The sequence below is a fragment of the Streptomyces sp. NPDC052682 genome (assembly GCF_040678435.1).
Taxonomy (GTDB): Bacteria; Actinomycetota; Actinomycetes; order Streptomycetales; family Streptomycetaceae; genus Streptomyces.
Genome location: NZ_JBFATS010000001.1, coordinates 1 through 57,671, shown reverse-complemented (window position 1 = coordinate 57,671; position 57,671 = coordinate 1). Strand labels below are relative to the sequence as shown.

Here is a 57,671-nt window from a genome sequence, read left to right as displayed (position 1 = left end):
CCGCCACCCGCGAGGCACGCGAGATCGTGGCTGGCCGCCGTGTGACGCTGGAGAAAGCAGGCGGCGTCGATGGCTAACGGATTCGACGAGCTGTTCCAAGCGATGGCCTCGATGAACGAAGAAGTCGTCTCCATCAACGCCGAGCTGGTGCTGCTCGGCGAGCGCGTGACGATGCTGGAAGAAGGCCGCATCGCCGGAAGCGGGGGCCGCACCGACGGCGCGGGCAACGAAGAGGAACGCGCCGTTGGTGCCCCGGTGTGCTGGGCTGACCTCGAACCAGCCGAGAGGGCGGCTCTCTGGCCGGAGTTCGTGGACTGGGTCATCTGGATGGCCGACCGCTACGAGGTGACCAACGACCAGCTTCCGCGGCAGTGCTGGTGGCGACATGGTTCCGTCGTTGAGGAGCTGACCGCGCTGTGGACTTCCCACCAGTCTGCCTACGCCCGCGGTGAGGACGCCGGATCTGCTCCGTACTTGTGGCAGGACGCCCTCGCCCGGGCGATCGAGCGCATAGGCCGCCTATGGGTCGGCACATGCCGCAACGGCCACCACCGGGAGCGGCACCGTGAGCGGTGGGGTGATGACGAGGAGTATCTCGCCCTCATTCTCGCTGCCGCACGTGCACCTGCACCTGCACCCGCCCCCACCGGTGGCGTCGGAGCCGGTGGGGAGCGTGGCAGCTCGACTGATCCACCCGACGAAGACTCCGCAGACGATGACACACCACCTGACATCAAGTAACCGGAGGAGTGATGTCAATGGCAATGAACCGGTACGGCGTAGAGGCTCGCGCCTATTGGAGGCGGTGGCTGCCCAAGCGTTACGCCGCCATCCCCGACCCCGTGGCCTTCTTCACCAACCTCGGTGAGCAGGTCGAGCAGCAGGTCGGCGACCTGTGGGACCGGTTGGTGGCCAACGACTGGCCGCCGGCGGACGAGACGCACGAGCAGCGTGTCAGGCGGCTGGGCATGCTCAAGGCTCGTGCCGAGTACGAAGTGCTGAGCGAGTTCGTGCGGCTGCCGCCCGAGCCCGAGGCGGCGGCGGAAGCAGACGCGGACGACGGGCTGCTCGAGAGTGACGAGCAGTACGCCGAGCGCATGCGGCGTACGCAGGAGCACACCGAGTGGCTCAGTTCCACTTCCGAGTCTCTGATCGACGGCACCACCACCTTGGACGACCTCACCGACGAGCAGCTGCGGCAGGTGCTCGACTACATGACGCCGTCCTTTCTGCGCCTGTTCGGTACCTCGGTAGAGGACCTGCGATCCCGGGGGCGCAACGTGTAGCGCGCCCCCACCCACCTCGGACCAGATCGACCCTGTCGCGAAGTGGAGGAGGATCGCGATGTACCAGACCCCCCGCCAGCTCTCCGACCTGGACGCGCAGGCTGCCTCCGAGGCGATCGTCTTCCGCGCCTCGACGAGCCCGGAGGCCGGGCCGTGCGAGTACCGGCTCTACGCCATCGGTGTCGACAGCCCGCAGGCCGCCGGCACCGAGCGTGGCAGCTACCTGCTGGTCCGGGTAGGACCCGACGGCGCGGTGCACGAGGTCGCCTCCCCTCAGGTGCTGCCGCGCCGGCGGTGGGCCGAAGACCTCTTCGACCGGCTCTGGCAGGCGCTTGAGGAGGGGAGCCTGCCCACCGGTCCGGAGGACGGCGACGCGCTCACGGCGGCGGAGCAGGCCCTCATCACCGAGGTCACCAGCGGCCCGGCCCCCGCCGGAGATGATGATCCACGCCCGCCACGGCCCAGCCCCAGTTCGTCCCAGCCGGAAGGGGATGCCGCGTGGGAGGCGGCGCCGGACGATGTCGCGGACTTACAGCCCGGGGACCTCATCGCGCACCGGGGCGCCACGCTCCCGGGCAACAAGTCCGCCGTGGACGCCTCCACCGGGCAGGAGGCGGAAGAGGATGCCGACGACCTGACCGAGGCGGTGGTGGTCGACCGCATCGGCGACGGGCAGCTGCTTGTGCAGGACACCGACGGTGACGACGAGCCGTACCCCATCGCAGTCACCGAGGTCGCGCTGCGGCGCGCCCCCGCCCTCGAGCCGGCGGAGGTGGAGCGGCCGCGGTTTCGGCCACGCAGCCAGGACGACTTCGCGCCGTCCGGCCCGCTGGCGCGGATCCGGGCGAACATCGCCGCGATCCACGTCCTGCACACTCTGCGGGAGGAGAAGAGGCCCGCGACCAAGGCCGAGCAGGCCGTGCTGGCCCGGTGGAGTTCGTGGGGAGCGGCCTGGCAGGTCTTCGACCCGCGCAAGCCCGAGTTCGCCGGGGCGCGTGCGGAGCTGCGGTCGCTACTGACCGCGGACGAGTGGCACGCAGCCGAAGCAACCGTCCGCAACGCGCACTTCACCGACGCCGCCTTGGTGCAGCCGATCTGGCAGGCCCTCAAGAACCTGGGCTTCTCCGGGGGCCGGGTGCTGGAGCCAGGCTGCGGCAGCGGCAACTTCCTCGCCTTCGCCCCGCCCGAGGCGACGATGACCGGCGTCGAGCTGGACCCGACCACCGCCGAGATCGCCGCCGCCCTGTACCCGGACGCGGAGATCCGCGCGCAGGACTTCAAGGACACCCGCCTGCCCGAGGGCTACTTCGACGCCGTCATAGGGAACGTCCCCTTCGACGAGATCGCCCCGACCGATCCCGTCCACAACCCGCTGCGGCTCGCCCTGCACAACTACGCCATCGTCAAGTCCCTCGAACTCACCCGACCCGGCGGCGTGGTCGCCGTGATCACCAGCCGTTACACCCTGGATTCCATGGGCAAGACAGCCCGGCTGGAGATCGCCGACCGGGCGGACCTGGTCGGCGCCGTGCGGCTACCGGCCGGCGCGCACCGAAGGGCCGCGGGCACGGACGTCGTCACCGACGTGCTCATCCTGCGCCGCCGCGACGGCAAGGTCCCGGAGACTCCGCCGGAGTGGGTGGGCCTGTCACCGGTGCAGGTCGACGCCGAGCGCAGCGTGCTGGTCAACAACTACTTCGCCCAGCACCCCGAGATGGTGCTGGGCACGATGGCCCTGACCAGCACGCAGTACGGCCGCGACGACCTGACCGTCCGCCCCCAGGAGGGCACCGACCTCAGCGAGGCTCTGACCGAGGCACTGGCCGCCATCACCCGTCAGGCCCACGAGACAGGCTTGACGATGAGCGCCTCCCCGGACGCCGTCCAGCGGGCGGCTGTGGAGCAGCGCGCCGAGCGGATGCGCCAGGCGCAGGAGATGTTCGGCGAGGAACTCCAGCGGTTCGAGGGCACCCTCGTCGACCAGGGCGAGGGAACGTTTCTTCAGGTCGTCGGCGGCGAGCTGGCCGACCGCCCGGTGTTCAAGAACGCGGTGGAGGAGCTGCGCGCGCTGCTGCGCCTGCGTGACACCTACGTCGACCTGCTCAGCGCGGAGTCAACCGGACAGGACGAGCAGGCCACCACGCTGCGCCAGCAGCTCAACGCCCACTACGACGCCTATGTCGCCAAGTTCGGGTTCCTCAACGACCGTGAGGGCCGCAATGACCGGCGCGACCGCCGCAGCGCGCACGGCGCCTTCCGCACTGACCCGTACGCCGCCGGCGTGTACGCGTTGGAGGTGTACGACAAGGAGTCCCGCACCGCCAAGAAGTCGGCGATCTTCACCCGGGCGGTGACCAAGCCGCGGGCGGAGCAGACCCGCGCCGAGACCCCGCAGGACGCGTTGGCCATCAGCCTGAACACCTACGGCGAGGTGAGGCTCGGAGAGATCGCCCGCCTGCTCGGTATGGAGTCCCTGGATGAGGCCCGCAACGCCCTCGGCGAGCTGGTGTTCAACGAGCCGGGCACCCAGCGGCTGGTGCCCGCCGCCGAGTACCTGAGCGGGAACGTCCGCGAGAAGATCGAGCAGGCCGAGAAGATCCTGCGGATGGTCCCGGAGGAATCCCGGGCCCAGCACCCGCTGCAGGCCAACGTCGCCGCGCTGCGTCGCGTGCTCCCGCCCGACGCACAGCCTGGGGACATCGAGAACGTGGAGATCGGTGCGACCTGGGTCGCACCCAAGTACTACGAGCAGTTCATCCAGCAGTTGCTGCAGACGAAGGCCGTCACCGTGACCCGCACCTCCGGGGCGGACTGGGAGGTCGACGCCCCGAAGGCGGTGCGCACCTCCCGGGCGGCCACCAAGGTCTACGGCACCGTTCGCCGGGATGCCGTCGAGCTGTTCTCCCGCATGCTGCGCCGGGCCACCCTCGTGGTCAAACCGCCCAAGCCGGACGAGAACGCAACGCCGGAGGAGATCCGGGACGGCAAGCGGTGGGCGGCGGACCAGACCGAACAGGCCATCGCGAAGGCCGACGAACTCAACCGGCTGTTCGCCGACTGGTTGTGGCAGGACCCCGAGCGCACCAAGGACGTCCTGGACACCTACAACCGGCTCTACAACAGCTACGTCCCCTACCAGGGGGACGGCTCGCATCTGACGTTCCCCGGCCTGTCGGAGACGATCACCCCGCTGCCGCACCAGCGGGCCGGTGTCGCCCGCGCGCTGTCCGAGCCGTACGGCACCTTCTTCGACTACGAGGTCGGTGCGGGCAAGACCTACACCATCGCCATGACGCTTATGGAGATGAAGCGCCTGGGCATGGTGAACAAGCCGTGCATCGTGGTGAAGAACTCCACGGTCAACGACTTCCGCAACGACTTCCTGAAGGCCTATCCGCAGGCGCGTGTGCTGGCGATCGACAGCAGCGAGTTCACCAAGGAGTCCGCCGCCGCATACGTTGCGCAGATCGCCAACGGCGACTGGGACGCCGTCATCCTCCCGCAGTCCCTCTTCAAGCGCATCCCGATGTCCGCAAGAGGGCAGGCCCAGTTCGTCGCCGACCAGACAGCCGAGTACCGGGCCCGTATCCACAAGGCGCTCACCGGCAACGACCAGGCGTTGGATCCGGCCCTCAATCCCGGCGGCGACCCACTGATCGCCGAGGCTCTGGACGCGGCCACCGCCATGAGCACTGGCCGGCCCGCCACCAAGGACACCATCAAAAAGCTTCAGGGTGACTTGAAGCGCCACACACAGCGGGCAGAGAAGAACCTGGTCAAGCAGACCACGACGGGCATCTCGTGGGAGCAGACCGGCATCGACTTCATCGCCGTGGACGAAGTCCAGGACTTCGCCAACGGCGAGGTCGGCGCGAACAACTCCGAGCTGTCGCTTCCGGTCTCCGCACAGGCCAAAGACCTGAAGATCAAACTGCGCTCGATGTTCAAGGCGTACGGCCGCAAGGTCGGCCTCGGCGCCACGGGAACACCGTTCCCCAACGCCATGCCCCAGGCGTACGTCATGCTCGACTACTTTCGCCCGGACCTCCTCCAGGCCGCCGAGATATCCGCGTTCTCCTCCTTCCAGGCGCAGTACCTCGCGGAAACCATGGCCCCGGAGATCTCCCCGGAGGGGATTCCGCGGATCAAGGAGCGGATCGGCGGGTTCCGGAACGCGGCATCGTTCAGCCGGTTGTGGAAGGCGATGGCGGACGTCAAGACCAAGCACGATCTGAACCTGCCTGTCCCGGATTACACCAGTGAGACCGTGGTCGTCCCCGCCACCGACGCCGACCGCCAGTACATGGCGGAGATCGCCGACCGGGCCGAGGCCGTACGAGCCCAATACGTCGACGCCACCGAGGACAACCTGCTGAAGATCAGCAACGACGGCCGGCTGGCCGCCATGGACCTGCGGATGGTCGGCGTGACCCCCGACGGGCCGGGCAAACTGGACGCCGCCGCCGACAAGATCGCCGAGATCTACCACCAGTACAAGGACCGCCGCTACACCGACCGCGAGGGCAACCCGCTCCCACTGACCGGTGCCTTACAGCTGGTGTTCGCCGACCGCGGTACCGCCTCGGAGGAGGCCAGGAAGCTCAGGAAGTTCATCGCCTACGACTATCTGCGCGATGAGCTGGTCAAGCGCGGCGTCCCCGAAGAGAAGATTCGCTACGCCCAGGACGCGCAGACCGCCGAGGAGAAAGAGAAGCTCTTCGCCGAAGCCCGCGTCGGCAAGGTCGCCGTGCTGATGGGCTCCACCGACACCATGGGCGTCGGCGTCAATGTTCAGGACCTGGCGATCGCGCTGCACCATCTGGACTGCCCTTGGCGGCCCTCCGACGTCACCCAGCGCGAGGGTCGCATCATTCGGCAGTTCAACCAGCACTTCGCCCTGGGCATCCCCGTCCAGATCTACCGCTGGGTCAAGGCCGGGTCCTTCGACTCCTTCATGTGGCAGACCGTCGAGCGGAAGGCGCGCTTCATCGACCAGGTCCGCACCGGCCGGGAGCTGGACGAACAGGACCGGACGCTCGACGGTGACCTGGGCAAGGACTACCTCGAATACGGCGAGATCAAGGCCATCGCGACCGGCAACCCGCTGCTGCTGAAGAAGCTGCAGGCCGACGAGGAGGTCCGGCAGCTCGAGGCGGCCTACAAGAGCTGGCAGCGCACCCACACCCACCTGCGCAATGTGGTCGACACCGCTGACGAAACCCTGGCCAAGGCCCAGGAGCGCGCAGACCTGGTTGCGCGGGCGCTCGCTGTGCGACACGACACCAAGGGCGATGCCTTTCGCATGGAGCTGCCCAACGGCACGGTCGTAACAAAGCGCGGCGAGGCGGCAACCGCCCTGCGCACCCAGCTCGCGCTGGCACAGCGCATGACGCACGGGCCGGTCAGCCGCTGGGAGAACGTGGCCATCGTGGGCGGCCAGCAGTTCGAGGCCCGCATCAACACCGTCCACGACTACATCGAGTTCCGCATCCGCGGCCTGCAAGACATCCCCCAGGCCGTCTTCGCCATCGACGACGTCGCCGCCCTCATCAGCGACGGCAAGCCGCCGCTGGGCCTGGTGACCCGTATGGAGAACCTGTGCGAGCGGCTCGATGAGATCCACACCCGGCTGCTGGGCGCCGTCGAGGAGCTGAAGCAGGAGATCGACCGTGCCCAGAAGCTGGTCGACCAGCCGTTCACCAAGCTCGACAAGCTCCACCGCGCCCGCGCCGAGCAGGCCCGCCTCGACGCCGAGATCGAGAACCAGGCCACCGGCCAAGACCTCTACGAAGACGACACCCCGGCGGCGGAGCGCGCCGCTGCCGGCCCGCCGGCAGCAGCAGCCTCAGGCGAGCGTCGGGCAGGGCAGCAGGCCACGGCGGAGCCCTACGCCGACCGCTCCGAATACTGGGCAGCCGAGCATGCGGCGGTGCAGGGCTACCAGGCATGGGTGCAGCAGTTGGGCACCCACTTGGTCGACGGCACCGACGCCGAGGTCAGCCTGGCGCGGGCCGCACAGATGATGCTCTCAGAGTCCCAGGAGGCCCGGCGGAGTCGACTGCTGGCACTGGAGCAGGTGGCCGACTGGCAGGTGTTCCAGACCGCGGCCGACCTGGCCCGCCAGGTCGCCGAGCAGTGGGACCGTGAGCAGCGCGGCCAGGAGGTGGTCAGGCACACGTGGGAGATGGCCTCCGCGCTGCGCGACCACGCCGCCCGCTACCGCGCCACCGTGGAGGACCGCGAAAGTACGGTCTTCCAGCACTGGTGGGACAGCGACGAGCCGATCACCGTCGAGGACGACGAGGCACTGGAGTTCATCCCTGGCCTGTCCATCTTCGACCAGTACACGGTCACCGGCCTCCCAGGTATGCGCACCGGTCCGGTCAACGGCATCGACCTGGCGGCCGGTATCGCGCAGCTCATCGCTGACGGAATGAGCCTGGAGGAGCATCCGGACGGCATCGCGCTGTCGGGCCAAGACGGCACCCGCTTCGAGATCACCAGAGCCGCCGCGGCCGCTGGCACGCCTACCCCCGGAACCGACGCCGCTGTGCCGGGCGTGCAGAGCCCTGAGCAGGACGCCGACCAGGCCGAGCTAGACGAAGCGGACGAGCAGCCCGTGGCAGGAGAACCGGCGCAGTCGAGTGAGCCTGAGCCGCAACCGGCTCCGGTCGCGGAGCAGGCGCCGGGCTCGGCACTGCCGCGCGCCCACCGCATGGCGGTGCTGCTCGACCACTACGCCGACAGCGGGGAGTTGGTGGCCGCGCGGGAACTGGTCGGCGAGTCGATCAGGCAGCTGTGTGAGGCCTTGGAGACGGCCGGGCCCCACGTCGCCGGCCCGGTGCTGGCAGAGTTCGCCGAGGCCAGTGCGGACGTCGAGACCGGCGAGCAGCTGTCGCCGACGGACGTCTTCGCCCGCTATGACCGGCTGGCCACCGCCACGGTGCGGCTCGCCGATGCCACGGAGGGTCAGGTTGCCGAGCTCGCCGCCCGGCTCGCCCAGCGCACCGAGCGGCACCTGGGGCGGATGCACGCCACCGGCCGCGACCTGTTCGACATGCTCCTGGACGCCTCCGCGCTGGACACCGACGCCTGGTCGGTCCTGGTGCGCAACGACCCGCTGAAGGAGCGGCCTGCCCCGTACTCCGGCAGCGACCAGCTGACTTTCGCCCGGCAGCTGCTGTTCGAGACGTACGACCGCTGGCCCGAGGTCTACAGCAGCAGCGGCGGGGAAGCCAGCGCTCAGTTGCGCGGCGCGATGTGGAACATCCGCCAGGCCCCCGACACCACGATCGGCAGCGCGCTGACCGACTGGATGCAGGTCGTCTCCTACGCACTGGACGCGGCGGAGGAAGCGAACAACCCCGTCAGCCGCCAAGTGCTGCGTGATCTGTCCCAGCGCGCCTACCGGCACCATCAGGCCCTTGCTGCCTACCAGTTGGCGGCGGCGAGCTCTCCCGCCTATGGCCCGGACCGCTCCTTCGCCGAGGGCGTGGAGCGGATCGCCACGGCGTGGGAGGCATGGCTGGCAACGGCCACCGCCCGCGACCTTGCCGAGCGGACCGGCCGGGCAGCGGACGCCGCGCTGGGCAGTGCGCGCACGGCGCTGGAAGAAATCCGGCAGGCACTGTACGCCGCCGAATGGGCCACGACCGACGACGGCACCCTGGAGGAAGTCACCCGCCGTACGACGAAGCTCGCGCACGCCACCTACGCGCTCGTGCTCAGCCTGCAGGAAGGCGCCTACCGCAGCCCGGACGACAGCAAGGCTTTGACCCGGCTGGTGCGGGCTGCCTACGAGCACGCGGCCGCATGCCGTGCCTCCGCCGACGACCCGCAGGCGTTGGCCGAAGTACGCGCCGCCCTGGCACAACGGCAGGACCAGCTGCGGGCCGTAGCAGGCCCACAGACCACCTCTCAACCCGCCGTCCCCGAGACCGGCGCCAAGGCCGGTGCACTGGAGATCGAGCACCACTACCGCGGCACCGTGGTGCGCGGCATCACCAACGAGGAGGGCGATGCTCCGGTGCGCGCCGCCCTCGACCGGCATGGCTTCCGCTTCTCCCGCAACCAGAACTTCTGGTACTTGCCGCGGCGCATGGTGCAGACCACCCGCGACGTGCGCGTCCGCAAGGTGGTCGACGAGCTCAGCCGCCTGAACCGGACCTACCGGATGGTCGAGGAGCCCCCCGAGCAGGCCGGTCCGGAGATCGTCATACCGGCGGGGGAGCCCTACGTCAGCAAGGAAGAGGCCACCGCCGACCTGGAGGAGATGTTCGCCGGCTACTGGCGGATGCAGGACACCCCGGCGGGCAAGCGGCTGATCACGCGAGGGATCGGTGCCCGCCCGGACGGCGAGGCGGTGCACCGGGCGCTGGAGGACTTGCGTCAGGGGCCGGTCGGCAGTGGCCGCGACCCCTTCGCCCACCCCGCCGACGACGTCGTCCGCCGTTGCACGGAGCTGGCCCGCGCCACCCAGACGCTCGCCCACAACCTTCAAGAGGAGCGCTACCGCGCTCCGGTGGCGTTGCGTCACTTCCGTGCGATGACGCAGTACGCGACCCTGTTGGCCTCCCGCATCACCGCGACCGCCCAGCAGGAAGGGTTGTGGGAGCGCCTGTTCGCCACCCCAGGCCCGGAAATGGGGTCAGAACGGGCCGAACCGGTACAGCGGGCTGAGGCGCCGCGGACGGCTGCGGAACCGATGACGCAGCCGGCGGAACCGCAGAGCACCGGAGAGCCGGACGCCCTGGTGGACGGGCCGTACACGAGCGAGGCGCTGCTGGAGTCTGTCGAGCGTCTTCACCTGCTGACGCAGCAGTTGGCCGGGTATCTGCCCGGCGCGCCGCAGCAGGAAGAGGTACCACCGGAGGGTAAAGAAGCGTGGTTCCGGGGGCCGGCCAAGGTGGAGGTGCCCGACGGCTTCGTCCCGTACGCGAACGATGCCGCAGTCCTCAAGCCGGGCGACGTGGTCCGCATGGGATTCAAACGGTGGGCGGAATCCCGGCAGCTGTCGTATCGATCAGTGGTGATCACGGGCAGGGACCACGTCGAGGGCTATTACACCGCCGGTCCGTCCCGCATAAACCCGAGCGACATCGTCGCGGTCCCCGCTGACTCCCGCCTGGCGTCGGGGGCCGAAGACGACCGGTACACCCTGCGCTGGGAGTTCGACGCCCGGTGGGAGGAGGCGGAGGAGGCCGGGCGTACCGCCCACCGCGGGGAGGCGCCGCTGTCGCAGGCCGTCGACGCCTACCGGCAGGCGCTCACCGCAACAGGCGCTCTCGCGCGGGAGCTGGAGCGCGGCTGGGTGCCGCCGGCGGGCCGTGAGCTACTCGCACAGCTTCTCGCGGGAACCGAGCGGCACATCGTGCGCCTGCTGCTGACCGATCGGGTGGCCGAAGAGACAGCACAGTCCGGCCAGCGGCGCCGTGAGCAGGAGCGCGCGGCCCGGCGCGAGATCGGCCGCGCCGCTGAAGAGCTGCCGGACCAGCTGGACCAGCCGGACCAGCCGGACGAGCAGGCGCGCAGACGCGCCAAGCGAGCCGAGGTCGAGGCAATGATCGCCGCCAGTGACGAGCGGGCCCGTCAGCGCGTCCGCGACCTGGCGATCCGAGTCGCACTCGCCGATGACCTGGTGCGTACGCGGTTCGCCGAACCCGCGCCGCAGGAGGAGCTGTGGGCCTGGTTCAGGGAATGGCTGGGACATGCGCGTCTGAGTCCGCCCGAGGACTCGGACGCCGACACCTTCGAGGACTACTACCTCGTCGTCGGCAACAGCCGAGGGACCGAGGCGGCCGCCCGTCAGGTCTTCGACGAGGTGTACGCCGCGATCGGCCCGGCTGCGCAGACGGACGGCCGCGGGGGCGAGGCGACGCAGCAGGCTCCGATGCACGCGGAAGCGCACGTAGCCACCGACGAGGGTGCGAGTGCCGTGGTCGATTCTCCACAGCCGCCGGGCCGGGCGGAGCGGATTCAGCAGGCCGCGCGGGCCAACGGGTGGGAGGTCGCCGGGCAGTGGGCCCGCTGGTCGGAGCACTCCTCCCCGCACTACCAGGTGACGTTGCGTGCGCAGACCGCCAACGGGCCGCGGCACTACACCCTGGTCTGGGAGCTGAGCATAGGGAGCTACACCTACAACGCGCAGCGCTCCGTCGCACACCACTACTCCGGCCGCTCGGTGGCCCGCCCGCGCCTGACCGACGTCGAGCAGGAGGTCCAGACTCTCGCGATCGAGGCAGGCACGTCGGCTGAACAGGCGCTGCGACAGATCCTCGATCCGTCCGCGCCCGCCGAGCAGGACACGCTGTTCGCCGAGCTCTCGGCCGAGCGGCCGGAGCCGGAACAAGGGAAGCCGGCTGCCGGGCGGAACGCACCGGAAGCAGACGGCACCGCCACCGGGACTCCGCTGACGCAACAGCATCTGGAGGCGCTGCCTCATCACACCGACCCGCTATCGACCGAGGATGCGCGGCTGGCCATCGTGACCACGCTGAACCTCCCGGACGGGCAGGTCCGCGACGTGCTGTTGCTACTGCAGTCGCTGGAGGTGGACGCAGCCGACGGCAGCGACCCGATCGTGCGCGGCGCTCAGATCGTCCCCCACAACGACCTGGTGTCCACCAGCTTGAACGGGCGCTTCCTGCCCGCCGATCTCCTGGCCATGGCCGACGCCCGCGTGCTGCCGCTGTCCGCGCCGATCCCCTGGGCGAAGGTCGAGGAGCTGGCGATGCTGCCGGCGCACCAGGCCCGCCTCGCGCTACCGCTGGGCGAGCCGACCGAACAACCGGTGCGGCGCTTCGCGACCACCGGTCAGCTTCGTACGCACTTCAAGGCCGCCCCGATACCGGGCGACCGCCGTGAGCTGGAGCGCATGGCGGAACACGCCTCGTTCGAGCTGTCTCCGAATGGTCAGTTCGCCGTGGTCCAGCAGGCCGCCTATGCCGACGTCGACCCGGTGCAGGGCGCTGAGTGGTGCCTGCGGGCGGCGGGCAGTGGCATGGAGTTCGGCCGGGTGGACGAGTACGCGTACCTGGTCAACACCGGGCTGGAGACCGCGCTGAACGTCATGGGTGGGCTGCGCTCGCGCGAGGACGCGCTCGCCTTCTCCGAGCGACTGGCCTCCCTGCGGGACCACCTCGGGGCACTGATCGACTGGTCGGACCCCTCTCTGCCTCGCGCTTTGGGTGGCTACCGCTACGAGCTCGACCGTCTCGTGCTGCGCGAGCGTGCGTTGTTCGACCAGGAGCGAGGCCTGGACGCCCAGCAGTCCCAGGCCGTCTTGGTCTGGAACATGGTGGCGGCGCAGCCCGGCCGCCGGCCGGCCCCGGACGGTCAGGCGTATCCGGATGACCTCCGGGTCGGGGACCGGATCTGGTTCGAGGCGGACGACGAGTTCCTGCCGCGCGAGGTGATGGATATCCAACACGGTCCGGCAGGGCTGGTCACCCTCACTCTCGCTGCGCTGCGCGCGAGCGAGGAAGACGGCACAGTCTCCGTCGAACGCGATGACGTCGGCTCCTGGGATGCCCCGCGCAACCTGCTGCTCGAGCGCGCGACGCCCGAGGAGATCGCGGCCGAGGCCGCGCGGGCGTTCGGCATGGCACTGCCCGCGCCGGAAGCGACCGACGAGCAGCACACCGCTGATCAGGCCCCGCAGGCCGAGGAACCCGCGGCGCCCCAGCAGCACCAGCCGGAGCCGGACGAGGAGGCCCCGGTTACCGAGGAGCCAGAGCAGGAGGAGAGTGTGACGGTCACGGAGCCGGAAGCGGCAACAGGACCGTGGTCCAGCCGCATCAAGATCGTCACCGATGGTGGGGGGACCTTCGTCACCGGTACCGGCGCCGCCGGGTACTGGGAGCAGGAAGCGGAGCTGCGCGATCTTCTGAAGAAGGACCGCCGTTTCGCCTTCCGGGAGGGCCGCTGGCGCTACCAGGGCCGGGCGGCCGACCGTGACCGCGTCGTGGAGGAGATCCGCGCCTACCTGCGGACCATGGATGAGCGGGCGGCGTCCGCGCCGGCCCCGGCGACGGAATTCCCGCCCACCGAGCAGCAGCAGAAGATCATCGATGCAGCCCTCGCCGGGCGGGACATCGCTGTCCAGGCGCTCGCCGGGACGGGCAAGACCTCCACACTGCAGATGGTCACCCGGCGGATGCCCGACAAGCGCATCGTCTACGTCGCGTTCAACCGCAGCATCGCTGACGAGGCGAGGCGGAAGTTCCCGCGCAACGTCACGGCGGACACCTCCCACGCGTTCGCACGGGCCGCCCTGCGGAACACCCCGCTGCGCGAAAAGATCGCCAAGGCCGGACGCAACGGCGGCGCGCGCCGCCCGAAGGACGTCGCCCAAGCACTCGACCTGCGTGAGCCGCTGAAGTACAAGGGCGGCGGCATCGAGCCGGAGGACGTGGCGCGGATCGTGATGTCGGCCATCCGCCGGTTCCGCGAGAGCGCTGACGCCGAACTGGGAACGCAGCACCTCGGGCAGAGCTGGGCGGCCAGCCCCGCCGCTACCGAACTGCTGGCGGTCGCCCGCCGCGCGTGGGCGGACATCGCCGACCCGAACAGCAACAAGCTGTACTTCAGCCACGACGACTACCTCAAGCTGTGGGCGCTGACCAACCCGCGGCTGAACTACGACGTGATCCTGTTCGACGAGGCGCAGGACATCAACCCGGTCCTGAAGAAGGTCATCCAAGACCAGGACACTCAGACGATCGTGGTCGGGGACAGCAACCAGAGTATCTACGAGTTCCGTGGCGCGATCGACGCGCTCAAGGACTGGCCGGCCGACGAGGTCCTTCCGCTCACACAGAGCTGGCGGTTCGGCCCGCAGGTCGCGGCCGTCGGCAACACCTACCTGCAGTTGCTGGGCTCGGACCTGGTCCTGGAGGGCAACCCCGCGCTGGACACGACCCTCGGTCCGGTCGAGGAGCCCGACGCGGTGCTCACGCGTACGAACGTCGGCGCGATCGCCGCGGTGTTCGCCGGATTCGAAGCGGGCAAGCGCGTGGCGCTGGTCGGCGGTGGCCGCGACATCGAAGAGATCGCCAAGGCGGCGCGTGACCTGCAGCGTGGGCGCCGCACCAAACACCCCGAACTTCAGGCGTTCGACAGCTGGAACGAAGTCCGCGAGTACGCCGAGAGCGAGGACGACAAGTCGCTGCAGATGTTTGTCCGGCTCGTCGACCGCTACAGCCCCGAAGGCCTGCTGCGCATGATCGGGGACCTGGTGCCGGAGGACGCCAAGGAGGAGGAGACCCGCCCGGAGCTGGTGGTCTCCACCGCCCACAAGGCCAAGGGCCGGGAATGGGACCGGGTGCGCATCGGCCCGGACTTCCCGCAGCCGTCGGAGGACGAGAACGGAGAGCTGGTCCTGCCTGCGGCCGAAGAGCTGCGGCTGGCCTACGTGACAGTGACCCGGGCCAAGGAGCGCCTGGAGATCGGCTCGCTGGCCTGGGTGCACACCCTCGGTGAGGAACTGTCGCAGCCCGCCCCCGCACAGCGACAGGCGGTCGCTGCGGCGCCGGAACGGACCGCGGCCGAACAACCCGTCGCCAAGGCGGAGCCCGCTGCGGTAGCGGTCACCGAGGCGGCGGAACGGCAGGAGCAGGCACCGGCCGACGCGGGCGCGGAGCTGCCCGCGCAAGCTCCGCGCGAGGAGCCGACACCGCCCGCGCAGAAAGTGGCCCTGGACTCCGTACCGGAGCAGCAGAGCCCGGGCGTCGAAGACCGGCAGAGCCTGATCGCAGCATTCGGCGACCGGATAGCGTTCGGTCACGTTGGGCCTCAGCCCCAGCCACTGGAGCCGGAGATACGCGAGACGGAACGGGCGGTCGCGCCTGCGCAGGGCGCAGACGAAACCCTCGCCCAGTCCGCGCAGCAGGAACTGGTCGGCGGCGAGCAGCCTTCGCTGTCCACGGACGGCAGCGCCCCGGCCCCTGCGGCCGAGACGGCTGGCGCCGAGGCGACCGGGGGTGCACCGGCGGAGGCTGGGAGCGAGGATGCCGCTGCCGGACGGCCAGCTCCCCTGCCGTGGGACCACGACAAGATCCGCCGTCGCGCCCAGGCCGGTACGCGCCGCGGGCAGAGCAGCACCATCCCCAACCTCGCCCGCGAGATCAGCGAGGCCCTGGGTGTGAGCCGGGCCCGGATCGTGTGGGAGCAGGACCACCCCTTCGACCAGTTCCTGCTCAACCTCCAGCACACTCTGGACGGCTTCGGCGAGGACGACGCCGCCACCCGCGCTCTGGTGGAAGAGGTCGCCGGTGACCTCCGGGAGCAGATCGGGCGGATCGCCGACCGCGCCGCCGAGCACTACAACGCGCTGATCACCCCGAACGCGGGCGACCCGCAATTGCTGGCCACGCTGGAGGAGCAGCTCACCGCCGACAACCGGCTGCCCGAGCTGACCAATCCGTTCGTCCGCGAGGCGCTGGTGCTGGTCCTGCAGACGATCGACGAAGCCGAGCGCACGGCGCGCAGCCGCAAGCTCAAGCCGGCCGCCGTGCGCGATGCGCTGGACCAGATTGTGGGCCTGGCCGGGTTCAGCGCGGTGGACGACGAGCTCTTCCCGCATGTGGACGCAGCGCTGACGCCCGTCAAGGTGCAGTTGGACGTGGCCCGTGAGGTCATGGCGGAACTGGGCTGGAATGCGCAAGTGGTCGAGGAGTACTCCGAGCTGCGCCGCATGATCGCCGAGCGTCAGCAGCCGTCCGCGGCGGCGCCGTCTACTGAGCCGCAGCACGACGCGTCGCTCGCCGAGGGGCGGGCCGCCGACGGCGGCGAGGAGACCGCGCCCGAGCCGCTGACCGACCGCGACATCGCCGCCGCGCTCGGCCGGATCTCCGCTCACGAATTCGGCCAGCTCATCTTCGATCTCGACAGCGGCCAGAAGCGGTACCCGCAGCTCCACGACGGATCCTTCCGAATGCCCGCCGGGCCGGGGAACGAGCAGGGCGAGCAGACGGCGAGCGTCTATTCCTCCCGGTCGGGACTGGAGATCACGGTCTCCGTGGACGGCTCGCCCGTGCGCGCCGGCAAGATCCCGTGGTCCCGTGCGGTCACCTGGTTGCGGCCGGCCATGACCCCGCTGCGTCGGCAGCTGATCGTCGAGACCTGGCGTACGGGCAACGCGCTGCAGCGCACGGAGGACGGCTTCACCGTCATCGGTGAGCACGACCGCTTCCAGGCGGCACGCCAGGAAGTGCGCGACCTGCTCGGCTCGTTGAAGGACACACTGATCAATGAGTCACTGCAGGCGCACGAGGACGGCACGGCCGAGGACCTGATCGCGCGGAACCGGCTGTCGGCGCAGGAGCCGGACGACGGGCTGATCAGCCTGGACGACCTGGTGGACCCGGGCAGCACGAGCGAGCGGGCCGCCGAGGAAGCGTCCTTGGAGCGGGTCCGGCGCCTGTCCGCCGTGCTGCCGGAGCGCCACACCAGCGCCAAGCCACTGGGCGAGGTACGGGCGGGGGACGCCTTCTGGCAGGTCTCGCCGCAGCGGCTGCTGTTCGTGGCGGGCGGCTCCGCCACCGTCGAGGAGGGGCGGATCTCCATCTCCGGGGAGCTCTTGCTGGGAGGCGGCGAGCGGCGCCCGTACGTGTGGTCCCTGCCGCATTGGACCAGCCTCGATGTCCAAGTGCAGCCGCTGATGCTGCCGCAGTCGCTAGTCGACCTCATCGACGTGCCGCTCGATGCCGGCGCCGGGGGCCGTCCGGACGGCGCCGTGGGCGACCTTGCCGAGGAGGTTTCCGCGGCACGGCAAGAGCCGGTCGCCGAGGCCGCTGCCGTACAGGAGAGTAGTGAGGACGCCGCGGCCGCCCAGCCGCAGACGGAAGCGGGCGCTGGAGCCGCAGACGGGAACGGTGCCGAGCAAGCGGAGGCGGCGCCTTCCGAACCGCCCGCGGGCAGTCCGGACACTGACGTGCCCGGTGCCGCCCGGACGGGACCGGACGACAGCGCGGATGTGCAGCCGTACCCCGCCAGGGAGGCCTTCTTGCGGGAGTTCATGCAGCTACGGCGCGCCTACGAGGCATGGGCAGCCTGCGACACCGGCCGGTCGATGCTGGCGGAGGCCCGGGAACTGCGCGAAGAGACAGGCGTTGCCGCCGTGAACGAGGCGGCGCAGATCGAGGAGGCGTGGCGCGCGGTCTCCCGGGCCGGACTGCGCGACACCGATCCGCAGGCCCTGGCCCGCAGATATCAGGAGCTGATCTCCGCCGCGACGCTCGCAGGGCGCTCGATGGACGAGCGCCGGGCGTTCGCCTCGGTCGCCGACCGGCGGCTGCTGCAGGCCGTGATCGCGCAGGCACGGGAGCAGGCGGTGCGTCTGCAGGCGACCACCGTTCCACAGCCTGCCCCGTCGGCGTCGGCGGAAGCGACCAGGCCGGCTCCACAGGCTCCGCCCGCCACGGCGGTCGAGCAGGAGGCTGCGCCAGTCGGCGGCGCCGACCTCGCCGCCGAAGCCGATGCCGTCCCGGACGACTTCCGGCGTGACGTGATCGGCGATGACCTGGTGGTCGACGGGGCCGTCTATGACAGTGACGAGTGGGAGATGGTCGGTGACGGCGGCCTGCGGCGCCGGGAGACCGATCCGAACCCAGCCGACCTGGACACGACGGTCGATGGCACCGAGGATCCGGAGACGGCAATCTCCGTCCGGCCCGCCCGTGCGCACGGACCCGCCGCAGGAGCTCAGCCTGCCCGCGACAGGACCGAGGAGGAGCCGGTGGTGCAACCGCAGGCAGTGCCGGAGGAGCCCCGCTCCTCGGCAACGGACGAGCTGGACCAGCACTTCGAGAGCATCCTCGCCGTACTGCGCGGTGGCGGCGCCGGGGAGCAGCAGAGCGCCGCGCCGGACACGCCGGCCGCCGCGGCCTCCGCACGCCGTCTGAGTGAGGAGGACGAACGGAGGCTCAACGACCGGTACGAGGTACTGCGCGAGGAGTTGGACCGGACCCTGCGCAGCATCGACGCCGATCCGGTCCTGCCGCGCTCGCAGGACCCGGCGGTCGACGCGTCCGACGCGGCGGAACTCGACGCCGCCATGAGGGCGGCCCAGGACCAGGCGGGCTACTACTGGGGCGCCCCGGAGTGGGAAACGATCCGTCAGGTCCGCGATGCGGCGCAGGGCCTGCGGGCAGCGGTCCGCGAGGCGGTGGGCACCTACGCAGAGGAGCTGGTGCGCGATGTGCGCACCCACGGTTTGGACCGTACGATCCAGGCCCGGACGGCACGCGTGATCTCGCACGCCGCCTTCGCGCTGGCCCGGCGGCTGGACCGTGGCGGGCAGCGGGACACCGCCGCCTGGCGGGCGGTGTGGCGGCTGCACCGTGCCGCTGCCACCCGGGCCGACCGGCTCACCGGGCTGCTGCCGCCCAACCAGCGCATCGACCTCGCCGACCAGCTGCGCGGGGCCTGGCAATGGCTCGCCACGCGGATCACCACCCGCCCCGACGGTGAGGAAGGCGCCGACCGCGAGCCTGGGCGGGTGCGCGCTTTGATGAGACGCGGATTCGAGACGATCAAGCAGACCTACCACACGGCCGCCGACTGGATCGGCGACCTAGCGCAGCACCCGCTGTGGCGGCGCGTCACTTACGCCTTCGAGTCCGCCCGCGAGGTGATGGACCGGGCATGGCTGGGCGTCAATCGGCTCTCGGCGGACGACACCATTCTGGGCACCGGGCGGATGCTATGGGTGCGCACAGTCGAGATGATCTCTCACGGTATCCGTACGCTGCTGGCCCGGCTTGAGCGCGGCGGACACCGCGACGGCCTGCGCTGGAACGCGTTGCGCGTGCTGCACCACGCGGCCGAGGAGCACATCTCCCACCTGCGCGGCTACCTCCCTGAGGGACAGACCACCCCGCTGGGCACCTACTACGACCCCGAACCGGCCGCCCAGAGCTTCGCAGCGGACGGCGAACAGGTCACGAAGAGCCCGGCCCCCCAGGTCACGGCTCAGGCTCCCGGGCAGGAGCCGGGGCCGCGCTGGAACCCCGAGCACCAGCCGTTCCGCAGCGGATGGTTCGACGAGGTGCGCGCAGCGCTGCCCCGCGAGCCAGTACTGGACGGAGAGCTGTCCCGCGGTGACATGATCAGCCTGCTGCTCCGGGAGCACCAGCGCGTGATGCGAGGGCAGACGGACCGGGCCGAGGCAGGGCAGCGGGCCAACCGGGCGGTTGAGCTGTACCTCAGCGGCCGGGGCAGCGAGGTGCCCGCCATGCTGGCCGGCCAGGGTTACGCCTACGGGAGAGGCGAGGACGGCGACGGGTGGCAGCTGCGCGCGAGCACCGACGGTCCGGCGACGACGGTGCGGCCGCCCGCTGCCGCTCCCGAGGCCTCGGCTCAGCCGGAACAGTCGGCGGCCCCCGGAGCGAAGCCGGAGTCCACGAAGCTTCAGGCGTCGCCGCCGTCGCAGCGCCGCCTGCGCCCCGACGCCACGGCCACGGCGCCCACGGCCGCAGTCGCTCAGCAGCGGCAGGGCGAGGTGCCGGACCAGCGGTCCCTGACCCATCAGGCCCTTGCCACGCAGGCGGAGCGGCTGCGCGACCGGGGCCGGCTCGCCGCCGCGGCGGCGACCACACCCGCCGAACGGCGCAAAGCCGAGATGCTGTTGGAGCTGGCCGACAAGTCCCAGGCGGCGGCGCAGAAGCTGGCCGACAAGCCCCGGACCCAGGTGGCGCCGCCGCAGGAACGGGCGCTGATGGCCGAGCCGTTCCTCGCGGCGCTGCGCGTCCACGCGGCCGCCAGGGGCGCGGCGCTGCCGGAGGACGTGATTCAGAGCGCGTGGCAGGCGGCGGTGAAGGCGACCGCCGCAGCCCAGCGGCCGTCGGCGCAGCCGCGAAGCCCGGGGACGACGGGGCCAACGACGAAGGGCTTGCAGAAAGAGAGACAGCGTCCGCAGCGGCACGCGCAGGAGGAGATCTACCGCCAACAGCACAAGGCCCCCAGCACCCCCGGGCGCAGGTAGGGGAGTGCACAGGATCCGTAGCAGGTTCCAGCCGCTGCGGTAACGCCAGGTCGGCCGGTACGAAGACGCGTCGGAGACGTCCAGGTAGTTCCATCGGCCGCCTCGGACGGGGTCTTGGCATGGCCCGAAGAATTCGTTGCCGCGGGCGCTCTGCTCGGTGCTGTCCGCGGCGATGGGTGCCGACCGCAGATGCTGGAGGCGTTCGTGCCGTTGCCGAGGTGAATCACGCCGCAGTCTGTGCCGTCATCGCCGTCATCGCCGACAGCGGTGAAGCCGATGCCTGACCAGGTCCGACGCCGCGGCCGCCGTCGCCGTCCTGCTCACCACCACGGCCCTCTCCGTCTACAAGCCGCGCGGCATCACCCGGTACGGATGGAGGGTGCAGCAGGAGCAGCGCACCGACCGGCGCGGCGGCGGGTCGGTGAAGACGGCGGCTCGGGCCCGGGCCTGACGAGGCCGACGCAGGGGCAGCATCGCGCCCTCCTCGACAAGTGGGCCTACCTGCGGACTTCACCAGCGAGCGAGTGTCCGCTATCTCGTCGACCACCTGCATGTGCAACAGGAGGAGGAAGGTGGCTACGACGGTCAGTGCGAGCTTGGCCAGCACCCAGTAGTGGCGCAGCAGGCCCCAGGGGCTGCTGGGCGTGATCGAACCGCGCGCGGCGTTGTGGTGCGGGCCGGCCGCTGTACGCCCTGTGTGCGGTCAGCGCTGTGCCGGGACGCCGAGATTGTCGAGGAGCACGCGGACGCGGCGCTGCACGCGCCGACCGCCAAGGCCGGGCCCGCCCTCGAACGCCGCTGTCCGGCGCTAGCTGAGCTGCCCCGGCACTGGCGCAATTGGTCGCGATCAGACCTCGTTCGGGTGAAGCGCCGCTGCGTGTTCTGGGACAGCGGCTGGATCTGGTGATCCTCAGGTACGTCGGTCGGTGGCAGCGAGAGGACTGGAGACCTCATGAGTCCGGATGTGCGTGTTGGCACAGAGGCGGATACAGCCGATTCGCGAGGCCGCAGGCTGACGATCGCTGGCGGGCTTATGGTCGGGGGTTTCCTCCTCAATGTGATCACGACCGCTGGCTTTCATCCTTCGGGGGAGGAGGACGACCATCCGGCGATCTTCATCAAGTACGCGGACAGCGACCCCTGGATTGCCGTTCATCTCCTCCAGTTCATCGGCGTCCTGGTGACGCTGAGCGGCATGCTCGTGCTCTACCGCGTCCTGCGTGGTGCCGATGGGTCTTCCCTGGTCGCGCTGCTGGGGGCAGCAGCAGCTGTTGCGACTGCCGCGATCTGGGCTGTTCTGCAGGGATTGGACGGCGTGGGCCTGAAGCGGGCCGTCGACTCATGGGTCAGCGCATCGGGCAGTGAGAAAGCGATCCGCTTCGCCAACGCTGAGACCGTGCGCTGGTTGGAATGGGGCTTCCAGAGCTACTTTCGTATCCTGCTGGGGCTGACCCTCGCGCTCTTCGGGGCTGCGATTCTCGTTGGTCGCCGGGTTCCTGGTTGGCTGGGCTGGGCGGCCCTTGTCGCGGGCGTGTGCTCTTTGATCTTCGGCGTCGATGTGGGCTACAGCGGCCTGGCCAGTGAGCTTCAAGACGTCCTCGGTATTGCCATTTTCATCCTTGTCCTGGTCTTCGCCTTCGGAGTGCTCGTCGCCGGAGTACGCGAGCGCGGTCGGCGCAAAGGCTGAACGAAACACGCGCTCGCGGTCTCAGTGCCTTATCCATCGATGAATCGCTGTCCCGTCAGTTCTGTGAATTCCCAGCCACGCGGCCGGGTCTCTTTCACTGGCTTGAGCGAGTCCGCAGGCCGCGCGCCGCTTTCCCGTGCTGGCCGGACTGGCAGAAGGTGCCTGCTCGTCCGGCGTCGTCCCCTGTGAGGAGACGGACGCGTGGATCAAACGGGCAGCGTGCTCACGCACGCGGCGCCGACCGGCTGTTCCTGGCGCTGCCGATGTTCGTGGCTGCGGCGACCGCGCCGTAGTCGGCCCCTCGTCAGGCCGGGGCCGGAGCCGCCGTGTCCACCGCCCCGCCGCGCCGGTCGGTGCGCTGCTCCTGCTGCACCCTCCATCCGTACCGGGTGATGCCGCGCGGCTTGTAGACGGAGAGGGCCGTGGTGGTGAGCAGGACGGCGACGGCGGCCGCGGCGTCGAACACGAGCTGCACCCGCATACCGCCGAGATCCGTGCCGGACAGGTTCGTCCGCGCGGCTGTGGCCGCTACCGCGTCGGCCACCTGCATGTGCAGCAGGAGGAGGAAGGTGGCCGCGACGGTCAGTGCGAGCTTGGCCAGCACCCAGTAGTGGCGCAGCAGGCCCCAGGGGGTGCCCAGTGACTGCACGAGACCGGTCAGGAGGGAGGCGAACGCGAGCGGGACGATGACGTACCAGCCGGTCACCTCCATCGCGAGGTACGCGCCCCGCACGCGCTGCGCGTCCTGGCTGGTCAGGCCGGCGATGGCGAGGGCCAGGAAGGCGGCGACCGACCCGAGCCAGCCGACCGAGGATGCGACGTGCGCGGTGAGCGCGCCTTTGCGCAGGCCGGAGGGCATCACCATCAGTGGCCACCGTGCATGCCGGGCCCCACGAGGCCGGTCAGGTGCAGAACGAGGAACAGGGCCACGACGGCCAGGACCACGGTGCCGGATACCTTCACCCAGCGCGGGGCGGGCGGCGCTGCTTTCCCGGGCGCGGATTCGGATGATGAGTCGGTCATGCGGGTCTCCTGGTTCAGGCGGGCGCGGAGTGCTGTGCTTCCACGCGGCAACTGTTATCGAGACACTGTGTATACGTCAAGCCGCGCTGTATCGGTATCGTCGCCACGTACACTAACCCCGTGCCGAAGCTGTGGAACGAGACCATCGAGGAGCACAAGCGCGCCGTACGGGACGCGGTGCTGCAGACCACCGCGCAGCTCGTGGCCGAGCAGGGGCTGCGGGGCGTGACGATGTCGCGGATCGCCGAGGAGAGCGGTATCGGCCGGGCCACGCTGTACAAGTACTTCCCGGACGTCGAGTCGATCCTGGCGGCCTGGCACGAGCAACGGATCGCCGGTCACCTCGCCGAGCTCGCCGAGCTCCGCGACCGTGCCGGTACCCCCGGCGAGCGGCTCGAGGCGGTACTCGAGCGCTACGCCTTCATCCAGCAGCAGCGGCACGGGCATGGGGGAGAGCTGTCCGCTGCCCTGCACCGGGGCGAGCATGTGGCACATGCCGAGCAGCATCTGCGCCACTTCGTCCGCGGGCTGCTGGCCGAGGGGGTCCAGGCGGGCGAGGTCCGCGACGATGTCTCGCCGGACGAGCTGGCGGGCTACTGCCTGCACGCCCTCGCCGGAGCCGGAGCGCTGTCGTCGCAGGCCGCGGTGCGGCGGCTGGTCACGGTGACTCTGGCAGGCCTGCGGCCCCAGGACTGACCTACGGGGGCGCGTCGAGCCGGCGCTTCTACGCCGGAGGTCCCCGGTGGCGGGCCCAGGAGGCGAAGCCGGTCCCGCTCGGACGACTGCCCGGCAAGCCCCGGACCGCCCTCGGTAGGCTGTGCCACCGGGCGGACGCGAACGCTCGCACAGGGCACGGCACAGACAACGGCAGGGGCGCATGAGCAACGGTACGAAGGCGGGCGACCGCGCCCTCCGTCTCGTACTGCTGACTGTGCTGCTGCTCAGCGTCGGCGTTCTGCACACCCTGAGCCATGCCGGGGCCCACGGTGGAGTGGCGGCAGCGGATGCCGTCCAGCACGTGGGCCATACCGCGTACATCACGGACACACCTGGGCCCGCCCTCGCACACGCGGTTCAGGCTCCGGTCACGGGGCTGGAGCAGTCTGATCTGCATCAGCACGTCGAACCGGCCCGCGACACGCGGGCCGCCGACTGCTTCGCGTTCGTCCCGACAGCATCCTGGCTGGTCCCGCCGGGCAGCTCGGTGTCGGGGGGCCGCGATGCGGACCTCGGCGTCACAGGCAGCGTCAGGACTAGAGATCCTCGTCCGGGGACGGCGAGTTCACGGTCACTGGTACTGCGGATTTAGAGCATCGGTGATCCGAGGCGCGCGCCATCAGAGCGGCGCTCTCGGCGTGCCAAGCCGGCTGGCCCGGCGACGCACTCACGTTCATCACCCATGCCCCTTGCGCCCGGTCCGCTGCCCCTTGCGCCCGGGCCGTCGCCTCGCGCTGAAAGGCGTCATCCGTGTCCCAGCACAACCTTGCCCACCGCAGCTCCATGCCTGCGCCTCTCCAGGCGACGCAGGCGTACGACTCGCACGACCAAGCACCCCGACAGCGGCAACACTTCCCCTCCGCACCGTCGACCGACGGTGAACGGCGGCGAGAGCCGTCCTCTCGGTCCGGCGGGCGGCGGGGCGGTCGCCGCCGTGCGCCCAAACGGACGCCCGTGCTCGGCAACTATCTCGGCTACGCGGCAACGTTCGTCGGCGCAGGCCTGATCAGCGGGGCGATCGTGCATCACCCGCTGGACCCCGCTCGCTACACCGTCATCGCGGTCATCGGAGCGGTGGTCTTCCTCTGCGCCACTGTCCTGAGCGAGTTCGTCCTCACGAAGCAGCGGCCCAAGGCGTCCCGGGTGGTGGGCCTTGTGGCCGCCTCGCTGGCGCTGTCGTTCGGTATCGGCATGCTCAGTGGCGGGCTGCAGCACTTCGAGGACTTCCCCGAGCGTGGTGCCATGCTGATCCCCTTCGGCCTCACGCTGTCCTTCATCGCGTACGTCCTGCGGCACGAGCCGGCGCGCTGGCGCAGCATCGTCGGTCCTGCGGGCGCACTGGTGGTTGTCACGGCGGTGCTTGCGTTCGTCGGCTTGCGTGGCATCGCGGACGGGCTGGCGGGCGAGTCGGGCGGGGGCGGTGGCCACAGTCACGGTGAGGAGGCGCCCGCCGGGCCGGAGGAGGACGAGGCCGGCCACGATGCGCAGCCGGAGGACCAGGCGCCCGCACCGGAGTCCTCGCCGGTCGGCGAGCCGGACCCCGCGAAGACCGAGGATGCCGGGCATGCCGACGACGGGCACAGCCACTGACATCCGATCGCCGTCGCGGCGCCCGGGCCGATGGGCTGGGTGCCGCGACGGCATCGGTGCGGGGAGTGCTTGCACCGGCGTAGGAGGGTCAGTGCCCGCCGCTCGATTCGACGGCAAGGCGCTTGGTGAACGTGCGGCCGCCGTCCTTTGACTCGTACACGCCGTCCTGAGTGGCGGCCAGGACGTGATCGGCGCCGATCGCGGTCAGCGCCTGGGGCTGGCCGCCCGGCACGGTGGAGACCTTCGTCCAGGTGGCGCCGTCGTCGCTGCTGCGGTTCAGGGCGCCCTCGGTGTCGATGCCGTAGAGGGCGTCCTTGGCCTTCCAGGACAGGAACGCCAGCACCGGCTGCTTGCCCTTGGTGAACGTCCTGCCGCCGTCGTTGCTGCGGGCGACGCCCTCGGCGGTGGTCGCCAGGACGAGCCTGGGATTGTTCGGGCTGACCGCGATGTCGAGGGCCTCGAGTTTCGCTCCGTCCTTCCAGGTGGTGCCGTCCTTGGTGGTGCGCAGCAGGGCGTTGGTGGCGTCGTAGCCGTAGACCGTACCGTGCGCGTGCTCCAGCGCGTGGAAGTCGGACTCACCGGACAGCGACAGCGACGTCCAGGTCCGGCCCGCGTCGGTGCTCTTGATCAGTCCCTTGTTGCCGCCGGAGGTCGGATGGCCGCTGGCGTAGAAGGTCTTGTCGCCGGCCACGGTGAAGCCCATGAAGTCGTCCTTGCTGTCGCCGACCAGCTGCGGATCGCCGTCGGCGCCAGGGGTGTAGACGCCCTCGTGGGTGGCGACGTAAAGGCGCTGGTCGGAGGGGTCCAGGCCGAGACCGTGGATGTGGCTCACCGTTGTCGCGGACGTGGCGGACGAGTCCGCGCCGTCTCCGCCGCTGGAGCAGGCGGCCACGGTGAGGGCGAGCGTCAGGGCGGTGGCTGTCGCGGCGGCATGGCGCTTGGTCATGGTTCCTCGGTAGTCATCGGGTGCGCGTCGGCGCGGAAGGCCGACAGGGCGCGGAGGAGGGGGAAGAGGGCCGTTCGCCCGGGCTCCAGGGCGGGTGCACGATGGAGCCCGGGCGAGCGGTGCGGGCGCCTGGGTCAGAGCCGGTCGAGGATGCTCTGCAGCTGCTTGACCTCGGCGGACTGACCCTTGACGATGTCGCCGGCCATCTTCTTCGCGTCGGCGTTCTTGCCGTTCTTCTGCTCGTCCTTGGCCATCGTGATCGCGCCGTTGTGGTGCTCGATCATCATCTGGGCGAACATCTTGTCGAACTCGGTGCCCTTCATGGCCTTGAGCTCGTTCATGTCGCCCTCTGACATCATGCCGTCGCCGCCGTGACCGCCCCCGTGATCCATGCCGGGCATGGATGCCATGGCGGTGGGCTTGTTCCAGGACTCCAGCCAGCCCTTCATCGTCTTGATCTCGGGGGCCTGGGCCTGCTCGATCTTCTTCGCGAGGTCCTTGATCCCCGCGTCTGAGGCGCGGCCGTCGGCGAGCTGGGCCATCTCCAGGGCCTGCTCGTGGTGCGGGATCATCATCTGCGCGAAGGTGACGTCCGCGTCGTTGAAGTCCCCGGCCTTGGCTCCGGCCTCGGTGTTCGCCGCGGCCGAGGAGTTTCCGCTGCCGTGGTCCATGCCGCTCATGTCGTCACTGTCGCCGCCACAGGCGGACAGCAGCAGGGCTCCGGCCGCGACGATGCTCACCGCGGCGATGCGCCGGGCGGGCTTGTGGCGCAGGGCGCGCGTGAAGGCAGTCATGTTCGTCTTTCACCTCGGGTGTCTGGTCTTCTTGGCTGTTTGGGGTGTGCGAGACAGCGGGATCGCGCGTGGTGCGCGCCCGCGGGGCGTCTCGGCCTACAGCCGAAGGACCGACAACTGGGTGAGGTCGGGGCCGCGTGGGGGAGGGTTGGGGTGCAGTACCACGGCGACCTGCGCGCGCAGACGCGTCAGCCAGTCGAGGTGACGGGCGAGCGCTGAGCGGACCAGCGCGGTGAGCACCCATGCCGCGAGCAGGACGGCCATGCACAGGGAGAGCATGTCCCCCGCCATGACGGGCATGTCCTTGGACGGTGAGTGCCCGGGAGCGGCCGTGTGCTCCGAATCCTCCGGGAGCGCAGCGGCAGACTGGTGGGGCGCGGAGGCCTGTTCCATCGTCGACGCCGACGCAGGGGACACCTGGCTCATCCCGGTGGCATGCGAGTCGCTGGGATGCCCCGCGGTGTGCATGACGAACACACCGAACGCGAGCACGACGACGAGCAGCAGGTGCCCGAGGGCACCTCCCGTTCGTACGTACCGGCTCGCGGTCATTCCGAGGCCTCCGGCGCGGACAGCATTCGTCTCCCGACACTACCTAACCGGACGAGACCACGCCGCGACCGGCCGAGCGCTCGCGGTCCTCCGTCCAGGGCAGATGGCGACCTTTCGTCGCCGCCGACCTGACTCAACCGCCGGGTCCTTCGAAAGGCCGAGCGCCTTTTCCGAGGGCGCCACTCCATCTCTTGCATACCCCCTCAGGGTATTGTACCTTCCGAGTCAGATACCCCCTGGGGGTATATCTCCGGGGTGGTCAGGTATCCGCAATATGAAGGAGAGAGGTCATGCCGACTCCCAGTCCCCGGCGCTGGTGGGCGCTCGTCGTGCTCGCCGCCGCCCAGTTCATGGTGATCATGGACACCTCGATCATCGGGGTCGCGCTGCCCGAGATGCAGCGGGACCTTGGCTTCTCGCAGGGCGAGCTCCAGTGGGTCTTCAACGCCTACGTCATCGCCTTCGGCGGCTTGCTGCTGCTCGGGGGCCGCTTGTCTGACCTGCTCGGCGCTCGCCGCATCTTCACGGCGGGCTGGATTGTGCTGATCGGCGGCTCGATCGTCGCGGCGGCCGCGCAGACCGCGTGGGTCGAGGTCGTCGGCCGCGCGGTGCAGGGAGTCGGCGGAGCGCTGATCGCCCCCGCGGCGATGACCCTGCTGATGACGCTGTTCGCGCACGACCCGAAGGAACTCGGCAAGGCCATGGCCCTCTACGGCGCCGCGGCCCCCGCCGGCGGCACCGCGGGCGTCTTCCTCGGCGGCGTTTTCACCGAATGGCTCAGCTGGCCGTGGGTGTTCATCATCTACGTTCCCATCGGCCTCGCCACCCTCGCGGCCACGAAGCTGCTGCCGGCGGTGGCCCCGCGCCGCGGCGGGATCGACGTCCTCGGCGCCGTGGCTGTCACCGCGGGCCTGGCACTGGCCGTCTTCGCCGTCGTACGGGCCCCGGAAATCGGCTGGGGCGCCAGCCAGACCGTGCTCGAACTTCTCGGCGCCGTCGTCCTTTTGGTGCTCTTCTTCGTGATCCAGCGGTCCGCGCACGAGCCGCTGATGCCGCTCGGCATCTGGCGGGTGCCGCGGCTGGGCTCGGCCAACCTGGCGATGACGCTGCTCGGAGCGGCGTGGATTCCGATGTGGTACTTCCTCAACCTGTACCTGCAGCAGGTCCTCGGCTACGGAGCCTTCGCATCGGGCGCCGCGCTGCTGCCGATGACCGTGCTGCTCATGATCTTCATGACCGCGATCACAGCACGGCTGCTGGCACGGTTCGGCGCCAAGCCGCTGATCGCCGGCGGACTGCTCGTCCTCGCGCTCGGCCTGGTGTGGCTGTCGGCCGCGGAGCCGACCGGCACGTTCGTGGTCGACGTGCTGCCCGCCTCGCTGGTCGCCGCGCTCGGCATGTCACTGGCCTACATCCCGGCGATGATGGCCGCCATGTCCGGCGCTCCGGCCGAGCAGGCGGGCCTGGCCTCCGGCATCGTCAACACCACCTACCAGGTGGGCTCCGCCCTCGGCCTCGCGGCGCTCACTGCGCTGGCCACCTCGCAGGGCGCGGGTGAGCTGGGGAACCTGCCTGCGTTGACCAACGGGTTCAGCGCCGCGTTCCTCGCGGCGGCGGCCATCGCCGCGGTGGGCGGGATCGTGACGCTGCTGGTGATGCGCACGGAGACGGCGGTCGCCGCCCGGCAGCAGGCCACCCAGGCCCCCTCGGATGAAGAGGTGGGCGTCTGACCTATGGGCTGCCGCCCTGGACCGACCGACAAACCGACCGCCCGACGGGTTCACCGAACACTCCAGCGCCTGGAGTCCGGTGAGCCCGTCGGCGTTGTCAGAAGGAAAACTCAGACATGCAAACGCGCACACTCAAGGAAGCCGTCCGCCGGGGAGCCATGCACCCCGTGCTGCGCATGACCGCGGCGGCACTGCTTCAGGCCTTGGCTGCTCACCTGGCCCAGGGCGGAACCGACGCGGGGCCGTCGTGCACCGGCCGCTGCACCGGGACGAAGACGCGGTAAACCGACTGACGCCAGGCTGCGGACCGCGAACGGGCGCCCTCTGGTTCAGTCCTCGCCCACCACGGTCAGTTTGTCGCCCGGCGCAGCGGCGATCTCCGCGGCCCGGGAGTGATCGTCCAGCCGGGGCGTCAGGTAGGTGCAGGCATGGGGGTGCCGCAGCGATTCACAGGCGGCACAGCCGCCGACCACATCCTTCGCGATCTTTCCCTTGCCGCGGACCAAGCCCAGCGTTCAGGTGATCCGCGTACCGAAGACCTGGTCAAAGCTGTCACTAGGAAGGTGCGCAGCTCGGAGTGCCGTTGCGGGTCGAGCAGTTGACGCACCGGTCCGTCCTCGTGGTGAGGCGGGCGAAGAGCCTTGTCATGGCCGTCTCGGTCGTTTGCGGGTTAACCGCGCCGAAAACCGACTGCCGCGATGCCCCGGAGCCGTTCGCTCCAGGGTCCCGGCGGGGATCTGCAGCTATGGCGCCGCCTGTGGCGTGCGCGGCGACTGCAAGTGAGCATACTCGAGCCGGCCACAGGGTCCAGGGAATCGTCCAGTACGCCGAACCAGGCATCGAGGTCGAACGCTGGCCGTACGACGTCGCTGCACTTCTCGCCCAGCGTGCCCCCTCGGAGGTGGCGCGCAGGACGCCGTCCACGAGATGGCCTAAGTCGGCGTTGCCCCCCAAGCGACGTCCCCGGGAACATACTCCGAGCCGCTCGCGACAGGCCGTCCCGGAGGTCGAGCGGCCGCCATGTCCGGGCGCGCGGCTGGCCCGCCCAATGGGTGAGCCAGAGCGTGGTCATCTCCTTGCCTACGAAGGCGTCAGCGATCCAAGGGCGGCTGCGCTCCCCAGCCGCTGAAACCGCACGCACCCCGCAGTCAACCCCTCGACCTGCATCACGCCCCCATCCAGCCAGGTCAGCGCAACGGACGCCGCGAACCCGCCGGGGGTATACCGGGCAACGGGTGTCAACGCAGATGGGCCCTGCCTTCCGGCAGGGCCCATCTGGTGAGCATGCTTACTTGCGCGAGCCTACTTGAAGGTCCGTAGGCGCAGGCTGTTCGTTACGACGAACACTGACGAGAAGGCCATTGCCGCGCCTGCGATCATCGGGTTGAGCATGCCGGCAGCAGCCAGCGGCAGGGCGGCGACGTTGTAGCCGAAGGCCCAGAAGAGGTTGCCCTTGATGGTGGCCAGTGTCCTGCGGGAGAGGCGGATCGCGTCCGCCGCCACGCGCAGGTCGCCGCGTACCAGGGTCAGGTCCCCGGCCTCGATGGCCGCGTCCGTGCCCGTGCCCATGGCCAGGCCCAGGTCGGCGGTGGCCAGGGCGGCCGCGTCGTTGACGCCGTCGCCGACCATCGCGACCGTACGGCCCTCAGCCTGCAGCCGCCTGACGACCTCAACCTTGTCCTGCGGCAGGACTTCGGCGATGACCTCGTCGATGCCGACGGCCTTGGCCACGGACTCGGCGACGAGCTGGTTGTCGCCGGTCAGTAGCACGGGCTTCAGCCCCAGCATGCGCAGCTCGGCCACGGCCTGAGCACTGGTCTCCTTGACGGCGTCGGCCACGGTGAGGACACCGCGGGCCTCGCCGTCCCAGGCGACGGCGACCGCCGTACGGCCCTCGGCTTCCGCCGCGGCCTTGGCCTCGGCCAGCTCTCGGGGCAGCTCGATGACCCACTCGGCCAGGAGCTTCTCCCGTCCGACGAGCACGGCGTGCCCGTCGACCACGCCCTGGACACCGAGTCCGGCGACGTTGTCGAAGTTCTCCGGGACGGGCAGGCTGCCGACCCGCTCGACGGCGCCGGCGGCAATGGCCTGAGCGATCGGGTGCTCGGAGGCGTGCTCCAGCGATCCGGCCAGCCGTAGCAGTTCGTCCTTGTCGACGCCTTCGGCGACGTACACGTCCTGCAGGGTCATGCGGCCGGTGGTGACGGTGCCGGTCTTGTCCAGGACGACGGTGTCGACGCGGCGGGTGGACTCGAGGACCTCCGGGCCTTTGATGAGGATGCCGAGCTGCGCGCCACGGCCGGTGCCGACCATCAGGGCGGTCGGGGTGGCCAGGCCCAGGGCGCACGGGCAGGCGATGATCAGTACGGCGACGGCTGCGGTGAACGCGGCGGTCGCGTCGCCGGTGGCGCCGAGCCAGCCGCCGAGGGTGGCGACCGCGATGAGGAGGACGGCCGGGACGAAGACGGCGGAGATGCGGTCGGCGAGGCGCTGCACCTGTGCCTTGCCGTTCTGGGCGTCTTCGACCAGCTTCGCCATCCGGGCGAGCTGGGTGTCGGCGCCGACGCGGGTGGCTTCGACGACGAGTCGGCCGCCCGCGTTGACCGTGGCACCGGTGACGAAGTCGCCGACCGTCACGTCGACGGGCACGGACTCGCCGGTCAACATGGAAGCGTCCACCGCGCTGGTGCCCTCGACCACGGTGCCGTCGGTGGCGATCTTCTCTCCGGGACGCACGACGAACCGGTCGCCGACCGCAAGCTGCCCGACAGGAATGCGGACTTCCTTGCCGCCTCTTAGTACGGAGACGTCCTTTGCGCCGAGCTCCAGCAGCGCCCTGAGCGCTGCGCCCGCCTTGCGCTTGGACTTCGCTTCCAGGTAGCGCCCGGCAAGGATGAAGGCGGTCACGCCGGCCGCGGCCTCCAGGTAGATGGCGGAGGAGCCGTCGGAGCGGGAGATGGTGAACTCGAAGCCGTGCCGCATGCCCGGCATTCCGGCGTGCCCGAAGAAAAGCGCCCACAGCGACCAGCCGAGCGCGGCGAGCGTACCGATGGACACCAGCGTGTCCATGGTCGCTGCACCGTGCCGGGCGTTGGTGATCGCGGCCTTGTGGAAGGGGAAGGCGCCCCAGACGACGACCGGGGCCGCCAGGGTCAGCGACAGCCACTGCCAGTTGTCGAACTGCAAGGCCGGGACCATCGCCATCAGCACGACCGGAACCGACAGGGCCAGCGACACGAACAGCCGCTGCCTCAGCGCGCGCAACTCGCTGTCCACTGTCGCCTGAGCATCGGCAGTGGCCCTCTGCTCGGCGGCCGATGGCGGTGGCTCCTCGGCGGTGTAGCCGGTCTTTTCGACGGTGGCGATGAGGTCGGCGACCTCGATGCCCTCCGGGTAGACAACCTTCGCTTTCTCGGTGGCGAAGTTGACGGTCGCCGTGACGCCGTCCATCCGGTTGAGCTTCTTCTCGATGCGAGCGGCGCACGAGGCGCACGTCATGCCGCCGATGGAGAGCTCGACCTCCAAGGCGGAGCCCGGCGCGGCGGCCGTGCCGGGAGGTGTCTTCTCGGGAGCCGTGCTGGTCATGCGTATCTCCTCGGAGAGGCCGGGACGCGCAGCGTCCGTATCAGCGGAGCGGCGCGTCCCGGCGCGGGAGGGAATGCAGGGGTGCTTGCTCTGGGGACTTGATGGCCCGGGCAGGGCTGTCAGGCTCGGCCGACGAGCTCGTAGCCGGCCTCGTCGACGGCCGCGCGGACGGCCTCCTCGTCCAGCGGGGCGGCAGAGGTGACGGTGACCTCGCCGGTCTTGGCGACGGCCTTGACCTCGGTGACGCCCTCCAGGGCGGATATCTCCTGGCTGACCGCGCCTTCGCAATGGCCGCAGGTCATGCCGGAGACCTTGTAGACGGTGGTGATGCCGACGCCCTGGACGTCGGTCGCGGTGCCCGAGCCGCAGGAGCCGTCGGAGGAGCAGCAGGATCCGGAGTTGGTCTTGGTGGTCATGGGTGCTCCCTCAGGGTGTGAGTGCGTGGGTCTGTCGTCGGGAGGGCGTACTTCCGGGTCCCTCCCTGACAACGCCAACTCTATACCCCTGGGGGGTATGTGTCACGTGTGGCGCCGCCCACAGGCGAGCGCTCTAGGTGGGTGGGCGACCTGATCCACATGCATCGCCAGCACCGCCACGGTGGTCCGGAGTTCCTCCCGTGGCATCGGAAGCTGTGCAACCGCCTCGAGCGGCTGATCCGATCCGTCGACCCACGGCTTTTCGCTGCACTACTGGGACTGGGCAACGGATCCGAGCTCGCTCTTCGCGCCCCACGGGCCGTGGGGGAAGAAAACCGGTGAAGTGGGAGAGCCGCGGCTCGGTGCGGGTTCTACAAGCCGGGCGCTGACCCCTTCCGCGGCGATCAGATCACCGACGCCGGGCAAACGGCTCGATCCCACGAACGTGCACAGCGACGACCCTGAGTTCCCCGCCCGGTTTGGGCGCACCCTGCATCCCTGGGACGGTCAGGGACGGACACGCCCGTGGGTCGTTCAAGGCCGAGCCCAGGATTACCGGCACCCAAGCGTCGTCTAAGCACCGCGGTACGACACGCTCCCGCAGACGACGGGTGGTCAGGCCACGCAGAAGGTGGAAGAACTGCGCCACTTGCGCGAAGACCCGGCTGTACGTCGGGCGGCAAGGTTCTTCATCCCCTCGTAGGCGCCTGTCACGCGGCCATCATCAGCAGCATCGCGGACATCGTCCCGCCCATGCCGACATGGGCGGCGAGGGCCGCCTCAGGTGTGGCACCGAGCCTGCGCCGTCGCCCGTGCCGGCCCCGCTCTCCCGCACGGGCCCTGTCCCACACGGAGAGCGTCAGCGAGGCGAGGAACACGACGACCGTGTCCGGCATGCTCAGCAGCCAACGGCTCCAGCCATGGCGCCAACTGCCAGCTGGCCTGTTCCGCCTGCTGTCGCGTATGCGCACCCATACGGACGCCGCGGCCGACAGCACGAAGTACGCGGCGAGCGCGGCAACCACGAAGCGCCAGAAGGAAGACGACGCTCCGGCGGCTCCCACGGTGGCCGCGTGGGCGGCCGCGTCCATGTCCATCCCGTGCATGGACTCCATGCTCTGCATGCCATGCGCGTGCTGCGCGGCCGTCATGTGCTCCATCCCCGGCATCTGGGCCATCGAGTGTCCGCCGCCCAGCGCGAGCACCGGCCCGGACGACGTGCTCGTCATGGCCAGCGTCATGATCACCATGCCGAAGCTGCCGATGACGAGGTGCGTCCAGCGCCGGCCCTGCCTCCAGCCGCCCTCGCGTGTGCGCTGCACGGCCAGCGCGATGCCGCCCAGTCCGAGGGCGCCGAACGCCGCCGCCCACCACATGCCGTATCCGGCGTACCAGGCGGCCGTCGCGGGCAGCGTCATTGCGGCCATGCACACGCCCATCAGCACGTCACTGGCCGCCGCGAACCGTACGTCACCCCTGCTGGTGGCCATCCGGACCGCGCTGACGGCGGCCACGAGGGCGGCGACGGCCGCCATGGACCAGCTCAGTGCCACCATTGCCATCTCCGCCTTGTGGGTCGTCGGCTGCTGTGTCTCTTCAGTACGCGGCGCAGCCGGAGGATGCTCAGTGCGGCGTCAATTCGGGTCAGACCTGCGGACGCGCCCGGCGCTCGCGTTTACCCCCTAGGGGTATGGTGGGAGCCGGAGGAACGGCCGGATGACGGGAGAAGGGCCGAGTGGGAGCGCGCAGAGATGAGCGACGCCGGGGGCCGGCATCAGCCGGGGCCGTGCGCAGCTCGGTGCTCGGCGTGCTGGTGACCCTCTGGGCCGCGTTCGCCGTCCTCGTTCACCATGACTCGAGCGCGGTGACCGGCTTCCCTGGCAGCTCCAGTGCACCGGTGGCGGCGATGGCCGCGCAGGTACCCGGCCTCCACTCTTCATCCGCGCACAAGCCGCAGACGGGTTATCGCGACCCGACGGCTCATGCGGAGGCTCCGGCCGGGCAGGCGGACGACGCCATGGAGTGCTCGCACGGCGACGCCCAGCACTGTGCCGCCGCAAGCATCGAGACGGTCAAACTCTCCCCGCCGAAAGCGGCGTTCCACGCGACCACCTCTAGGGTCCTTGCGGCCTCCAGCTGCCCTGCGAGCACCCGTTCCGTCGAACGCGCCCCGCCTGAGCTGTCCTTCCTTTCTCGACTGCGCATATAGGCCGCGACTTTCCCGGCCCCCTGGGCCTCAGTCGCAGCCCAAGGCGTCATCTCGATGCCGCGCATCCACAGAAGAGGACCTCATACCGTGAACAGCATCCACCGTCGCTCCCTCCTGCTCGCCGGTCTCGGTGTCGCGGGCGTCGGCGCGCTCGCCGCCTGCAGCAGCGGTTCGTCGAACACACCGGCCCTGCTGAGCCCTTCGGGTTCAGCCGTTGCCCGTACCGAGAACAAGCGTCGCAGCACCGGCACCGAACGCAAGGTCACCCTGACCGCGGCGCCCGCCACCCTAGACCTCGGCGGTGTCAGCGCCGCCACGTGGGCGTATGACGGCCAGGCACCCGGCAAGGAGATCCGGATCTCCGCCGGGGACACCCTCGTCGCCGCCCTCTCCAACCAGCTCCCGGGCAAGAACCCCACGTCCGTCCACTGGCACGGCCTGGCCCTGCGCTCCGACATGGACGGCGTGCCGATGGTCACCCAACGGGACGTCCGCGCCGGCAGCACCTTCACCTACCGCTTCGTCGCCGCCGACCCCGGCACGTACTGGTTCCACCCGCACTCCGGCGTCCAGCTCGACCGCGGCCTGTACGCACCGCTGATCGTGGAGGACCCCAGGGAGCCGCTCTCCTACGACGACGAGTGGGTGGTCGTCCTCGACGACTGGCTCGACGGCGTCACCGGCACCCCCGACGAGGTCCTCGCCGAACTCCGGCAGGGCATGGGCGACATGGGCGGTCACGGTACGTCGAGTTCCGGCAGCAGCTCCGGGCACGACATGTCCGGCCACGACATGGGCGACATGGACATGGACGGGATGAGCGCGTCACCGTCCGCGTCCTCCGGCGACGGTGAGGGCATGTCGATGAGGTTCATGCTCATGGATGCCACCAGCGACCTCCTCGGCGGTGACGCGGGCGATGTGAAGTACCCGTACCACCTCATCAACGGCAAGGTCCCGGCCGACCCGGACGTCTACACGGGCAAGCCGGGCCGGCGCGTGCGGCTGCGTTTCATCAATGCGGGCGGCGACACCGCCTACCGCGTGGCGCTCGGCGGCCACCGGATGACCGTCACCCACACCGACGGCTACCCCGTCGAGCACCGGCAGACCGACGCCCTGCTGATCGGCATGGGGGAGCGCTACGACGTGCTCGTGACACTCGGCGACGGTGTCTTCCCGCTCGTCGCGCTCGCGGAGGGCAAGAAGGCGACGGGCCTGGCCCTGGTGCGCACGGGAACCGGCCGTGCGCCGTCCGCGACCGTCCGCCCCAAGGAACTGGACGGCACGATCCTCACCGCCTCCGCCCTGAGGGCGGCCGACGCGGTGCGGCTGCCCGCGAAGAAGGCGGACACCGTCCACCGCGTCGAACTGACCGGTGGCATGGAGAAGTACGACTGGGCCATCAACGGCCGCAAGTTCGACATGCGGAACCCGGACGCTCATCCCTTCCTGGTCGAGGAGGGGCAGCGCGTCCGGATGGACTTCGTCAACACCACCGAGATGTGGCACCCGATGCACCTGCACGGCCACACCTTCCAGCTCGGCAGCGACGGTGCCCGCAAGGACACCACCATCGTGCTGCCGAAGAAGACAGTGTCCGTCGTGTTCGACGCCGACAACCCCGGGCAGTGGATGCTGCACTGCCACAACGTCTACCACGGTGAGGTGGGGATGATGGCCCTGGTCGCCTACCGGGCGTGACGGCGGGCAGGTGAGGCGAGCGTGCTCCTGCCCCCGGCCGGAGCACGCGGCCTTTCGCCAGTCGCCGAAGCAAACAGGCCATTCGCATGCCTCCTCGACTCGGCGTTTGGGGCGAGTTGGTGGATCAACGTTGTCGAGCCGTTAGTATCACGGCATGATTACGGCTTGGTCGCCCCGGCGTCTGGCGTGGCCCCGCGTTTCCGTGGGACTGCCACGCGTGCTGGCCACTGCCGTGCTGCTGTTCGGCGTCCTCTTCGCTCACGGGCTGCACGCGGAGGGCATCAAGGGACACCTGTCGACTAGCGCAGCAGCCGCCCTGGCGGACCCGGCCGCGATAGAGACCGGGATTCAGGACGAGCAGACGCCCGCGTCTGTCGCAGTGACGGACGGACACCCTGACGACCACGGTTCGCCGCACCCAGCCGAACACTGCGCCTCTGGGCAGCCCCAGCAGGGGACAACAGGGATGCCTCCCTGCTTTGCTGTGTCGGTTCGCGAACCGGTCACTTCCGCCCGTTCTGCACTGAAACCGGGTCTTACGGGCGTCGATCTTCGCGGAGCCTCCGCGGCGGCGATGAGAGCGTCGGTCGTCCAGCAGGTCTAGGAACTGCGTAGTCCTCCCACCAGGCCGCTCCATCACCGCGTCCTCCCCACAGGACCGGCAGCAGGAAGGCCCGGTCGGTGTCCTGTGCGACGAGACCTGGATCGCGCGTCCGGCGTGACGTGCATCCGCGGTCCGGCTCGTCGACGCCATCCTTCCCTCACCACCCATGCCCGCCGCTTCCCTCCCTACCTGAGGCGAGGCGGCCGCACGGAGGACCTGTGCCGCCCCATTTCCGCACGCCGTTACACGTCCGGACAGCTCCGAACGGCTCTCCATTCCTGCGTCGGCTCGTCACCGTCATCCACGGCGCTCTGCTGCTGGTGATCGTCCTGTGCGCCGTGTCGCACGGCGGAACCGCCGAGGAGACCCACGGGCCGGTGCCCGCATCCGTCACGGCCGCAGAGGCGACGCCGGGCGGTGCCAAGTCGCACGCCCCGCACGCTCCGCATGCCCCGCACAGAGCCCACGAGTGTGCACCGGCCGCGGTGGACCGGATGACGACCCAGGTGCCGGAACAGCCAGGTCCCGGTGCCGAGGCCCCGGCGGCAGCAGTGATGACCGGTGCTGCCGTTCTCGGGCCTCGGCTCGCCTGCCGCACCAGGCGCAGACGCCGGCGACCGCGCCCCGGGCGGGCGGCGCTCGTCGTGACGTCCCGCTGGCGCATCTAGACCTCTCGCCCGCAGCCGGCATCGCAGGCTGCCGTGTCCTGTGGCAACCGAGCACGGGCGCGCGTGATGAACCCCCACCGTGATTCATCGAGCGAGAGCGAAAGCATGCAGTCACCGACGAAAACCGCCCTCACCTCCGGTCAGTCCGCTCTGTCGGGCCTGGTCGGCAACACGCCGCTGCTGCGCGTGTCGGAGCCGCTGGCTCCTGCCGGGCGCGGCTTCTGGGCCAAGTTGGAGGGCTTCAACCCCGGCGGCATCAAGGACCGCCCGGGGCTTCACATGGTCGAGCGGGCCCGTGCCCGGGGCGATCTGCGGCCCGGGGGACGGATCATCGAATCCACCAGCGGCACCCTGGGCCTCGGTCTGGCCCTGGCCGGCATGGTCTACGGCCATCCGGTCACCCTGGTCACCGACCCGGGACTGGAGTTGTCCATGACGCGGCTGCTGACCGCCTACGGCGCGCAGGTCAACGTCGTCTCCGAACCCCACCCCACCGGCGGTTGGCAGCAGGCCCGCCGCGAACGCGTGCAGCGGCTGCTGGAACAGCACCCCGGCTCCTGGTGCCCGGACCAGTACAACAACCCCGACAATGTCGCCGCCTACACGCCGCTGGCCCTCGAACTCGCCTCGGAGATGGGCCACATCGACGTGTTGGTGTGCAGTGTCGGCACCGGCGGTCACTCCGCGGGCGTCTCCCGGGTGCTGCGGCAGCTCTACCCCGAGCTGACGGTCGTCGGCGTGGACACCATCGGCTCGACCATCTTCGGCCAGCCCGCCCGGCCCCGGCTGATGCGCGGCCTAGGTTCCAGCATCTACCCCCGCAATGTCGCCTACCAGAACTTCTCCGAGGTGCACTGGGTGGCCCCGGCCGAAGCGGTATGGACCTGCCGCCAGCTCGCTGCGTCCCACTACGCCACCGGCGGCTGGAGCGTGGGCGCGGTCGCCCTGGTGGCCGGCTGGTTCGCCCGCACGATGCCCGCGGACGCCCGGATCGTGGCGATCTTCCCCGACGGCCCGCAGCGCTACCTGGGCACGGTGTTCGACGACGACTACTGCGCCGCCCACGGTCTGCTGGACTCACCTCCGGCTGCGGAACCAGAGGTGATCGGCCGGCTGGACGAGAAGGAAGTTACGCGCTGGACCCGGTGCACCGCCGTGGTCGATCCCCTCACCCTCCAGGACGCGCAGCAGGACGACACTCGCGACGACGCCGCGTCCGACTCTCCGGAGGTGGACCGGTGAAGGGGCTGTTCACGCAGGTGCGTTCGTACGAGCGCAGTGTCCAGTTGTTGATGGTGAACCAGTTCACCATCAACCTCGGCTTCTACATGCTGATGCCGTACCTGGCCGCCCACCTCTCCGGCACCCTCGGTCTGGCCGGCTGGGTCGTCGGACTCGTACTGGGCGTGCGCAACTTCAGCCAGCAGGGCATGTTCCTGGTCGGCGGCACGCTCGCCGACCGGCTCGGCTACAAGCCGATGATCGTGGCCGGATGCGTCCTGCGCACCGTCGGATTCGCCACCCTAGGCCTCGTGGACTCGCTGGCCGCGCTGCTCGCCGCGTCCGCAGCCACCGGGCTGGCCGGGGCGCTGTTCAACCCGGCCGTACGCGCCTACCTCGCCGCGGACGCGGGGGAGCGCAGGGTCGAGGCGTTCGCGCTGTTCAACGTCTTCTACCAGGCAGGGATCCTGCTCGGCCCACTGGTGGGGATGGTGCTGACCGGCGTGGACTTCCGCGTCACCTGCCTGGTGGCCGCCGGAATCTTCGCGCTGCTGTCCCTCGTCCAGATCCGTGCGCTGCCCGCCAGGCGCAAGGAAGACGCCGAGGGGCAACGCGGCGACGTCAGGGAGCGGGTGCTCACGCAGTGGCGCGACATCCTCGCCAACCGGCCGTTCCTGCTCTTCTCCACGGCCATGATCGGCTCGTACGTCCTGACCTTCCAGGTCTATCTGTCGCTGCCTCTGGAGGTGCGCAGGCTCGGTGGCGACGGCGAGTTCGGCACGGCCGCCGTGGCGGTGCTGTTCGCGGTCTCCGGACTGAGCACGATCCTCTGCCAGACCTGGGTGACCGCGTGGTGCAAGGCCCGCTATGAGCCTGGTCAGGCACTAGTCCGGGGACTTGCGGTCATGGGTCTGGCGTTCGTGCCGTTGCTGCTCGCGACGGCGGTGCCCGTACCCGAGTCCGGGGTGGGACGGTGGCTGCTCGCGGCGCTGCCGCCGGCGCTCGCCGCGCTGCTGCTGGCCGTGGGCACGATGATCGCTTACCCCTTCGAGATGGACACCATCGTCCGCCTGGCCGGTGACCGGCTCGTCGCCACCCACTACGGCCTGTACAACACGATCTGCGGCATCGGCATCACGCTTGGGAATCTGCTCACCGGCGCAGCGCTCGATGCGGCCCGCACTGCTGGGATGCCGGCGCTGCCGTGGATCTCCCTGAGCGTGCTTGGCCTGGCCTGCGCTGCCGCGTTGTACGGCTTGCACAGCTCCGGCCGGCTGCGGGCTCCCGTCCCTGATCGGCAGCCCGCTACCGTCTGATTCGCCGACCGACAGGTCCAGGGGCGGGCACCGTTTCGTGCTCGCCCCTGCCTGGTCATGCCGTCGCCATGGAGCGATGAGCGCGGTGTCGGGCAAGTGCGGCGCTGACTGCGACCGGGCGGTGCCGCGGGCCTCCTGACCCTTGCGTCCTTGTCACCCGGTTCGGGAACGTTCCGATCAACGGCCGCATCAAGCGGTGGGCCGCCACAGCACACCGGCCAGCCACGCGGAGATCCTGCGCCGCTGGGAGGGTTTCGATAACACCCGCCCGCTCACCGCCTCGCCGCCTCCGCCTTCCTTGCCCTGCTGGCCCTGCGGCGAGTAGTGCCGCGGCCGCTGGATCCGAGGGCGTGCGTCTATCAGGCCCCACGGTCACGTCGGCCGTGGGCCGTAGTGGCTCAAGAACATGTCGACGCCGCTGGCGATGAGGCGGTCGGTGAGGTCGTCGTCGATGTGGGTGCCGTAGGAACTGAAGACCATGTGGGGAAAAACCAGCAACGAGTAGAGCTGGATGATGGCCGTCTCCAGGTCGGGGATGACCAGGCGGCCCTGGTCGGAGAGGGCGCGCAGCGCATTCGCCACGGCGGGGTGGTGTCCCTCGGGCCCGTGATGCTGCCAGGCCCGTCCCAGCTCGGGGAAGCGGTGTGCCTCGGCGGCCACGAGATTGCGCAGGGCGGCGACCTTGTCGTTGCTGCGCACTGAGCGGACCCAGCTGCGGGCCGCCTTGAGGAGGGCTGCCCGCAGGTCCTCGGCTTCCGCCAGCTTCTCGAGCGCGGCGGACGCGTCCCCGGCGAGAGGTTCGTCCAGCGCGCCCGTGATGACGGCGGTGAAGAGGGCTTCCTTGCTGCCGAAGTGGTTGTAGACGGTCACCTTGGACACGCCGGCCTCGTCGGCGATGGCGTCCATGCCGACGCCGAAACCCTCACGCAGGAACAGCTCGCGAGCTGCCCGCACGATGGCCTGCCGCTTGAGCTCTGCCCGAGGGCCGCTCGGGGGCTGTTTCACACCCTTCATGCTCACGGACGGAGCCTAGCATGTACCTGAACTGAACAGTTGAGTTCATATGAACTGCACTGTACAGTTCAGAGAATCCCGAGGCTGGCCGTGCGTAGGGCCGCGGGCGCCGTGCTCGGCTCCGTATCGCTCTCCTCCCGGCCGCCTCCCGCACTCCCTCGCCGCAAGGACCTGTCTATGCCCCACTCCGCAGCCGGTGCGCCGCTTGCGCCGGAACACTCCCACCCGGCTCCCGACCCGCGTCGCTGGGCCGCTCTGGCGCTGATCTGCCTGGCGCAGTTCATGCTGATCCTCGACGTCACCGTGGTGAACGTGGCCTTGCCCGACATGGCGGCAGACCTCGACCTCGGCCGCGGGACGCTGACCTGGGTCGTTACCGCCTATACCCTCTGCTTCGGCGGGCTGATGCTCCTTGGCGGCCGTCTCGCCGACGCGCTCGGCGCCCGGCGCACCTTGCTCGCCGGACTGGCCTTGTTCACCACCGCCTCGCTGGTCACCGGCCTGGCCGGCAGTGCCCCGGTCCTGCTCGGCGGACGCATCGCCCAGGGCATCGGGGCCGCCCTGCTCTCCCCCTCCGCGCTGTCGATCGTCACCACCACCTTCCACGGCGCCGAGCGCAACAAGGCCCTCGGCGTATGGGCGGCGATCGGCGGGTCCGGTGCCGCCGCCGGGGTCCTGATCGGCGGGGCGCTCACCGACGGGCCGGGTTGGCAGTGGGTCTTCTACGTCAACGTGCCCGTCGGCCTCGCCGTCCTCGGCGCCATCCCCGGGTTCGTAGCAGCTCGTGCTCCGCGGCCCGCCCAGCTCGACGTTCCCGGCGCCCTGCTGGTCACCGCAGGCACCGGCGCGCTGATCTACGGACTGGTGGAGGCGGGCGACTCCGGCTGGGCGGATCCGGCCACCCTGCTGCCACTGGCCGGCGCGGCGGTGGCGTACGCACTGTTCGCCTTGGCCGAACGGGCGAGCCGGGCCCCGCTGATGGACCTGCGCATGTTCACCCGGCGGCCGGTTCTTGCCGGGGCGTTCCTGATGCTGATGGCGACCGCGCTGCTGATCGCCTACTTCTTCCTCGGCTCGGTCTATCTCCAGCACATCCGCGCCTTCAGCCCGCTGAAGACCGGGCTGGTGTTCCTGCCCGTCGCCGTCGCCACCGGCCTCGGTGCCCACCTCGGCTCCCGGCTCGTCGGCGTGATCGGCAGTCGTACGACGGCCGTTGCCGGGATGGTGGTCGCGGCCGCCGGAACCGTGCCGCTGGCCCGGTTGTCGAACACCGGCAGCGTGTACGGGAGTCTGCTGCCGGGCTTCGTGGTCGCCTCCCTCGGCATCGGCGCGGTCTTCGTCACCGCCACCACCACCGCGCTCGCCATGATCGACCACCGTGAGGCGGGGCTGGCCTCCGGCGTCGTCAACACCTTCCACGAGGTGGGCGGCTCGATCGGCGTCGCTGTCGTCTCCACCGTCGCCGCCTCCGGTATCGAGCGCGGAACGGCCGGCGGTTTCACCGACGCGTTCATGGTGTGCGCGGTGGCGGCCGCCGTCAGTGCCGCGGTGGCCCTGGGGCTCGTACCGCAAGGTAAGCCGCAGATGACCGGTGGACCGCACGTGCACTGACCCGGCGCCCGCACTCTCGACGCGCCGGTAGCGCTACAGCCCGCGATGTGCGCGAGGGCCGCCGAATCCCCATTCCCGACGGCCCTGCGGGGTGGGCTGGCTGGTCAGCCGAGGGCTTGGATGAGGTCGTTGCACGCCTGTTCGCAGGAGCGGCAGGCTTCAGCACACAGGCGGCAGTGCTCGTGCATGTCGGCGTGCGCGGAGCATTCGTCGGCGCAGGCTTTACAGGCGGTGGCGCACGCGGTGAGGATCGCGCGGGTGATATTGGCGTCGTAGCCGGTGTGCCGGGACAGCACGGATGCGGTGGCGTTGCAGATGTCCGCGCAGTCCATGTCGGTGCGGATGCACTTGGTGAGCTCCCCGACCATGCCCTCGGACAGGCAGGCGTCCGCACATGCCGTACACGCCTGTGCGCAGGCAATGCATTCCTCGATGCACTTGGTGAGCTTGTCGCGGTCGACCTGGCCCAGGTCGGCCGGGTAGGTGGCGAGCATGTCCTTGACCGTGGTCATCACCGGTCGCCTCCTTCGGATCGATACCGGAGGGCGGCGGGCCGGGACGGTCGCGCCTACTCCACCTCCGGCCCCTGACGGGTTAGCCCTCGCCCGTGGCACAAACGCGGTCGGGGCACCCCTGTTCTCACAGGGGTGCCCCGACCGCGTGCCAATGTGTGCCTCAGTGGTAGGCGTGGACGACCGCGTGGCCCTTGCCGCGACCGATCATCCACTTGTTGACCGGCGTGGTGATCAGGAAGGCGACGGCGAACCCACCCAGCAGGGCCGACCAGAACAGCCCGTCCGACAGGTGGGCGTCCATCGCGCCCGGCGTGAGGGCGATGATCGCGTTGTCGACGAGCTCCATCACGGCGATCGAGACGGTGTCGGCGGCCAGCGCGACCTTGATCGCGGACTTGAGGTCGAGGCCGGCCCGGCGGACCGCGAACAGCGTGAACGAGTAGCCGAAGAGGAACGCCAGCGCGATCGCCAGGACCATGGTGGGTACATTGCCCCACATGAGGGCCGTGCCGATCACCATGCCGAGAATCTCGCCGATGGCACACCCGGTCAGGCAGTGCAGCGTCGCTTTCACCGCGGTGGCCCAGGACGCTCCCCCGTGGGCGCCCGGGTGAGCCGTGTGGTCGGCGTGACGGTGAGCTTCCTGCGTGGCGTGGTGGTGCGGGGTGCCGGTGTGGTGAGCGCTGTGGTCCATGACCATCATCCCCATTCCCGTCCGGTGAGGTGCCCGTTCCCGGGCCACCTCCCCAATATATACCCCTGGGGGGTATTCATCTACTGGTGTTGAGTCTCGGAGAGGGCTGGAACCGGCACCGGGCGGGAACGGCACGGCATCCGCTCCTGGCCCACGCGCGTTTGCCAGAGCGGGGAGCACACAGAGGTCAGAGCGGAAGCCGGTAGTTGCCGATCCAGTAGCGCAGTTCGCCGATCACCCACATCCAGGCGCCGCTTACCTGGAGCACGCCGACCGCGACAAGGAGGCCACCGCCGATCACCATCACCGTCCGGGCGCGGCGGCGGGCGAAGTCGAGTACGCGCAGGGATTTGCCGAGGGCGAAGGTGAAGATCAGCAACGGTATGCCGATGCCCATGGCGTAGGCGAAGGCGAGGAATGCGCCGCGACCCGCGGAGCCGGTGGTCATGGACAGCGACATGACGGCGGCGAGCGTGGGGCCGATGCACGGAGTCCAGCCGAGCCCGAACATCACCCCGAGCAGTGGTGCGCTCGCCAGGCCGGCACGCGGGGTGAAGCGCGGCTTCAACGTGCGAGACAGCAGCGGTACGCGGTCCAGGGCGCCCATGAACATCAGCCCGAGGACGATCGTGAGCGCACCGAGGATTCGGGTGAGCATCTCTTGATGGGCGAGCAGCGCGTTGCTCAGCGAGCCGAAGAAGGCCCCGTACGCGGCGAAGAGAGCCGCAAAGCCGAGCACGAACAGGGCGGTGCCGAGCAGCGCCTTGCCTCGGCTTGAGGTGCCCGACTGAGCCGCCTGGGCATCGGCGGCGGTCATCCCGGTCGCGTACGAGAGGTAGCCCGGCACGAGCGGCAGACAGCACGGTGAGGCGACGGTGATCGCCCCGGCGATGAGGGCGATCGGGGTGGCCAGAAGCAGGGATCCCGAGCCGACCACCTGACTGATGTCGACGGACAAGGTTGCGCCTTTCGACGGCATGAGGCGGCACCCTACGGCGAGCGATCCCGATGCGGACCGAGGCGGTGCGGGTGCGGTGGGTCGACGAGCACTCTATCTCCTATGCGGCTTAGGTGGTTAGGTTGCATGGGAGTGCGCACGGCGCTTGTAGCGCCGCCCTACGCACTGGCAGGGGCCAGGAGGGGGTCGGAGCGGACCCGGCGGGCCGTTGTCCTCGATCGTCTTGGCTCGCGTGGCAGTACCTGGAAGCTGGCGAAGATCGCGGACGGCGGGGCGGCGCCGAGCGAGCGCAGGCACCGCCTGCTCGACGGCGTGAGCGGACGCGTACTTGCGGCGACGTCGGCCAGGGGTTCGACTTCCGCCGATATCCCGATGCTGTGGAGGAGGTCGTCGCTCTGGAACCCGACGACACGCTGCGCGCAGCCGCAGAGCGAGCCCCCTGCTGTGGCGCAACGCGGGAGGCGGCTGTCAGCCCATTCGGGACACCGAAGGCGATCCGTGCGGCCGGATTCACCGTCACGCGGGTCGACCGCTGCAAGTTCAAGCCCGCGCCGCTGAGCCGCGCGCACTGCGCATCCTCGGAGCTCTGCCCACCTGGTGTGTCTCCCCAGCCTGCGTGTCCGGCTCAGGGTGTCTGTCCCTTGATCAGCTTCGGCATGGCTTTGACGTACTCGTCGAACGTCGTGTCCTCATGGAAGATGACGTGCGCCTTGTCGTCCTTGGGAGAGAACGCGAGGACGGTCTTGCCGTGCGTCGAGACGATCTTGCCGTGCTTGTCCTTCACGGGGGCTTCGATGCTGACGCCCACGCTGCGGGCGGCGGCCTGGATCGTGTTGAAGTCGCCCGAGAGGCCGGTGAAGTCGGGGCCGGCGGCCCCGCGCAGCCATGTGCCGAGGTGCTCGGGGGTGTCCCGGGCGGGGTCGGAGGTGATGAACACGACCCGCATCTGCTCCCGCTCGGCCTTGGGCAGCTTGCTGTAGGCGACGCCGATGTTGCTCATTACCAGGGGACACACGTCCGGGCAGTGGGTGTAGCCGAAGTAGATCAGGGTCGCCTTGCCCTGGGTCTCCTTGCGCAGGTCGAATTGCTTGCCGTGGGTGTCGGTGAGGACCACGTCCGGCTTGGTGAACGGGGTGTCGAGGGCGGTCCAGGTCTTGCCCGGCCGGGCGTCGCCGCCGGAGACCTCAAAGGCGTTGTCCCTGCCTCTGCTCTCCGTTCCGCCACCGCCGCATGCGGACAGAGTCAGCGCCGCGGTCACGGTGAGCGCCGCGGTGATCAGGGTGGTTTTGCGCACGCGCGTCATGAGGAGCCGTCCCGGTCATCGAGGTGGTGAGCTGAAGGGGCGAGCGGCGGCCCTTCAAACACCTAAGGGCTTTAGGTGCACGAGGGGAGCCTACGCCAGGACGGGCTGCGCACTGCCGCCGCCCTCGGCCGCGAGCGCAGCTCTTGCGGTCGTGGCGGCGCCCCAAGCTGGGAGCTCAGGCTGCGGCCGAAGCCGTCGGCATCGGGGCGTCGGTGAGCGGACAGGTGGTCATGCCGGCGGCGGCCACGGCGGGCTGAGTGGCCACGACCAAGGGCAGCATCAGCAGCGCGCCCGCCGCGAGTGCCACGGTCCAGGCGGCGGCGCGGCCCAGCGGCCGCCGAGGGCCGAGCAGTCGCCGGACGCGCCCGGCGACGTAACCGCCCGAGGCCGCCAGAGACGCTGTCGGGGCCGCGGCTCCGGCCAACTCCAGCAGCGCACCAGCCAGCGTCGGGGCATCGCAGCGGGCGGTGGCCTCGTCGTCGGCGGCCATCTCCACCAGGCGCCTCGTCTCATCCGCCGCCGTGGCGAAGAGTCGCACGCGGGGGAAGGCCCGCTCCAGCGCCGCCGTGTAGGCCAGCACCAAGTGATGGCGCTGGCGGATGTGTGCCCGCTCGTGCGCGATGACGGCCTTGAGTGCCTGCGGGTCCAGCGCGGCTACAGCTGCCGAGGTCAGCACGATCCGGTGGCGGTGGCCGGGCAGGCAGTAGGCCGCCGGGCGCTCGTCGTCCAGGATCGTGACGCCGAGGTCCCGCCGGGCGCGGCCGACGAGGGCGAGGACCATGGCGTGCCGGGACCGCTCGCGGCGGGCTTGCGTCAGTGAGGCAGCCAGGCACCAGCCGACCCGGGCCAGCAGCGTCAGGGCCAGAACCGCACCGGACGCGGCGAGTGCCGCCCCGCCGGGTGCCGCGTATCGCTGGCGCAGGGCCATCACGCAGGCGTGCAGCATGTCGGCGAGGCCACCGCTGACCGGGACGGTCGGCACCGCCACCGCAAGCCCCGCCAGCGCCACCGACAGTACAGCCGAGGCGGTCAGCGCCTGCCACGCCCAGATCCCCAGCCGGGGGGAGCGCGCCGCCCAACCCGCCCGGCGCAGCAACACCGGCCCGAGCACGCCCAGGGTGAGTGCGTAACCGAGGAGCAGGAGCGCGATCCTCACGACCGGCGCCCCTCTCCAGTGCGCTCGGCCAGCGCCGCCCGCAGCTCGGCGACCTCGTCGGCGTCCAGCTCGTCGAAGAGCCGTACCAGGGTCGCGGTGCGGTTGGCGCCGGTCGCCCACACCTGGTCGATCAGCGAGGCGGCGTATTCCTCACGGCTCTTCGTGGCCGAGTAGCGGAAGGCGCGTCCCTCCTTGGTTCGGCGCAGCCAGCCCTTGCGGTGCAGGATCTCCATCACCGTCTGCACGGTGTTGTAGGCCAGGTGCTGCGGCCGGTCCTCGTTCAGCCGCTCCAGAACCTCGCGTACGGGCATGGCTGTGGCGGTGGACCAGATCACGTCCATGATCGCCTGCTCCAGCTCGCCGAACCCGCGCACCCGACCACCCTCCGCCGCCGAAAACCTAAGCGGCATAGTACGTGGCGTGCCGAGCGGCCAGTCGCGGTTGGGCCCCGCCCCTCGGGAGGTGCGACGGTGGCCACTGCGTGCTCAGGCAGTCGCCTCTTCCAGGTCACGCGGAGTCCCTCCCGCCGGCGCTGCGCGAGTATGGCGACGGACCCCGCGCAAGCGAGCGCGGTCGCAGTCAGGGCGCACTACACCAGTCAGAGCGTGTCATACCGCTCGGTTTTGGATCGCCTCCCTGAGCCTTGACTACATGGGCTTCGGCATCGTCGGACTCTTCCTGCTGACCTGGGCGGTTGCCCTGGCCGTCTGGCGATTCGGCCGGATCGAGGAGAAGTGGTCCAACGAGACGGGGCTGACCAGTCCCGCATCCCCCGCGGAGTAGGGCCTACCGCTACAAGACCGCGCGCGTCCGTTGCGCGGGCGAGGGCCGAACCAGCCGGCTCGGCCCTCGCCCATCCGTCAGCTCTCTGCTTTGGCCCCTCGCTGCTCGAGCATGTCGGCCATCAGGTCCATGTCCGCCTGCTGGCCCTCGACCATGCTCCGAGCCAGCCGCCTGACCTTCTCGTCGTCGGCCATATCGACCGCACCGCGCGCCATGTCGACGCCGCCCTTGTGGTGCGCGGTCATCAACTTGAGGTAGAGAACCTCGGCGTCCCTGCCTTTGGTCTTGCGCAGCTGGTCGAGCTGGGTGTTGGTGGCCATCCCGGGCATCAGCGAACCGTCCTTGGCCTCGTGCATCGAGCCATGCGCCATCCATGCCATCGGTGCCCGGCTGGAGTGCTTGCTCAGCCCCCAGTTCTCCAGCCAGCCCAGCATCATGCCGCGCTGGGTGGCCTGGGTGTTGATGACGTCGTACGCGAGAGTGCGCACCTCCTGGTTGTCGGTGCGGTCCCGGACGATGAACGACATCTCCACCGCCTGCTGGTGGTGCACAGCCATGTCCCGGGAGAACCCAGCCTCCACCGACCGGTCGCCAGGCGACGCCGCGATCGCCGTGCCCTCTGCCGTGCGCCACCACACGACGAGTGCGGCTGCGCCGGCCAGCACTACGCAGGCAATCAGGATGACGGGCGTACGGGGGATGGCGGCTCCCCTCATGCGGACTTCCCTCCCGTGCAGGCCGCGCCCGGCTCGGGGGTCTGCTCACCCTGCACGTACTTGTCGAGGAACTGCTGAACACGCGAGTCAGAAGCGGACGTCACGTTGAGCTGCTTGCCCCAGGCGGACAGGGTGATGGGCGAGGACTGGTCCGCGTACGGGCTCATCAGCGTGTACGGGGTCTTCTTCACCTTGTCCTTCAGGGCGCTTATGTCCTTGTCCGCGGCCTTGACCGTGTAGGTGATCCAGACCGCGCCGTGCTCGAGCGAGTGGACGGCGTTGGTCTCGTCGATCTCCTTGTCATAGACGTCGCCGTTGCAGTTCATCCAGACAGGGTTGTGGTCACCCCCCACCCCTGGGGACATCTTGTAGGCGACGGGCTTCGTGACGTGGTTCCGGCTCAGGTCCTTGAAGGACTTCTCGCCCTTTACCGGGGCGGCGGCCGCCGCCTCCTTCGCCTCGTTCTTCTGGTTGGCTTCCTGGACGAGGTACCAGCTTCCGCCAGCGACTCCTGCGACGATGATCCCGCTGAGGGTCCAGGTGATGATCCGGTTACGGCGTTCCCGCGCCGCTTCGGCGCGGCGCATCTCGTCGACCTTGGCGCGGCGGGCGGCGCGCTGTTCCTTGGCTCGGGAAGATCCCATGGCATGTCCTTGTCCCCGCCGCGCCCACAGGGGCGGCGGTGCGGTGCGAGCGGTCGATGGCCTGCACACCCGCGGCACGGGGGCAGGAGGGTCGGCGGGCACGGCGGTGAGACCCGCTGTGCGGCAGGCCGGCTCTAGGTCCGTAGGACTTGGAGTTGATGGATGCCGGGGGCGGTGACGAGATAGCGGGGCGGACCGCGTTCGAGCTGAACACCCGGGGCCCAGTCCGCCGTGGCCGCATCCACAGCCTTGGGCGATGGCACAGGCGCCGGGGGAGAAGAGCCTGTGATCACACTGCCCGCCTGGTGGCAGTCCGCGTCACCGGGGCCATGTTCCGAGTCAGGGCACAGGTGTCCCGCAGCAGCCTCGGAGAAGGACTCGAGGCTCGCCGTCATGCCCGGCATGGGGGCCTCGGGCGCGGCGGCGACATTCCCGTCGAAGGCATGGCCGATGTGGATGCACACGGGAACCGCCCACATCAGCACAGCTAGCAGGGCAGCGCAGCGCTGGGCGAGAAACGAGGCACCCCGCCTCGTCGCGCCCCGGAAGTCTGTGCCCCGGTTCTTCATCGCCGCAGATCGTAACCAAAGCCGGACGGCACGTGGGCGGAAGGATCTCACAACCACCCACCCCCACACACGAGCCAAATAATCCAGGGTTTCGTGAATTCACGATTCTCTGTATTGTCGGGGAGTGCTGTCCATCGCCTCCGACATCGACGCCCTGGTCCGCTTCGGCCGCGCGCTCGCCGATCCGATCCGCTGCCGCATCCTCCTCGAACTGAGCAAGGCCCCGGCCCACCCGGCCGACCTCGCCGAGGAACTGGAGATCTCTCGCACTCGCCTGTCCAACCACCTGGCCTGTCTGCGCGACTGCGGCATCGTGGTCGCTGTCCCAGTGGGTCGGCGTGTGCGCTACGAACTCGCGGACTCCCGCCTCGGTCATGCCCTGGACGACCTCCGTGGCGCGGTCCTCGCCGTTGAGGCCGATCGCACCTGCCCGGACGCCGATGAGGAGGATTGCTGCTGATGGCCCTGCAGGTATCCCTCGGGCCCACCCCAGACCGCCGGACCCGACTGGCCCGCCGCATACGCCTACTGGTCGCGGCCACCATCACGTACAACGTCATCGAGGCGATCGTCGCCATCACCGCGGGCACCCTCGCCTCTTCCACCGCCCTGATCGGCTTCGGCCTGGACTCGGTCATCGAGGTCTCCTCCGCGGCTGCCGTCGCCTGGCAGTTCTCCGCCGCCGACCACGCCGTACGCGAGGCCCGCGAGAAGACCACGTTGCGTATCATCGCCGTCTCCTTTTTCGCCCTCGCCGCCTACGTCACGGTCGCCTCCATCCGCGCCCTAACCGGCACCGGCGAAGCCGAACACTCCACGCCGGGCATAGTGCTGGCCGCGCTGTCCCTCGCGGTGATGCCGTTCCTGTCCGCCGCCCAGCGCCACGCCGGCCGCGAACTGGGCTCCGCCTCGGCGGTGGCTGACTCCAAGCAGACTTTGCTGTGCACGTACCTCTCGGCCGTTCTGTTGATCGGCCTTCTCGCCAACTCCCTGTTCGGCTGGTCTTGGGCCGACCCGATCGCCGCCCTGGTGATCGCCGTGGTCGCCGTCAAAGAAGGCCGCGAGGCATGGCGGGGCGACAGCTGCTGCGCGGTGCCTGTCGGCGCCGTCTCCGCCGCGGAGCCGGATGGCTGCGGCTGCGGTCCCGGCTGCTCCTGCTGTGGCCCGGCCCAGGAGGCCGAAGCGCGGTGACCGGCTGGGCCTGAACGGCGCTCGCCCTGTACGGGGTGTGGCTGGCAGCTGCCTTCGGGCTACGCGCGCTGATGCAGCTCGGCCGCACCGGCGACACCGGCTTCCGCGGCCTCTCCGGCAGGCCCGGCTCAGCCTCCTGGTGGGCCGGAAGGTCAATACCGGGCTGCAGGAGTGTTGGGCAGGCGCAGCTGACCGCTGAGTAGGGCGCGGACAGCCTCCTCCAAGATGGCAACCGTCCGGCGCAGTTCGTGGTTTTCCTGGGCCTTCTCGTCCTCCTTGTCGGGGCTGGCCTCGAAGTCGGCGTCCATGGCGCGCAGCCGCTCATCGAGAGTGCCGTCGGGGGGAGGGGTGTGCCCGAGGACGGCCATGCGTGCCTGCTGCTCGGCGAGCCACGCGGCGAGCTGTCCGCGCTGCTCCTGACTGAGGCCGTCGGTCGGCTGATCCTCCATCTTCGCTCTCCTTCGTACTTAGCTTCCTGGGCCCCGGCGGGGGCCCAGACCGGATCCGGGCCGCTGCTGGCGCTGCTGCTCTTCCTCGGCCGCTTGGCGGGCTCGCCGACCGACCCGGGCTGGGCGGGAGGTGGCCGGGCTGCCGGTCGGTGGCAGACCGCGCCGGGCGCGCTCGCTTTCGCGCTGGGCGCGTAGTTCGGCGAGCCGCTGCCGGATCCGCGAGCGTTGGAAGAGCGTCAGGGCGTCGTGCAGCTCGGTCCACTGCGCGTGAGGTCCGGCCTCCTCGGGGCTCTCCCCGAGGGGGGAGTCCGCGTCAGTCTGGTGCAGCATGCGCCACACCGCCAAGGCGGTTACCAACTGCCGCCACTGGGCCTTCTGCTCCTCGTCCTGCTCGTCGGGGGCCGGGATCTGCTGGACCCATCCCTCCGGCGGTTCCTCGCCGTCCAGCACCAGGCGCAAGGCGACGTCGGCGAACGCCGCGGCGGCGGCCGTGACCACCTGCCGGTCGTCGGAGTCGGTGAAGCGGGCCTCCAGCAGGCGGTAGTGGAAGTTCTCCGCGGTACGCGCCGCGATGCGCATGCCTGAGACGGGATGGTCCGGCCGCGCGCGGGCGGCGGCCCATGCCCTGGTGCGCCGCCCGACCTCGTCAATCCGCTCCTGGAAGATCGCCCAGGCGTGGGCATCGCGGGGGTCCTCGGGCTGCTCGCCGATTCCCTCGACGGAGTCGTCAAGTCCGTGCCGTACACGCCATGCGTCCGCCAGCGCCGCAGTGCGCTCCCACAGCGTCCGCAGCTCGCTGCCGGTGTTGGGGACAGGGCCCAGCACGCGCGCCCAGGTCGGCGGGCTCGCGGCCAGCACCGCGCCGTTGTGCTCCAGTCGCTGGGAGAGCACGATGCGGCGCTCGACCAGGTGGGCGCGCCAGGCTTCGGGGGTGTCGGCGTCCCGTACGGCGGCCGAGGGGGCAAGCCAGTCCGGGAGCGGGCCGGAGTTGTCCGGCACCGGGGCGGGGCCGTGGGGAAGCTGGTCGCGCAGGCGACGCTCGGCGCGGATGCGCTCGGCGATGATCTCGGCGCGGCGGAGCCGCTGGCGGGCCTCGTCCTGCCGGTGCAGGTTGGCGGTCAGCTCACGGCGGGTGACCTCCACCGGCTGGCGGGCGGTGTGGCTGGCGCCGCGCCGGGGCTCGCGCTGCCAGTCCTCGCGCATGCGATCCAGGGGGAGCATGTCCCGCCGCAGCTTCTGCTCGCGGCGCAGCGCGGCATGTTCCGCGGCGGCGGTGCGCTCGGCGGCGTGGTCGCCTTCGAGGGCGGCGCGGCGCATGCGGCGCCGGGCGTCGGCGATGGCGGCAGCGAGGTCGGCGCGGGTGAGGTGACCGTGCGGCCGGCGCGGCCACGCCGGGTGTGGCAGGCCGTTCACGACGATGTGACGGGGCTGGCCGGCCACCGCCGCGTCGGCGCGGTGCAGTTCGTCCAGCGCCTCGCGCCGCAGGCGCTCGGCTCGCTCCAGAAGGCGGTCGAGTAACTGCTCGTCGAGGCGCTTGAGCGGGCGGCTGCGGCCGGGCTCCGACTCCCGTGCGGCGGCACGCTCGGCGGCGGCGCGGCCCTCTTCCACCCGGGAGTCGATGCGCCAGGACAGCACCGCAGCGATGTCCTCGGCGTCGGCGAAGTCGCGTTCGCCGTACGCGGCGGCGAGCAACCGCGCGGCGTCCCAGCCTTCGGCTTCCGCCCTTTTCAGCGAGCGCTCGACCGCGGACCAGGCGTCGGAGTCGATGAACGCCTCGGCCGCGCTTCCCAGGACGCGCCGGGCGAGCTTCTTGATGCGGTGGCTGACCGCGCGGGCATGGACGTCGGTGTACTCGGCGGCGAGCTGACCGACGCTGTAGGCGCGGTCCTGCTCGGCCTTGATGGTCTCGTGCGCGGAGACCGATCCGCGGCTGCTGCGTGCGACGGTGTCCAGCACGTCGCGCATGCTCTGGCCCTCGTCGGCGACCACGTGCAGGCGGTTGGCGAGGCGCCCGCGGGTGGCCATGACGTACGCGGACTCGCGGCTGGTCCGGGCGGTGATCAGGCCATGGGCGGTCGCCACCGTCAGGCCCTGCGCGCGGTGAACGGTGGAGGCGTAGCCGAGTTCGGCGTGCCGTCGCAGGTAGGAGGCCGGGAGCAGGACGCGGCCGCCGTGGCCGGTGTGCCGGGCGGTGGCGTTGCCCGCCTGATCGAGGGCTTCGATGCGCCACTGGTCACCGTTCTTGACGAAGTCCAGGCCGCCGTTGACCGTCAGGCGGCGCTGGTTCCTCCGGGTGACGATGAGGTCGCCGACGGCGGCCTGCAGGTCGTCGCGCAGGGCGGTGGAGCGGGTCAGGTCCAGGCGGCCGGCGGCGATCTGGTACGCCTGGGCTCGCAGGTTGAGGTCGCGCACGGCATCGGTGTCATCGGCCATCATCAGTGAGTGCAGTCCGGCCTCAGTGTCGGTCTGCCAAGCGTCGAAGACGGAGTCCAGCATCTCCTGCGGGCCGCCGCCGACGATCCGGCCCTGGGCGAGATGCCAGGTCCACGCGTCGGCCGGGTCGCCGTCTCGCAGGGCCAAGGTGGCCTCCGCCTCACCCTCGGTGCGGAAGCGGTGCAGCTGCTCCAGTTCGACCGCACCGACCTCGCGGGCCACCAGCCGCAGGGCGCCGCCGACCTCCACCGCGCCAAGCTGTGCGGGGTCGCCGATCAGCCTGACCAGGGCACCGGCAGCTTCGGCCTCGGCGACGATCCGAGCGAGGTTGCGGGTTCCAGCCATGCCCGCCTCGTCGACGATGATGACGTCTCCCGGGCGGAGCTGGAAGGCGTCCGCGACCCGGCGTCCTTCGGCGAGCCGGTCGCGCTGGGCGAGCCAGCTGTGCATCGTGTGCGCGGCGGTGCCCAGGTCGTCCTCCAGGACCTTCGCCGCCCGGCTGGAGGGGGCCAGGGGGATCAGGCGGCCGCCGCCGGCGGCGACGGCGTCGCGCACCAGCTGCAGCGCTGTGGTCTTTCCGGAGCCGGCCGGGCCGATGCCGACGACGACCAGCTTGTCCGAGCAGGCGAACGCCTGGGCCAGACGTCGCTGACCGGGGTCGAGCGGGGGCCCGGCGAAGTGCTCGGCGACGGTGTCGAAACGGTCGGCGCCCAGCGCCGGGATGACCGAGGTGCGCGCCGCGTTCAGGATGCGGGACTCGGCCGCCAGGACCTCGCTGGACGTGTAGAGCTGGGACTCGCGGCGCCGGTAAATGCTGGTGCCGTCGGCGCGCTGCAGGGGTGTGAAGGGCCGGTGGAGGTCCGGGGGAGTGAGGTCGATCGAGTCGTGCTCGATCACCTGCCTGGTGATGCGCTCGGCCAGTCCCCGGGTGTCGCCGCGGCCCCGCGTCAGGCGGACGACGTACCGGCGGGCCTCGGCAAGCACGTGCCGCTCGCCCCAAACGGCGCGCTCCGAGGAGACGACCTGCAGCACGTCCCGCGCGGCCTGCTCGATGTCGACGGCAGCAGCCGGATCCTCGTCGGTGGTCGACCCGCGCGCGATGGCGCGGACGTGGTCCAGCAGGCCGTCTATCCTCGCGGCACCGAAGACCGCGACGGCCTCCTGGCGCCAGGCCAGGCGGAGGTCGGACAGGGCGCGCGCCTTCTTCTTGTGTGGCCGGGACATCTGCGCGGCCTGCTGGATGAGCGCCATACGGGCGGCGGTGTCCGGCTCCTTGCCGTACCGGCGCCGGTACTCCTGGAGCAGCTTGTCCAAGTCCTTTCGGATGTCCTGGGCGCGCTTGGAAAATGCCTCGATCAGCTCGTCATCCAGCCCGCTGATGGCCACGACAGGCCGCTTGCCGGGGGTGACCTCCCGCTCCTCCGCGAGCACCCTGAGGCGTTGACACAACTCCTCGACGACGCGCTGGTTGTACAGCTCGCTGGCCGCAACTCCCATCGCGTACAGCAGCTTTCCGTCGATGCTGCGCCACTTCCCGTCAAGGCCGCGGACCTTGTTGGCGACAACGACGTGATCGTGCAGCAGCGGGTCTCCCCGGCGGCTGTCGTAGTGCCGGTAGCGGGCGGCTATGAGGCCGCCGCGCACGTCTTCCTGCGCGATGCCGTTGACACCGGTACGGGTGGCGAGAGCGTGCTGCTCGATCCACGCGAGGGTCTCGGCGATGGCCTGCTCGTGGGCGGCCTGCACCTGCAGGCGGGTCTCCTCATCGCCCAGTGCCCACAGGACGGATCCGTACTTGTTACGGAAGACCAGGTCGTAGCCGGCGACCGCTTGGCGGGCGCAGGAGGTGTTGGCGCTGATGTAGCGACTGAGTTCTTCGGCGTCCTTCGGGCCTCGGCCGAAGTCCTCACGGAAGGCCATGGCCCCGACCTTGCCGCGTATGCGCTTGCGCTCGGCGTCGGTAGCTTCACGCCGCTCGCGTGCCTCGAAGGCCTGAATCGCGTCCTGGATCCGGGCGGCCAGCGGCCCTTCAGTCTGCTCGTACCTGTAGTACCGCCGCCCCAGCCTTGCTTGCCGGATGGCGGCGGTTGGGCTGAGGCCCTGAGCCTGAGCCTGGGCGATGATCCGGTCGGCGTCCGGGTGTAATCCCTCACCGAACAAGGCCTTCATCTGAGACTCGGTGACGGTGCCGCTGACGCCTAATTCGGCCGCTCCGCCGCCGACCCAGATGCCGGGAGGGTTGCCCTCGGCGGTGTAATAGTCGCTGAGTTCGCGCTTGGCCGGACGGCGTTCGTCACCCGTCGCAATCTCGCGTGTGTAGTACAGATAGCCATCCCCAGCGCTGAGTTTGTGGATGGTCATCATGTACTCAGCCTACCTTGTGACATTGTGAATGCAAAAGCTTCGAACGCGCCAACGGCGCGGCGGGCTCAGCGAGTTGGGCTAGGTGAGGAACGAGCCGGCCAACGAGCTGCCCGCCGCGCCGTTGGCGCGTTCCGCGCAGCGTCGGGGGGGGTTTGGGAGGGTGGGGGGGAGTGGGGGGGGGGGGGGGTGAAAGCCGGTGGGTTTGTAAGAGAGGAGCTTAGTGGTGTAGTGGAAGAGGGGA

Annotated in this window: 37 protein-coding genes (1 of these 37 running past the window's edge); 17 read left to right on the top strand and 20 right to left on the bottom strand. The window is 70.3% G+C overall.

Features of this window, described 5'->3' with window-relative positions; translation table 11 throughout:
• From AB0K80_RS00185 to AB0K80_RS00165, 5 genes are all read left to right on the top strand, one after another.
• On the top strand, window positions 1-77 hold the final stretch of the coding sequence (locus tag AB0K80_RS00185; RefSeq protein WP_365664227.1) for a TraM recognition domain-containing protein. Its footprint begins 1,744 nt before the window's first position; 77 of the gene's 1,821 nt are visible here — the last part of the coding sequence; the start codon falls outside the window, past its left edge; it ends in the stop codon at window positions 75-77.
• A complete protein-coding gene (locus AB0K80_RS00180) occupies window positions 70-741 on the top strand; it encodes a hypothetical protein (RefSeq protein WP_365664225.1) in 672 nt (223 codons plus the stop codon). The genes AB0K80_RS00185 and AB0K80_RS00180 overlap by 8 nt, the downstream gene beginning before the upstream one ends.
• A 17-nt stretch (window positions 742-758) precedes the next feature.
• Window positions 759-1,286, top strand: coding sequence for a hypothetical protein (locus AB0K80_RS00175; RefSeq protein ID WP_365664224.1), 528 nt, complete (start codon window positions 759-761; stop codon window positions 1,284-1,286).
• A gap of 58 nt (window positions 1,287-1,344) precedes the next feature.
• Window positions 1,345-20,268: a UvrD-helicase domain-containing protein gene (locus AB0K80_RS00170; RefSeq protein WP_365664222.1), complete on the top strand. Its 18,924-nt coding sequence runs from the start codon at window positions 1,345-1,347 to the stop codon at window positions 20,266-20,268.
• A gap of 1,057 nt (window positions 20,269-21,325) precedes the next feature.
• Window positions 21,326-21,955, top strand: coding sequence for a hypothetical protein (locus AB0K80_RS00165; RefSeq protein WP_365664221.1), 630 nt, complete (start codon window positions 21,326-21,328; stop codon window positions 21,953-21,955).
• Window positions 21,956-22,259: 304 nt separating this feature from the next.
• On the opposite strand, the gene AB0K80_RS00160 is transcribed toward AB0K80_RS00165, so the two are convergent.
• Together AB0K80_RS00160 and AB0K80_RS00155 are read right to left on the bottom strand one after the other, a co-directional pair.
• Window positions 22,260-22,820, bottom strand: coding sequence for a hypothetical protein (locus AB0K80_RS00160; RefSeq protein ID WP_365664219.1), 561 nt, complete (start codon window positions 22,818-22,820; stop codon window positions 22,260-22,262).
• Complete coding sequence (locus AB0K80_RS00155; RefSeq protein WP_365664217.1) at window positions 22,820-22,978, bottom strand: hypothetical protein; 159 nt, start codon at window positions 22,976-22,978, stop codon at window positions 22,820-22,822. Before AB0K80_RS00155 ends, AB0K80_RS00160 begins: the two co-directional genes overlap by 1 nt.
• Window positions 22,979-23,098: 120 nt before the next feature.
• On the opposite strand from AB0K80_RS00155, the gene AB0K80_RS00150 reads away from it, so the two are divergent.
• Together AB0K80_RS00150 and AB0K80_RS00145 are read left to right on the top strand one after the other, a co-directional pair.
• Window positions 23,099-23,674 carry a TetR/AcrR family transcriptional regulator gene (locus AB0K80_RS00150; protein ID WP_365664215.1) on the top strand — a complete coding sequence of 192 codons (576 nt, stop codon included), beginning with the start codon at window positions 23,099-23,101 and terminating at the stop codon, window positions 23,672-23,674.
• Window positions 23,675-24,649: 975 nt separating this feature from the next.
• Complete coding sequence (locus AB0K80_RS00145; RefSeq protein WP_365664213.1) at window positions 24,650-25,285, top strand: hypothetical protein; 636 nt, start codon at window positions 24,650-24,652, stop codon at window positions 25,283-25,285.
• A gap of 88 nt (window positions 25,286-25,373) precedes the next feature.
• Here AB0K80_RS00145 and AB0K80_RS00140 read toward each other — a convergent pair whose 3' ends face one another.
• The 3 genes from AB0K80_RS00140 to AB0K80_RS00130 form a co-directional block, all read right to left on the bottom strand.
• Entirely contained in the window at window positions 25,374-26,231 is an 858-nt protein-coding gene (locus AB0K80_RS00140; RefSeq protein WP_365664212.1) for a F510_1955 family glycosylhydrolase, read from the bottom strand.
• Window positions 26,232-26,365: 134 nt separating this feature from the next.
• Entirely contained in the window at window positions 26,366-27,025 is a 660-nt protein-coding gene (locus tag AB0K80_RS00135; protein WP_365664210.1) for a DUF305 domain-containing protein, read from the bottom strand.
• Between the two features lie 96 nt (window positions 27,026-27,121).
• Window positions 27,122-27,577, bottom strand: coding sequence for a hypothetical protein (locus tag AB0K80_RS00130; protein WP_365664208.1), 456 nt, complete (start codon window positions 27,575-27,577; stop codon window positions 27,122-27,124).
• 290 nt (window positions 27,578-27,867) lie between these two features.
• Between AB0K80_RS00130 and AB0K80_RS00125 the strand changes: the two genes are divergently transcribed.
• On the top strand, window positions 27,868-29,307 hold the full coding sequence (locus AB0K80_RS00125) for an MFS transporter (protein ID WP_365664207.1): 1,440 nt from the start codon (window positions 27,868-27,870) through the stop codon (window positions 29,305-29,307).
• Between the two features lie 116 nt (window positions 29,308-29,423).
• A complete protein-coding gene (locus AB0K80_RS00120; RefSeq protein ID WP_365664205.1) occupies window positions 29,424-29,591 on the top strand; it encodes a hypothetical protein in 168 nt (55 codons plus the stop codon).
• A 45-nt stretch (window positions 29,592-29,636) separates the two neighbouring features.
• Here AB0K80_RS00120 and AB0K80_RS00115 read toward each other — a convergent pair whose 3' ends face one another.
• The 4 genes from AB0K80_RS00115 to AB0K80_RS00100 all read right to left on the bottom strand — a co-directional run bounded on the left by AB0K80_RS00115 (window position 29,637) and on the right by AB0K80_RS00100 (window position 34,864).
• Entirely contained in the window at window positions 29,637-29,813 is a 177-nt protein-coding gene (locus AB0K80_RS00115; protein WP_365664203.1) for a hypothetical protein, read from the bottom strand.
• 796 nt (window positions 29,814-30,609) lie between these two features.
• Complete coding sequence (locus AB0K80_RS00110) at window positions 30,610-32,892, bottom strand: heavy metal translocating P-type ATPase (protein WP_365664201.1); 2,283 nt, start codon at window positions 32,890-32,892, stop codon at window positions 30,610-30,612.
• A gap of 119 nt (window positions 32,893-33,011) precedes the next feature.
• The gene (locus AB0K80_RS00105; RefSeq protein ID WP_365664199.1) at window positions 33,012-33,308 is read right to left on the bottom strand and encodes a heavy-metal-associated domain-containing protein; all 297 of its coding nucleotides are present in this window, start codon (window positions 33,306-33,308) and stop codon (window positions 33,012-33,014) included.
• Between the two features lie 710 nt (window positions 33,309-34,018).
• Window positions 34,019-34,864 (bottom strand): DUF5134 domain-containing protein, encoded by an 846-nt coding sequence (locus AB0K80_RS00100; protein ID WP_365664197.1) that lies wholly within the window; start codon window positions 34,862-34,864, stop codon window positions 34,019-34,021.
• A 230-nt stretch (window positions 34,865-35,094) separates the two neighbouring features.
• On the opposite strand from AB0K80_RS00100, the gene AB0K80_RS00095 reads away from it, so the two are divergent.
• The 4 genes from AB0K80_RS00095 to AB0K80_RS00080 all read left to right on the top strand — a co-directional run bounded on the left by AB0K80_RS00095 (window position 35,095) and on the right by AB0K80_RS00080 (window position 41,030).
• Window positions 35,095-35,517, top strand: a complete 423-nt coding sequence (locus AB0K80_RS00095) for a DUF6153 family protein (protein WP_365664196.1) — start codon at window positions 35,095-35,097, stop codon at window positions 35,515-35,517.
• A gap of 87 nt (window positions 35,518-35,604) precedes the next feature.
• Window positions 35,605-37,221 carry a multicopper oxidase family protein gene (locus tag AB0K80_RS00090; RefSeq protein ID WP_365664194.1) on the top strand — a complete coding sequence of 539 codons (1,617 nt, stop codon included), beginning with the start codon at window positions 35,605-35,607 and terminating at the stop codon, window positions 37,219-37,221.
• Between the two features lie 1,377 nt (window positions 37,222-38,598).
• Entirely contained in the window at window positions 38,599-39,735 is a 1,137-nt protein-coding gene (locus tag AB0K80_RS00085) for a PLP-dependent cysteine synthase family protein (protein ID WP_365664192.1), read from the top strand.
• Complete coding sequence (locus AB0K80_RS00080; protein ID WP_365664190.1) at window positions 39,732-41,030, top strand: MFS transporter; 1,299 nt, start codon at window positions 39,732-39,734, stop codon at window positions 41,028-41,030. Before AB0K80_RS00085 ends, AB0K80_RS00080 begins: the two co-directional genes overlap by 4 nt.
• Window positions 41,031-41,402: 372 nt before the next feature.
• On the opposite strand, the gene AB0K80_RS00075 is transcribed toward AB0K80_RS00080, so the two are convergent.
• A complete protein-coding gene (locus AB0K80_RS00075) occupies window positions 41,403-42,050 on the bottom strand; it encodes a TetR/AcrR family transcriptional regulator (protein WP_365664188.1) in 648 nt (215 codons plus the stop codon).
• A 171-nt stretch (window positions 42,051-42,221) separates the two neighbouring features.
• Between AB0K80_RS00075 and AB0K80_RS00070 the strand changes: the two genes are divergently transcribed.
• The gene (locus tag AB0K80_RS00070; protein ID WP_365664187.1) at window positions 42,222-43,655 is read left to right on the top strand and encodes an MFS transporter; all 1,434 of its coding nucleotides are present in this window, start codon (window positions 42,222-42,224) and stop codon (window positions 43,653-43,655) included.
• Between the two features lie 104 nt (window positions 43,656-43,759).
• On the opposite strand, the gene AB0K80_RS00065 is transcribed toward AB0K80_RS00070, so the two are convergent.
• The 6 genes from AB0K80_RS00065 to AB0K80_RS00040 all read right to left on the bottom strand — a co-directional run bounded on the left by AB0K80_RS00065 (window position 43,760) and on the right by AB0K80_RS00040 (window position 48,655).
• A complete protein-coding gene (locus AB0K80_RS00065; protein WP_365664185.1) occupies window positions 43,760-44,167 on the bottom strand; it encodes a four-helix bundle copper-binding protein in 408 nt (135 codons plus the stop codon).
• A 163-nt stretch (window positions 44,168-44,330) separates the two neighbouring features.
• Window positions 44,331-44,864, bottom strand: a complete 534-nt coding sequence (locus AB0K80_RS00060) for a DUF4396 domain-containing protein (protein ID WP_365664184.1) — start codon at window positions 44,862-44,864, stop codon at window positions 44,331-44,333.
• A 187-nt stretch (window positions 44,865-45,051) separates the two neighbouring features.
• Window positions 45,052-45,822 carry a cytochrome c biogenesis protein CcdA gene (locus tag AB0K80_RS00055; RefSeq protein WP_365664182.1) on the bottom strand — a complete coding sequence of 257 codons (771 nt, stop codon included), beginning with the start codon at window positions 45,820-45,822 and terminating at the stop codon, window positions 45,052-45,054.
• 625 nt (window positions 45,823-46,447) lie between these two features.
• Window positions 46,448-47,125 carry an SCO family protein gene (locus tag AB0K80_RS00050; protein WP_365664180.1) on the bottom strand — a complete coding sequence of 226 codons (678 nt, stop codon included), beginning with the start codon at window positions 47,123-47,125 and terminating at the stop codon, window positions 46,448-46,450.
• Window positions 47,126-47,300: 175 nt separating this feature from the next.
• Window positions 47,301-48,281: a M56 family metallopeptidase gene (locus tag AB0K80_RS00045; protein WP_365664178.1), complete on the bottom strand. Its 981-nt coding sequence runs from the start codon at window positions 48,279-48,281 to the stop codon at window positions 47,301-47,303.
• Window positions 48,278-48,655, bottom strand: coding sequence for a BlaI/MecI/CopY family transcriptional regulator (locus AB0K80_RS00040; RefSeq protein WP_365664176.1), 378 nt, complete (start codon window positions 48,653-48,655; stop codon window positions 48,278-48,280). The genes AB0K80_RS00045 and AB0K80_RS00040 overlap by 4 nt, the downstream gene beginning before the upstream one ends.
• A gap of 277 nt (window positions 48,656-48,932) precedes the next feature.
• Here AB0K80_RS00040 and AB0K80_RS00035 point away from each other — a divergent pair, with 277 nt between their 5' ends.
• A complete protein-coding gene (locus tag AB0K80_RS00035) occupies window positions 48,933-49,064 on the top strand; it encodes a hypothetical protein (RefSeq protein WP_365664174.1) in 132 nt (43 codons plus the stop codon).
• Between the two features lie 77 nt (window positions 49,065-49,141).
• Here the strand turns inward: AB0K80_RS00035 and AB0K80_RS00030 are convergent, their stop codons facing one another.
• Complete coding sequence (locus tag AB0K80_RS00030) at window positions 49,142-49,780, bottom strand: DUF305 domain-containing protein (RefSeq protein ID WP_365664173.1); 639 nt, start codon at window positions 49,778-49,780, stop codon at window positions 49,142-49,144.
• Window positions 49,777-50,424, bottom strand: a complete 648-nt coding sequence (locus AB0K80_RS00025; RefSeq protein WP_365664171.1) for a DUF3105 domain-containing protein — start codon at window positions 50,422-50,424, stop codon at window positions 49,777-49,779. Before AB0K80_RS00025 ends, AB0K80_RS00030 begins: the two co-directional genes overlap by 4 nt.
• A 693-nt stretch (window positions 50,425-51,117) precedes the next feature.
• On the opposite strand from AB0K80_RS00025, the gene AB0K80_RS00020 reads away from it, so the two are divergent.
• Together AB0K80_RS00020 and AB0K80_RS00015 are read left to right on the top strand one after the other, a co-directional pair.
• The gene (locus tag AB0K80_RS00020) at window positions 51,118-51,453 is read left to right on the top strand and encodes a metalloregulator ArsR/SmtB family transcription factor (RefSeq protein WP_365664169.1); all 336 of its coding nucleotides are present in this window, start codon (window positions 51,118-51,120) and stop codon (window positions 51,451-51,453) included.
• Window positions 51,453-52,184, top strand: coding sequence for a cation transporter (locus tag AB0K80_RS00015; RefSeq protein WP_365664167.1), 732 nt, complete (start codon window positions 51,453-51,455; stop codon window positions 52,182-52,184). Before AB0K80_RS00020 ends, AB0K80_RS00015 begins: the two co-directional genes overlap by 1 nt.
• 152 nt (window positions 52,185-52,336) lie before the next feature.
• Here the strand turns inward: AB0K80_RS00015 and AB0K80_RS00010 are convergent, their stop codons facing one another.
• Complete coding sequence (locus tag AB0K80_RS00010; RefSeq protein WP_365664166.1) at window positions 52,337-52,633, bottom strand: hypothetical protein; 297 nt, start codon at window positions 52,631-52,633, stop codon at window positions 52,337-52,339.
• An 18-nt stretch (window positions 52,634-52,651) separates the two neighbouring features.
• The gene (gene mobF, locus AB0K80_RS00005) at window positions 52,652-57,430 is read right to left on the bottom strand and encodes a MobF family relaxase (RefSeq protein ID WP_365664165.1); all 4,779 of its coding nucleotides are present in this window, start codon (window positions 57,428-57,430) and stop codon (window positions 52,652-52,654) included.
• Window positions 57,431-57,671 lie beyond the last annotated feature (241 nt).

Excerpts from the sequence above, each read along its gene's own strand:
- AB0K80_RS00180 (WP_365664225.1), top strand. The coding sequence starts at position 70 with ATGGCTAACGGATTCGACGAGCTGTTCCAAGCGATGGCCTCGATGAAC.
- AB0K80_RS00175 (WP_365664224.1), top strand. The coding sequence starts at position 759 with ATGGCAATGAACCGGTACGGCGTAGAGGCTCGCGCCTATTGGAGGCGG.
- AB0K80_RS00170 (WP_365664222.1), top strand. The coding sequence starts at position 1,345 with ATGTACCAGACCCCCCGCCAGCTCTCCGACCTGGACGCGCAGGCTGCC.
- AB0K80_RS00160 (WP_365664219.1), bottom strand. The coding sequence starts at position 22,820 with ATGGTGATGCCCTCCGGCCTGCGCAAAGGCGCGCTCACCGCGCACGTC.
- AB0K80_RS00155 (WP_365664217.1), bottom strand. The coding sequence starts at position 22,978 with ATGACCGACTCATCATCCGAATCCGCGCCCGGGAAAGCAGCGCCGCCC.
- AB0K80_RS00140 (WP_365664212.1), bottom strand. The coding sequence starts at position 26,231 with ATGACCAAGCGCCATGCCGCCGCGACAGCCACCGCCCTGACGCTCGCC.
- AB0K80_RS00135 (WP_365664210.1), bottom strand. The coding sequence starts at position 27,025 with ATGACTGCCTTCACGCGCGCCCTGCGCCACAAGCCCGCCCGGCGCATC.
- AB0K80_RS00130 (WP_365664208.1), bottom strand. The coding sequence starts at position 27,577 with ATGACCGCGAGCCGGTACGTACGAACGGGAGGTGCCCTCGGGCACCTG.
- AB0K80_RS00125 (WP_365664207.1), top strand. The coding sequence starts at position 27,868 with ATGCCGACTCCCAGTCCCCGGCGCTGGTGGGCGCTCGTCGTGCTCGCC.
- AB0K80_RS00120 (WP_365664205.1), top strand. The coding sequence starts at position 29,424 with ATGCAAACGCGCACACTCAAGGAAGCCGTCCGCCGGGGAGCCATGCAC.
- AB0K80_RS00110 (WP_365664201.1), bottom strand. The coding sequence starts at position 32,892 with ATGACCAGCACGGCTCCCGAGAAGACACCTCCCGGCACGGCCGCCGCG.
- AB0K80_RS00105 (WP_365664199.1), bottom strand. The coding sequence starts at position 33,308 with ATGACCACCAAGACCAACTCCGGATCCTGCTGCTCCTCCGACGGCTCC.
- AB0K80_RS00100 (WP_365664197.1), bottom strand. The coding sequence starts at position 34,864 with ATGGTGGCACTGAGCTGGTCCATGGCGGCCGTCGCCGCCCTCGTGGCC.
- AB0K80_RS00085 (WP_365664192.1), top strand. The coding sequence starts at position 38,599 with ATGCAGTCACCGACGAAAACCGCCCTCACCTCCGGTCAGTCCGCTCTG.
- AB0K80_RS00070 (WP_365664187.1), top strand. The coding sequence starts at position 42,222 with ATGCCCCACTCCGCAGCCGGTGCGCCGCTTGCGCCGGAACACTCCCAC.
- AB0K80_RS00065 (WP_365664185.1), bottom strand. The coding sequence starts at position 44,167 with ATGACCACGGTCAAGGACATGCTCGCCACCTACCCGGCCGACCTGGGC.
- AB0K80_RS00060 (WP_365664184.1), bottom strand. The coding sequence starts at position 44,864 with ATGGACCACAGCGCTCACCACACCGGCACCCCGCACCACCACGCCACG.
- AB0K80_RS00050 (WP_365664180.1), bottom strand. The coding sequence starts at position 47,125 with ATGACGCGCGTGCGCAAAACCACCCTGATCACCGCGGCGCTCACCGTG.
- AB0K80_RS00035 (WP_365664174.1), top strand. The coding sequence starts at position 48,933 with ATGGGCTTCGGCATCGTCGGACTCTTCCTGCTGACCTGGGCGGTTGCC.
- AB0K80_RS00030 (WP_365664173.1), bottom strand. The coding sequence starts at position 49,780 with ATGAGGGGAGCCGCCATCCCCCGTACGCCCGTCATCCTGATTGCCTGC.
- AB0K80_RS00025 (WP_365664171.1), bottom strand. The coding sequence starts at position 50,424 with ATGGGATCTTCCCGAGCCAAGGAACAGCGCGCCGCCCGCCGCGCCAAG.
- AB0K80_RS00015 (WP_365664167.1), top strand. The coding sequence starts at position 51,453 with ATGGCCCTGCAGGTATCCCTCGGGCCCACCCCAGACCGCCGGACCCGA.
- AB0K80_RS00010 (WP_365664166.1), bottom strand. The coding sequence starts at position 52,633 with ATGGAGGATCAGCCGACCGACGGCCTCAGTCAGGAGCAGCGCGGACAG.
- mobF (WP_365664165.1), bottom strand. The coding sequence starts at position 57,430 with ATGATGACCATCCACAAACTCAGCGCTGGGGATGGCTATCTGTACTAC.